Annotated in this window: 56 protein-coding genes (1 of these 56 only partly in view); 41 read left to right on the forward strand and 15 right to left on the reverse strand. The window is 72.0% G+C overall.

Going from position 1 to position 55,692, the window contains the following annotated elements; translation table 11 throughout:
- The 5 genes from ACYVLJ_RS27425 to ACYVLJ_RS27445 all read left to right on the forward strand — a co-directional run.
- The coding region (locus tag ACYVLJ_RS27425; RefSeq protein ID WP_460440864.1) for a hypothetical protein at positions 1-311 on the forward strand (311 nt) is incomplete at its 5' end.
- A 97-nt stretch (positions 312-408) separates the two neighbouring features.
- Complete coding sequence (locus ACYVLJ_RS27430) at positions 409-2,397, forward strand: type VII secretion-associated protein (RefSeq protein WP_460440865.1); 1,989 nt, start codon at positions 409-411, stop codon at positions 2,395-2,397.
- Between the two features lie 16 nt (positions 2,398-2,413).
- A complete protein-coding gene (locus ACYVLJ_RS27435) occupies positions 2,414-2,770 on the forward strand; it encodes a hypothetical protein (RefSeq protein WP_451978131.1) in 357 nt (118 codons plus the stop codon).
- Positions 2,771-3,020: 250 nt separating this feature from the next.
- On the forward strand, positions 3,021-3,338 hold the full coding sequence (locus ACYVLJ_RS27440) for a WXG100 family type VII secretion target (RefSeq protein ID WP_451978128.1): 318 nt from the start codon (positions 3,021-3,023) through the stop codon (positions 3,336-3,338).
- A 60-nt stretch (positions 3,339-3,398) separates the two neighbouring features.
- The gene (locus ACYVLJ_RS27445; protein WP_451978125.1) at positions 3,399-3,692 is read left to right on the forward strand and encodes a WXG100 family type VII secretion target; all 294 of its coding nucleotides are present in this window, start codon (positions 3,399-3,401) and stop codon (positions 3,690-3,692) included.
- Between the two features lie 75 nt (positions 3,693-3,767).
- Here ACYVLJ_RS27445 and ACYVLJ_RS27450 read toward each other — a convergent pair whose 3' ends face one another.
- Positions 3,768-4,457 carry a DUF4333 domain-containing protein gene (locus ACYVLJ_RS27450; RefSeq protein ID WP_451978122.1) on the reverse strand — a complete coding sequence of 230 codons (690 nt, stop codon included), beginning with the start codon at positions 4,455-4,457 and terminating at the stop codon, positions 3,768-3,770.
- 28 nt (positions 4,458-4,485) lie between these two features.
- Positions 4,486-5,379, reverse strand: coding sequence for a hypothetical protein (locus ACYVLJ_RS27455; RefSeq protein ID WP_460440866.1), 894 nt, complete (start codon positions 5,377-5,379; stop codon positions 4,486-4,488).
- Between the two features lie 262 nt (positions 5,380-5,641).
- On the opposite strand from ACYVLJ_RS27455, the gene rplM reads away from it, so the two are divergent.
- From rplM to glmM, 3 genes are all read left to right on the forward strand, one after another.
- Positions 5,642-6,094 (forward strand): 50S ribosomal protein L13, encoded by a 453-nt coding sequence (gene rplM, locus ACYVLJ_RS27460; protein WP_257927182.1) that lies wholly within the window; start codon positions 5,642-5,644, stop codon positions 6,092-6,094.
- A gap of 14 nt (positions 6,095-6,108) precedes the next feature.
- Positions 6,109-6,609: a 30S ribosomal protein S9 gene (gene rpsI, locus ACYVLJ_RS27465; RefSeq protein ID WP_004560139.1), complete on the forward strand. Its 501-nt coding sequence runs from the start codon at positions 6,109-6,111 to the stop codon at positions 6,607-6,609.
- Positions 6,610-6,778: 169 nt separating this feature from the next.
- Complete coding sequence (gene glmM / locus ACYVLJ_RS27470; RefSeq protein ID WP_451978113.1) at positions 6,779-8,113, forward strand: phosphoglucosamine mutase; 1,335 nt, start codon at positions 6,779-6,781, stop codon at positions 8,111-8,113.
- Positions 8,114-8,159: 46 nt separating this feature from the next.
- On the opposite strand, the gene ACYVLJ_RS27475 is transcribed toward glmM, so the two are convergent.
- Entirely contained in the window at positions 8,160-9,038 is an 879-nt protein-coding gene (locus ACYVLJ_RS27475) for a cytochrome P450 (RefSeq protein WP_460440867.1), read from the reverse strand.
- A gap of 30 nt (positions 9,039-9,068) precedes the next feature.
- Between ACYVLJ_RS27475 and ACYVLJ_RS27480 the strand changes: the two genes are divergently transcribed.
- The 5 genes from ACYVLJ_RS27480 (at position 9,069) to ACYVLJ_RS27500 (ending at position 14,362) form a co-directional block, all read left to right on the forward strand.
- On the forward strand, positions 9,069-10,610 hold the full coding sequence (locus ACYVLJ_RS27480; protein WP_460440868.1) for a fatty acyl-AMP ligase: 1,542 nt from the start codon (positions 9,069-9,071) through the stop codon (positions 10,608-10,610).
- Positions 10,603-10,863 (forward strand): acyl carrier protein, encoded by a 261-nt coding sequence (locus ACYVLJ_RS27485; protein ID WP_451978104.1) that lies wholly within the window; start codon positions 10,603-10,605, stop codon positions 10,861-10,863. Before ACYVLJ_RS27480 ends, ACYVLJ_RS27485 begins: the two co-directional genes overlap by 8 nt.
- A 175-nt stretch (positions 10,864-11,038) precedes the next feature.
- Positions 11,039-11,317 (forward strand): hypothetical protein, encoded by a 279-nt coding sequence (locus tag ACYVLJ_RS27490; protein WP_451978101.1) that lies wholly within the window; start codon positions 11,039-11,041, stop codon positions 11,315-11,317.
- Positions 11,317-13,869, forward strand: coding sequence for a WXG100 family type VII secretion target (locus ACYVLJ_RS27495; protein WP_460440869.1), 2,553 nt, complete (start codon positions 11,317-11,319; stop codon positions 13,867-13,869). The genes ACYVLJ_RS27490 and ACYVLJ_RS27495 overlap by 1 nt, the downstream gene beginning before the upstream one ends.
- Positions 13,870-13,888: 19 nt before the next feature.
- Positions 13,889-14,362, forward strand: a complete 474-nt coding sequence (locus tag ACYVLJ_RS27500; protein ID WP_460440870.1) for a hypothetical protein — start codon at positions 13,889-13,891, stop codon at positions 14,360-14,362.
- Between the two features lie 25 nt (positions 14,363-14,387).
- On the opposite strand, the gene ACYVLJ_RS27505 is transcribed toward ACYVLJ_RS27500, so the two are convergent.
- Complete coding sequence (locus tag ACYVLJ_RS27505; protein WP_460440871.1) at positions 14,388-15,212, reverse strand: dienelactone hydrolase family protein; 825 nt, start codon at positions 15,210-15,212, stop codon at positions 14,388-14,390.
- A gap of 285 nt (positions 15,213-15,497) precedes the next feature.
- Here ACYVLJ_RS27505 and glmS point away from each other — a divergent pair, with 285 nt between their 5' ends.
- Genes glmS through tsaE form a run of 8 tightly spaced genes read left to right on the forward strand, consistent with a single transcriptional unit; the run spans position 15,498 to position 24,915 of the window.
- On the forward strand, positions 15,498-17,357 hold the full coding sequence (gene glmS, locus ACYVLJ_RS27510) for a glutamine--fructose-6-phosphate aminotransferase (RefSeq protein ID WP_460440872.1): 1,860 nt from the start codon (positions 15,498-15,500) through the stop codon (positions 17,355-17,357).
- A gap of 14 nt (positions 17,358-17,371) precedes the next feature.
- Entirely contained in the window at positions 17,372-18,811 is a 1,440-nt protein-coding gene (locus tag ACYVLJ_RS27515; protein WP_460440873.1) for a bifunctional ADP-dependent NAD(P)H-hydrate dehydratase/NAD(P)H-hydrate epimerase, read from the forward strand.
- Between the two features lie 56 nt (positions 18,812-18,867).
- Positions 18,868-19,701 carry a DeoR/GlpR family DNA-binding transcription regulator gene (locus ACYVLJ_RS27520; protein ID WP_451978083.1) on the forward strand — a complete coding sequence of 278 codons (834 nt, stop codon included), beginning with the start codon at positions 18,868-18,870 and terminating at the stop codon, positions 19,699-19,701.
- A complete protein-coding gene (gene xylB / locus ACYVLJ_RS27525; RefSeq protein WP_451978081.1) occupies positions 19,691-21,121 on the forward strand; it encodes a xylulokinase in 1,431 nt (476 codons plus the stop codon). The genes ACYVLJ_RS27520 and xylB overlap by 11 nt, the downstream gene beginning before the upstream one ends.
- 3 nt (positions 21,122-21,124) lie before the next feature.
- Positions 21,125-22,219 carry an ABC transporter ATP-binding protein gene (locus ACYVLJ_RS27530; protein ID WP_451978078.1) on the forward strand — a complete coding sequence of 365 codons (1,095 nt, stop codon included), beginning with the start codon at positions 21,125-21,127 and terminating at the stop codon, positions 22,217-22,219.
- Positions 22,220-22,247: 28 nt separating this feature from the next.
- A complete protein-coding gene (gene alr / locus ACYVLJ_RS27535; protein WP_460440874.1) occupies positions 22,248-23,363 on the forward strand; it encodes an alanine racemase in 1,116 nt (371 codons plus the stop codon).
- The gene (locus ACYVLJ_RS27540) at positions 23,360-24,454 is read left to right on the forward strand and encodes an alpha/beta fold hydrolase (RefSeq protein WP_460440875.1); all 1,095 of its coding nucleotides are present in this window, start codon (positions 23,360-23,362) and stop codon (positions 24,452-24,454) included. The genes alr and ACYVLJ_RS27540 overlap by 4 nt, the downstream gene beginning before the upstream one ends.
- A complete protein-coding gene (tsaE, locus tag ACYVLJ_RS27545; protein ID WP_460440876.1) occupies positions 24,451-24,915 on the forward strand; it encodes a tRNA (adenosine(37)-N6)-threonylcarbamoyltransferase complex ATPase subunit type 1 TsaE in 465 nt (154 codons plus the stop codon). The genes ACYVLJ_RS27540 and tsaE overlap by 4 nt, the downstream gene beginning before the upstream one ends.
- A 15-nt stretch (positions 24,916-24,930) precedes the next feature.
- Here the strand turns inward: tsaE and ACYVLJ_RS27550 are convergent, their stop codons facing one another.
- A complete protein-coding gene (locus ACYVLJ_RS27550; RefSeq protein ID WP_460440877.1) occupies positions 24,931-26,262 on the reverse strand; it encodes a carboxyl transferase domain-containing protein in 1,332 nt (443 codons plus the stop codon).
- A complete protein-coding gene (locus ACYVLJ_RS27555) occupies positions 26,255-27,679 on the reverse strand; it encodes an acyl-CoA synthetase (RefSeq protein WP_460440878.1) in 1,425 nt (474 codons plus the stop codon). The genes ACYVLJ_RS27550 and ACYVLJ_RS27555 overlap by 8 nt, the downstream gene beginning before the upstream one ends.
- A gap of 99 nt (positions 27,680-27,778) precedes the next feature.
- On the opposite strand from ACYVLJ_RS27555, the gene tsaB reads away from it, so the two are divergent.
- The 3 genes from tsaB to tsaD are packed head-to-tail and all read left to right on the forward strand — an operon-like array spanning position 27,779 to position 29,966.
- Entirely contained in the window at positions 27,779-28,444 is a 666-nt protein-coding gene (gene tsaB, locus ACYVLJ_RS27560; protein WP_460440879.1) for a tRNA (adenosine(37)-N6)-threonylcarbamoyltransferase complex dimerization subunit type 1 TsaB, read from the forward strand.
- A complete protein-coding gene (rimI, locus tag ACYVLJ_RS27565) occupies positions 28,441-28,920 on the forward strand; it encodes a GNAT family protein (protein WP_460440880.1) in 480 nt (159 codons plus the stop codon). Before tsaB ends, rimI begins: the two co-directional genes overlap by 4 nt.
- Positions 28,920-29,966, forward strand: coding sequence for a tRNA (adenosine(37)-N6)-threonylcarbamoyltransferase complex transferase subunit TsaD (gene tsaD, locus ACYVLJ_RS27570; protein WP_451978054.1), 1,047 nt, complete (start codon positions 28,920-28,922; stop codon positions 29,964-29,966). Before rimI ends, tsaD begins: the two co-directional genes overlap by 1 nt.
- A gap of 1 nt (position 29,967) precedes the next feature.
- On the opposite strand, the gene wecB is transcribed toward tsaD, so the two are convergent.
- The 3 genes from wecB to ACYVLJ_RS27585 all read right to left on the reverse strand — a co-directional run bounded on the left by wecB (position 29,968) and on the right by ACYVLJ_RS27585 (position 32,165).
- Positions 29,968-31,119, reverse strand: a complete 1,152-nt coding sequence (gene wecB, locus ACYVLJ_RS27575) for a non-hydrolyzing UDP-N-acetylglucosamine 2-epimerase (RefSeq protein ID WP_451978184.1) — start codon at positions 31,117-31,119, stop codon at positions 29,968-29,970.
- A 96-nt stretch (positions 31,120-31,215) separates the two neighbouring features.
- Positions 31,216-31,395: an LPXTG cell wall anchor domain-containing protein gene (locus ACYVLJ_RS27580; protein WP_460440881.1), complete on the reverse strand. Its 180-nt coding sequence runs from the start codon at positions 31,393-31,395 to the stop codon at positions 31,216-31,218.
- 2 nt (positions 31,396-31,397) lie between these two features.
- The gene (locus ACYVLJ_RS27585; protein ID WP_451978052.1) at positions 31,398-32,165 is read right to left on the reverse strand and encodes a choice-of-anchor P family protein; all 768 of its coding nucleotides are present in this window, start codon (positions 32,163-32,165) and stop codon (positions 31,398-31,400) included.
- Between the two features lie 364 nt (positions 32,166-32,529).
- Between ACYVLJ_RS27585 and xrtP the strand changes: the two genes are divergently transcribed.
- Together xrtP and ACYVLJ_RS27595 are read left to right on the forward strand one after the other, a co-directional pair.
- The gene (gene xrtP, locus ACYVLJ_RS27590) at positions 32,530-33,039 is read left to right on the forward strand and encodes an exosortase/archaeosortase family protein (protein ID WP_460441130.1); all 510 of its coding nucleotides are present in this window, start codon (positions 32,530-32,532) and stop codon (positions 33,037-33,039) included.
- Entirely contained in the window at positions 33,036-34,412 is a 1,377-nt protein-coding gene (locus ACYVLJ_RS27595) for a glycosyltransferase family 2 protein (RefSeq protein WP_451978049.1), read from the forward strand. Before xrtP ends, ACYVLJ_RS27595 begins: the two co-directional genes overlap by 4 nt.
- A 19-nt stretch (positions 34,413-34,431) precedes the next feature.
- Here the strand turns inward: ACYVLJ_RS27595 and ACYVLJ_RS27600 are convergent, their stop codons facing one another.
- A complete protein-coding gene (locus tag ACYVLJ_RS27600) occupies positions 34,432-36,297 on the reverse strand; it encodes an N-acetylmuramoyl-L-alanine amidase (protein ID WP_460440882.1) in 1,866 nt (621 codons plus the stop codon).
- A gap of 323 nt (positions 36,298-36,620) precedes the next feature.
- On the opposite strand from ACYVLJ_RS27600, the gene groES reads away from it, so the two are divergent.
- Together groES and groL are read left to right on the forward strand one after the other, a co-directional pair.
- A complete protein-coding gene (groES, locus tag ACYVLJ_RS27605; RefSeq protein WP_007031106.1) occupies positions 36,621-36,914 on the forward strand; it encodes a co-chaperone GroES in 294 nt (97 codons plus the stop codon).
- Positions 36,915-37,003: 89 nt separating this feature from the next.
- A complete protein-coding gene (gene groL, locus ACYVLJ_RS27610) occupies positions 37,004-38,617 on the forward strand; it encodes a chaperonin GroEL (protein WP_451978043.1) in 1,614 nt (537 codons plus the stop codon).
- A 111-nt stretch (positions 38,618-38,728) separates the two neighbouring features.
- On the opposite strand, the gene ACYVLJ_RS27615 is transcribed toward groL, so the two are convergent.
- A complete protein-coding gene (locus tag ACYVLJ_RS27615; RefSeq protein ID WP_043792619.1) occupies positions 38,729-39,031 on the reverse strand; it encodes a WhiB family transcriptional regulator in 303 nt (100 codons plus the stop codon).
- Between the two features lie 209 nt (positions 39,032-39,240).
- Between ACYVLJ_RS27615 and ACYVLJ_RS27620 the strand changes: the two genes are divergently transcribed.
- The 5 genes from ACYVLJ_RS27620 to ACYVLJ_RS27640 all read left to right on the forward strand — a co-directional run bounded on the left by ACYVLJ_RS27620 (position 39,241) and on the right by ACYVLJ_RS27640 (position 43,744).
- Positions 39,241-40,185 carry a MerR family transcriptional regulator gene (locus ACYVLJ_RS27620; RefSeq protein WP_460440883.1) on the forward strand — a complete coding sequence of 315 codons (945 nt, stop codon included), beginning with the start codon at positions 39,241-39,243 and terminating at the stop codon, positions 40,183-40,185.
- A 62-nt stretch (positions 40,186-40,247) separates the two neighbouring features.
- Positions 40,248-41,102, forward strand: a complete 855-nt coding sequence (locus ACYVLJ_RS27625) for a hypothetical protein (RefSeq protein ID WP_460440884.1) — start codon at positions 40,248-40,250, stop codon at positions 41,100-41,102.
- Between the two features lie 131 nt (positions 41,103-41,233).
- Positions 41,234-41,830, forward strand: coding sequence for a response regulator transcription factor (locus ACYVLJ_RS27630; RefSeq protein ID WP_003073605.1), 597 nt, complete (start codon positions 41,234-41,236; stop codon positions 41,828-41,830).
- A gap of 400 nt (positions 41,831-42,230) precedes the next feature.
- Positions 42,231-42,803, forward strand: coding sequence for a sigma-70 family RNA polymerase sigma factor (locus ACYVLJ_RS27635; protein ID WP_026468912.1), 573 nt, complete (start codon positions 42,231-42,233; stop codon positions 42,801-42,803).
- A complete protein-coding gene (locus ACYVLJ_RS27640) occupies positions 42,803-43,744 on the forward strand; it encodes an anti-sigma-D factor RsdA (RefSeq protein ID WP_451978034.1) in 942 nt (313 codons plus the stop codon). Before ACYVLJ_RS27635 ends, ACYVLJ_RS27640 begins: the two co-directional genes overlap by 1 nt.
- A gap of 77 nt (positions 43,745-43,821) precedes the next feature.
- Here ACYVLJ_RS27640 and ACYVLJ_RS27645 read toward each other — a convergent pair whose 3' ends face one another.
- The gene (locus ACYVLJ_RS27645; protein WP_451978177.1) at positions 43,822-44,217 is read right to left on the reverse strand and encodes a DUF5319 domain-containing protein; all 396 of its coding nucleotides are present in this window, start codon (positions 44,215-44,217) and stop codon (positions 43,822-43,824) included.
- Positions 44,218-44,346: 129 nt separating this feature from the next.
- Between ACYVLJ_RS27645 and guaB the strand changes: the two genes are divergently transcribed.
- The 4 genes from guaB (at position 44,347) to ACYVLJ_RS27665 (ending at position 48,184) form a co-directional block, all read left to right on the forward strand.
- On the forward strand, positions 44,347-45,858 hold the full coding sequence (guaB, locus tag ACYVLJ_RS27650; protein ID WP_451978031.1) for an IMP dehydrogenase: 1,512 nt from the start codon (positions 44,347-44,349) through the stop codon (positions 45,856-45,858).
- A gap of 51 nt (positions 45,859-45,909) precedes the next feature.
- The gene (locus ACYVLJ_RS27655) at positions 45,910-46,353 is read left to right on the forward strand and encodes a DUF3574 domain-containing protein (RefSeq protein ID WP_460440885.1); all 444 of its coding nucleotides are present in this window, start codon (positions 45,910-45,912) and stop codon (positions 46,351-46,353) included.
- Between the two features lie 74 nt (positions 46,354-46,427).
- Positions 46,428-46,958, forward strand: coding sequence for a hypothetical protein (locus ACYVLJ_RS27660; protein ID WP_451978026.1), 531 nt, complete (start codon positions 46,428-46,430; stop codon positions 46,956-46,958).
- A gap of 92 nt (positions 46,959-47,050) precedes the next feature.
- Positions 47,051-48,184, forward strand: coding sequence for a GuaB3 family IMP dehydrogenase-related protein (locus tag ACYVLJ_RS27665; protein WP_451978023.1), 1,134 nt, complete (start codon positions 47,051-47,053; stop codon positions 48,182-48,184).
- On the opposite strand, the gene ACYVLJ_RS27670 is transcribed toward ACYVLJ_RS27665, so the two are convergent.
- A complete protein-coding gene (locus ACYVLJ_RS27670) occupies positions 48,168-48,362 on the reverse strand; it encodes a DUF397 domain-containing protein (RefSeq protein ID WP_451978020.1) in 195 nt (64 codons plus the stop codon). The genes ACYVLJ_RS27665 and ACYVLJ_RS27670 overlap by 17 nt on opposite strands.
- Positions 48,363-48,527: 165 nt before the next feature.
- On the opposite strand from ACYVLJ_RS27670, the gene ACYVLJ_RS27675 reads away from it, so the two are divergent.
- The 3 genes from ACYVLJ_RS27675 (at position 48,528) to ACYVLJ_RS27685 (ending at position 52,589) form a co-directional block, all read left to right on the forward strand.
- On the forward strand, positions 48,528-50,237 hold the full coding sequence (locus ACYVLJ_RS27675; protein WP_451978017.1) for an FAD-dependent oxidoreductase: 1,710 nt from the start codon (positions 48,528-48,530) through the stop codon (positions 50,235-50,237).
- Positions 50,238-50,247: 10 nt separating this feature from the next.
- Positions 50,248-50,955: a maleylpyruvate isomerase N-terminal domain-containing protein gene (locus tag ACYVLJ_RS27680; RefSeq protein WP_451978014.1), complete on the forward strand. Its 708-nt coding sequence runs from the start codon at positions 50,248-50,250 to the stop codon at positions 50,953-50,955.
- A gap of 161 nt (positions 50,956-51,116) precedes the next feature.
- The gene (locus ACYVLJ_RS27685) at positions 51,117-52,589 is read left to right on the forward strand and encodes an FAD-binding oxidoreductase (protein WP_460440886.1); all 1,473 of its coding nucleotides are present in this window, start codon (positions 51,117-51,119) and stop codon (positions 52,587-52,589) included.
- Here ACYVLJ_RS27685 and ACYVLJ_RS27690 read toward each other — a convergent pair.
- Positions 52,586-54,031 (reverse strand): aldehyde dehydrogenase family protein, encoded by a 1,446-nt coding sequence (locus ACYVLJ_RS27690; RefSeq protein ID WP_460440887.1) that lies wholly within the window; start codon positions 54,029-54,031, stop codon positions 52,586-52,588. The two genes, ACYVLJ_RS27685 and ACYVLJ_RS27690, sit on opposite strands and share 4 nt — an antisense overlap.
- A gap of 42 nt (positions 54,032-54,073) precedes the next feature.
- Entirely contained in the window at positions 54,074-55,108 is a 1,035-nt protein-coding gene (locus ACYVLJ_RS27695; RefSeq protein WP_460440888.1) for a zinc-dependent alcohol dehydrogenase family protein, read from the reverse strand.
- Positions 55,109-55,182: 74 nt separating this feature from the next.
- On the opposite strand from ACYVLJ_RS27695, the gene ACYVLJ_RS27700 reads away from it, so the two are divergent.
- On the forward strand, positions 55,183-55,692 hold the 5' portion of the coding sequence (locus tag ACYVLJ_RS27700) for a rhomboid family intramembrane serine protease (RefSeq protein WP_460440889.1). 99 nt of this gene lie beyond the right edge of the window; 510 of the gene's 609 nt are visible here — the first part of the coding sequence; its start codon is at positions 55,183-55,185; its stop codon lies off the right edge, out of view.

Genomic DNA, 55,692 nt, shown 5'->3' on the forward strand with positions numbered 1-55,692 from the left:
ACGACCTGGTCGCCACCTCCAGCAACAACCCGCTGCGGAAGATCTCCGACTTCCTGCCCCAGGCCAAGGACGTCGGCCTGCACCTGGTCGTCGTGCGCCGCACCGGTGGCGCGTCCAAGGCGATGTATGACCCGATCATCGGCAAGCTCAAGGAGATCGCGGCACCGGGCATGGTCATGAACGGCTCCCGGGACGAAGGCGCCCTGGTCGGCAACATCAAACCCTCGGCCATGCCCCCGGGCCGGGGCAACCTGCTCACCCGCAAGTCCGGCAAGCAGCTCATCCAGGTGTCGTGGATCCAACCCGACTGAGCACGGTGGCGGGGCGTGCCGCGGTGGGGGGTAGGTTCCTCCCCGAGGGTGCGCCCCGTCGGCCGGGCGTGGGGAACGAACACTGCGGGAGCTGCTGGTGACGGTCCGGGTTGCGGTGGACTTCGGGACGTCGAGCACCTGCGTCGTCGCCTCGGTGAACGGGCGCGATCCGCAGGTCGTGGTGATCGACGGCCAGCCGCTGATGTCCTCGGCCGTGTTCGCGGCGGCGGACGGCACGTTGTTCGTCGGCCAGGAGGCCGAGCGGCAGGCGGCGGTCGACCCGTCGCGCTACGAGCCGAACCCCAAGCGCCGGATCGACGAAGGCGAGCTGCTGCTCGGCGAAAGCGTCCTGCGCGTCACCGACGTCGTGCACGCCGTGCTGGGGCGCGCGGTTTCCGAAGCGCGCCGCCTGGCCGGGGACGCCGAGGTGGACCTGCTGGTGCTGACCCACCCCGCGGACTGGGGCGCCATCCGCACCCGGCTGCTGCGGCAGGCCGCCGGCGGGCTCGCGCGCGAAGTCGCGCTGGTGCCGGAGCCGGTCGCGGCGGCGGTCTACCACGCGGCGACGTTCGCGCCGCAGGACGTGACGCGCGACCGCACCGTCGAGTTCAGCGGCCGTCCCGGTGACGCGCTGGCGGTGCTGGACCTCGGCGGCGGCACGGTCGACGTCAGCGTGGTGCGGCGGCTGCCGCCGGACACCGCGCGCGACCGGGCCGGCCGGCCGCAGCGCGGCGGGTTCCAGGTGCTCGCCACGCGCGGCGACCCCGCGTTCGGCGGCGCGGACATCGACCAGGCGCTGCTGGAGCACGTCGGGTCCCTGGTGTCGGCGGTGGACCCCGACGCGTGGCGCCAGCTCGTCGAGGGTCGCGAACTGGTCGACCGGCGCCGCCGTCGCGTGCTGCGCCAGGACGTCCGCGGCGCCAAGGAGACGCTCTCCCGGCACGCCTACACCGACGTGCCGATGCCGCCGCCGTTCGCGGACGCGCACGTGACGCGCGAAGACCTGGAACGGCTGATCGCCTCGCCGCTGGGCCGCGCGGTGGAGCTGACGGTCGCGGCGATCGGCGACGCCGGCCTGCGGCCGAAGCAGCTCACCGCGATCTTCCTGGTGGGCGGGTCGAGCCGGATCCCGATGATCTCCCGGCTGGTGCACGAACGCACCGGCGTCGTGCCGACGAGCCTCGACCAGCCCGAAACGGTCGTCGCGCGCGGCGCGCTGCGGGCGGTGCTGGTGGACCCGGACCGCACCGGCGCGCTGCCCGGCGAAGCGATGGCCCGGCTGGGCGCGGTGCCGGGCGCCGCCCTCAACCCGGCGGCGCAGCGCACGGAGGTCGTCCGCCCCGGCGACGTCGCCCCGCGCCCGGCCCCGCCGCGCGTGGCACCCCCGTCGGCCGGGTTCCCGAACCGCGCGGCCCCGCCTTCGCCGCCCCACGGGCAGCCCGCGGCACGGCCGTGGACCCCGCCCGCCGGCCAGCCGGGCCCGCCCGGTGTCCGGCCCGGCGGGCCGCCGGAGGCCGCCCCCGTGAAGAAGAAGGGGCGCGGGAAGCTGTGGGGCGTGCTCGGCGTCGCCGCGGTCGTCGTGGCCGCGCTCGTCGTCGGCGGGGTCCTCCTGTTCCGCGACCCGGGCAGCCCGGCCGAGAGCGGTCGGACGCTCTCGCAGTACGACTTCAAGTTCGTCTCCCCGGAGGACTGGGTCCAGACCGACGACCGGGTCGCCGAGCGGCAGGTCGTCATCCACCCGCAGGAGTCCCGGGACGGCAACGACCTGCTGGTCGCGCAGGAGTACGTGATGGACTACGACGCGACCGCCGACCCGCAGAAGCTCGCCGACGAGCTCAAGCGCAGCGCGGACAGCGACCCGGACCGCTGGAGCGGGTTCAACCCGAGCCTCGCCTACGCCGGCAAGACCGTCATCGGCTACCACGAGGTCAAGCCGGACCACCCCGACATCCAGGTCGACTGGTACGTCGTGGCGAAGGGCAAGATCCGGGTGCACATCGGCTGCCAGTACGCCACGGCGCGGCTGCGCGACCGGGTCACCGCCGCGTGCACGCAGGCCGTGCGCACGGTCGAGATCCTCAATTGAGAGAGGAGGGCACGCGGTGCCGTCCGAAGAGTTCGAAAGCGCTGCGGCGTCCTTCAAACGGATCGGCCAGGACGCGGTGACCCACGCCCGGCGCGTCGCCGGGAACGCGAAAGCGCGGAGCCTGCGCCACCACAGCGAAAACGCCGAACTGCTCAAGCGCGGCGGGCGCGGCGCGAAACCCGGCGACCCGGCGTCCGGCACGCTGCGCGCGGCCGCGGAACGGTTCCGCCGGGCGCGCGGGCTCGGTGTTCCCGCGGTTCCGGATCCGGCCGATTCGGTTCCTTCGCGTTCGCAACCCTCCGCTCGCGCCCCTCGAACGGGTGACGAGGACGAAGACTTTTCCCAGATGCGAATCATGAAACGCGACGCATGAGTTCCGTCCGTGATCGCTGTGCGTGTGCTAATTCCCCTGGTGGCGAACGCATTTTCGGGTGACGCGTAGCTGTGTCGTGGGGTTCGCGGAATACCGGCGGCGACCGGTTCCGGCCACGGGCGTTCACGCAAGCAACTACTTACCGGCAAAGCACGACAAGGGGGAACCGGACATGGCAAGGTCTGCGTCGTAGGGCCGTACAACGAACAAGCTTGGTACGGACAACCACTCTTGAGAAGGGGGTTCCAGCATGGCTGGATTCACCGGGACAGTTCAGCAGTTCACCGAGGCCGAGGGTCGCGTCACCGAGGTCCGCGCCGCCATGGACCAGAACCTGTCCACGCTTCGCGACCGCATCGAGGCCACCCGCGCGGGCTGGCAGGGCGACGCGCAGAAGGCGTTCGACCACGTCATGCAGCGCTTCGACGAAGACGGCCGCAAGATGAACCAGTCGCTGCAGCGCATCGCCGAGCTGCTCAAGGAAGCCGGCTCGAAGTACGAGCGCTCCGAGCAGCAGCAGCAGGAGATCCTGGGCGCCGTCAACCGCGGTTTCGACGCGCTCGGCTGAGCTTCACCCTGAACTTCCTTTCCCGCAACCAAAACTTTCCCAGCGCACAAGGAGAACATCATGCCCAATGACGCCGGCATCAAGGTCAATTACGCCACGATCCGCGCGGCGGCGGACGACTGCCAGCAGACCGGTGGCGAGCTGCAGCAGGCCTTCGACCGCCTGAAGGACGACCTCAAGCCGCTGATCACCACCTGGACCGGTTCCGCGAAGGACCAGTACGACCAGGCCCAGCGCACCTGGGACCAGAGCTTCGAGGACCTGAAGCAGGTTCTGGCGCAGATCGCCGCCGCCCTGCCGCAGATCGCCGACGGCTACCAGGCCACGGACAACGCCGTCGAAGGCCTGTTCTGAGCCGGTAGTCCCGGAAACCACGGCGGGGCCGCACTTCGGTGCGGCGCCCGCCGTTTCTTCGTTGGTGGGGAAAACTCAGTGCGGGGCGCCGACTTCGTACTCGGGCCGGTCGTTGAGCACGCGCACGGTGACCTTCTTGTCCTGGCCCGCGATCTTCACCGTGCAGTCGAACGTCGTGCCGTTCTCGGCGGCTTCGTTCGCCGGGCACTGCGCGTTCTTCACGTCGGGTTCGCCGTAGCTCTCGTTGAGGACCTTGACCACACCGTCCTGAAGGGACTGTTGCTCGAGGACGTTCCCGCGGAACGCGCCGAGGAGCCAGGCCGCGCCGCCGACGACGACGAGCACCAGAACCACGGCTCCCGCGATCAGCACCGGTTTCTTCGACTTCGGCTTCTTTTCCGGCGCGGGGGAAAACGCGCCGAGACCGCCGTACTGCGTCGGCTGGAACCCTCCGCCGTATTGAGGCTGCGCCGGCCGGCCGCCGGCCGGGGTTCCGGTCTGCTGCGGCGTCGGCTGGGACGGCGGCTGCCACGGGCCGGCCGCCGGCTGGCCCGGCTGCCACGGCCCGGAGAACGACCCGCTCGTGCCGGGCTGCTGCGGCGCCTGGTTCCACTGGCCGGTGTAGGAGCCCGTGCCCGGGTCCGCGTTCTGCTGCCACTGCCCGGCGTGCGGGCCGGTCGCCTGCTGCTCGGGCTGCCACCCGGAAGGCGGACTGGCGGGCGGTTGCCACCACTGCGGCTGCTGCTGGTCGGGTGGCTGGGTCATCGGTGCTCACCTCGGGTCGTCGCGGCGGTCACTGGCCCTGCGCTTCGCCGAGCCGCTGGTAGAAGGCGTTCATCGCCGCCCGGTCGGGCAGCACCGTGATCTGCGACGCGTCCGGCAGCTTCGGCATGTCCTGCAGGCTCGCCTTGCCGGTGAACTTGAACTCGTACTTGAGCTCGACGTTGTGGCCGTCGCCGGTGAACTTGGCGTCCATCACGAACGAGACCAGGCTGCCGTCGGGGTTCAGCGTGATCGTGGTCGGCACCATCGCCTTCTTCAGCTCCGGCCCGATCAGGTCGGTGATGCTCGGCGGCAGGATCTCGACCCGGTTCTTGACGAAGATCGCGAACGGCACGTTGACCGTCAGCGCCGTCTTCCCGTCGCCGAGGCTCTTCGCCCCCCGGACCGCGCGCTTGTCGGTCTTGTAGGCGTCCACGGTCGAGGCCGCCATGCGGCACGGCGTCAGCACCCCGCCCCAGACGCACGGCTGGACGAGCCCGGTCTCCGGCTTCGGCATCGACACCCACGCCGTCGGCGAGACGCCCTTCTGGACGTACATCGGGCCGAGGTAGGTGTACTCGACCGTGCCGTCCGCCGGGGTGTACGTGTCGATGATCTCGTCGGGGTTCTTCTGCGAGCGGTGCCGCACCGCGCGGCTCTCCGGGTTGCCGGTCCGGGCCGACGTCACGGTGCTGTGGATCCACTTGGCGTCGAACTTGAAGTAGGCGTCCAGCGAGTTGGTGACGTCGCGGGTGTCGGTGATGGCGTCGCCGAGCTTGCCGATGACCTGTTCGAACTTGCCGCCGACGTAGTCCGCCGCGTCGTCGCCCTTCGGCAGCGCGGTGCCCGCCTTGGCCTGGCCGCAGGCGCTGACCAGGGCCAGGAGGGCACCCAGGACGAAGATCGCCGTCGGTCGTTTCCTCATGCTGTCCCCTGCTCGGCTGTGCGCGGCCCGTGTCGTCCCATCCTCGCGTGTCGTGCGGTCGCGTGCAGGCACTTCGACGGGAAAACCGGGTAGAATCCCGGCTGCGCCCGGGCAGCTCGGAGCCTAGTATGGGCGCCTCCACCACCCCCGATGCACGGGTGCGGTGGGCGTGGGGGTATCTTTACATGTCGTTGTGCGCTGCGGCGCGTAAGCGCTAGGCCCGCACAGAACCCACACGCAATGTTGACGACGAGGTAGACCCTTGCCCACGTACAGCCCCAAGCCCGGCGACGTCACTCGTGCCTGGCACGTGATCGACGCCGAGGATGTCGTGCTCGGAAGGCTGGCGACCGAGGTCGCCACGCTGCTGCGCGGCAAGCACAAGCCGACCTACGCCCCGCACGTGGACACCGGTGACTTCGTCATCATCGTCAACGCCGAGAAGGTCGCGCTCACCGGTAACAAGCGCGAGCAGAAGTTCGCGTACCGGCACAGCGGTTACCCCGGCGGTCTGCGCAAGCGCTCCTTCGGCGAGCTGCTCGACACCAAGCCCGAGCACCTCGTCGAGAAGGTCGTCAAGGGCATGCTGCCGAAGAACAAGCTCGGCCGCGCCCAGGCGAAGAAGCTGAAGGTTTACGCCGGCGCTGAGCACCCGCACGCCGCGCAGCAGCCGCAGGCGCGCGAGATCACCAAGATCGCGCAGGTCGCGCAGTGAGTGAGGAACAGTCTGTGACCAGCACCGAGACCGAGACCCCCGAGGTCGTTGAGGCCACCGAGGCGACCGAGACCGGCGCCGTGGCCACCAGCGAAACCCCCGCCGCCCCGCGCCCGTCGCGGGCCGCGGGCGGCAACGCCCAGACGGTCGGCCGCCGCAAGGAGGCCGTCGTCCGCGTGCGGGTCGTCCCGGGCACCGGTGAGTTCAAGCTCAACGGCCGCACCCTCGAGGAGTACTTCCCGAACAAGGTGCACCAGCAGCTCATCCGCGAGCCGCTGGTCACGGTCGAGAAGCCGGACTCCTTCGACATCTTCGCCAACCTCAAGGGCGGCGGCGTCTCCGGCCAGGCCGGTGCGCTGCGCCTGGCGATCGCCCGCGCGCTCGTCGAGGTCGACGCGGACGACCGCCCGGCCCTCAAGAAGGCCGGCTTCCTGACCCGTGACGCGCGCGCCACGGAGCGGAAGAAGTACGGCCTCAAGAAGGCCCGCAAGGCCCCGCAGTACAGCAAGCGCTGATCGCGCCCCTGGCGCAACCACCCGGAGCGCCCATCCGTCCATCGGATGGGCGCTCCGGTGCTTTTCGGGGGTGTGTCGTTTCCGCGGGTTGGAGCGACACTCAGGGGTGGGCGAAGGCGGTCCGCCCGCGTCGCTAGGTTGTCGTGGTCATCCACAAGGAGGTCGATCGATGGCACGCCTGTTCGGTACCGACGGGGTACGTGGCCTGGCCAACGCCGAGCTGACGCCGGAGCTCGCGCTCGCGCTGGCGGCCAGCGCCGCCCGCGTGCTCGCCGCGCACGACCGCTCGCACCGGCCGGTCGCGGTCGTCGGCCGCGACCCGCGCGCCAGCGGCGAGATGCTCGAGGCCGCGGTCGTCGCGGGCCTCACGTCCGCCGGGGCCGACGTCCTGCGTGTCGGCGTGCTGCCGACGCCGGCCGTGGCCTACCTGGTCGGCTCGCTCGAGGCCGACCTGGGCGTGATGATCTCCGCGTCGCACAACCCGATGCCCGACAACGGCATCAAGCTCTTCGCCGCGGGCGGGCACAAGCTCCCCGACGGCATCGAGGACGAGATCGAAGCCGGCCTCGCGGACGGCAAGGTCCGGCCGACCGGAGCCGGCGTGGGCCGCGTCCACGACGTCGACGACGCCCTCGACCGCTACGCCACCCACCTGCTGAGCGCGACGCCGCACTCGCTCGCCGGGCTGAAGGTCGTCGTCGACTGCGCGAACGGCGCGTCGTCGGCCGCCGCGCCCGAGGTCTACCGCCGCGCCGGCGCCGAGGTCGTCGCGCTGCACGCGGAGCCGGACGGCATCAACATCAACGAGCACTGCGGCTCGAACCACCCCGAGCGGCTGCGCGAGGCGGTCGTCAAGCACGGTGCCGACCTCGGCATCGCGCACGACGGCGACGCCGACCGCTGCGTGGCCGTCGACTCGGCGGGCGAGCTGATCGACGGCGACCAGATCATGGCCGTGCTGGCGCTCGCGCTGGCCGAGGCCGGCGAGCTGGTCAAGGACACCCTGGTCGCGACCGTGATGAGCAACCTCGGCCTGCACCTGGCGATGAAGGCCCACGGTGTGAACGTCGTCACGACGGCGGTGGGCGACCGGTACGTCCTCGAGGAGCTGCGCGCGAGCGGCTACGCCCTGGGCGGCGAGCAGTCCGGCCACGTCGTGCTGCCGGCCCATGCGACGACGGGTGACGGCCTGCTCACGGCCCTGCGCCTGATGAGCCGCATGGCCGAGACGGGCAAGTCCCTCGAAGACCTGGCGGCCGTGATGAACCGCCTGCCGCAGGTGCTGGTGAACGTCCCGGTGGCGGACAAGGCGGCGGTGGCCGGCTCGTCCGAGGTCCGCGACGCGGTCGGCGAGGTCGAGGCCGAGCTGGGTGAAGAGGGCCGCGTGCTGCTGCGCCCGTCGGGCACCGAGCAGCTGGTCCGCGTGATGGTCGAGGCCCCGGCGCAGTCCACGGCCCAGGCGGCCGCGGATCGCCTGGCCGGCGTGGTGTCGGCGGTTTCCTGAGTCTGCCGCGGCTGTAGTGAGTGGTCAGGGCGGTTAGAAACCCGCCCTAACCACTCACGACAACCCGCGCCGAGACCAGGCCGTGGAACACCGGGTGGGTCTTCCACCGCACTTCGTCCACCCGGCAGCCGCCGCCGAGCACCTTCGCCAGCGCGGCCAGTGCGATCTCGCCCTCGGCCAGTGCGACTCCGGACCCTGGACAGGCGTGCCGGCCCAGGCCGAACGGGAGGCCGTCGGCCAGCGACACCGCCAGCGGGCCGTCCGGGCCGAAGCGCAGGACGTACCGCGCCGGGCAGATCGACGTCACCAGCTCGCGCACGCTCCGCGGAGCCGGCGAGGTCGCCAGCTCCAGCCCGGCGCAGGCGAGGAAGTTCAGCGAGTTCTCGTAGGCCGCGTGGGCCAGCACGACCGGGTTCAGCACCAGCTCGTCGTCGTCGAGCCGGCCGGCGGCGTGGGCCGCCCGCAACTCCGTCAGCCCGCCCGGCCCGGCCGGCGTCCGGCTGAGCTGCACCGCCAGCCGGAACGCCGACGCCTGCCCGGCCCGGTCGGTGCCGCCGAAGACGTCGAGGTTCGCCGTCGTCCGCTCCAGGTGGTCCAGGAAGACGTCGTCGAGCGGCACGCCCAGCACCGCCGACGTCACCGCGCCCGCCACCGGCCGCGCGAAGTCGCGCACGAGGTCGAACGACGACCCCAGCCCGGCCACGACCGCCTCGATCCCGGCGACCACCGGGCCCGGCAGGGGTTCCAGTCCGGCGATGATGTCCCGCAGCACCCCGCGCACGCGTGCGTGGCCGTCGCCGTCGCGCAGCAGCACGCTGGGCGAGCCGATGCCGGGATCCGACGTCAGCTCCGGCGAGCGCAGGGCCCGCGCGCACGCGTCGCGGCCGGAGACCACACCGATCCCGTGCCGCTCGAACTCGTCCATCGCTTCGACACGGTAGGGCAGGATGGGCCCGTGCCGCCCGCAGACGTCCCGGACGAGGTCCTGACCACACCGTTCACGGACTACCTGCTTCGCAACGCCGCCGAAGACCGCCCGGCCTTCACCTGCCGGACCTTCCCCGGACCCGCCGACGAGACGCTGACGTGGCCCCAGGTGCTCGACCGCGTCCGCGGTGTCGCCCGGGAGCTGCGGCGGGCCACCCGGCCAGGTGATCGCGTGGCGATCGTCGCCCGGCAGGACCTCGGGTACGTCGTGGCGTTCCTCGGGACGCTCTACGCGGGCCGCGTCGCGGTGCCGCTGTCCGTCCCGACCGGCCGCTCCGGCCGCGCCCGGATCGAATCGGCCTTCGCGGACGCCACCCCGGCGGCCTGCCTGACCTCGGCGGATCTCCTCGGCAAGATCCCGCCGAGCGCTGCCCTGGCCGTCGAGGAGATCGAGCCGGACGGCACCGAGCCGCCCGCCGACATCGCGCCGGCCGACCCGGCGTACCTGCAGTACACGTCGGGCTCGACGCGCCGCCCGGCCGGCGCCGTGATCTCGCACCGCGCGCTCGTGGCGGCCTGCTGGCAGACCACGGAGTGCTACCACGCGAGCGCGTCGACGCACGTCGCCGGCTGGGTGCCGTTCTTCCACGACATGGGCCTGGTCCTGCTCATCGGCACGCCGGTCTTCCTGGGCGCGCACTCGGTGTTCTTCACGCCGATGGAGTTCGTGCGCGACCCGATGCGGTGGATCCGGCTGCTCGCCGACCACCCCGGGGTGGTCACGGCCGCGCCCAACTTCGCCTTCGACCTCGCGGCGGAGGCAGCGGGGGAGCTGGTGGACCTTTCGCACGTCAACTCGGTGCTCAACGGCAGTGAGCCGGTCCGCGCCGCCAGCATCGGCGCCTTCCAGCGCGCCTTCGCGCCGTCCGGGCTGCCGCTCACTGCCGTCAAGCCGTGCTACGGCCTGGCCGAGGCCACGGTGTTCGTCGCGAGCGCGGGCGACGAAGGCCCGACGGTCACGACGTTCGACGGCGGTTCGCCGCTGGTGTCCGTGGGGCGGCCGTACGGCCAGCGGGTCCGCATTGTCGACAAGGAGATCCAGGTGTCCGGGCCCAACCTGGCCGACGGCTACTGGGGCCGGCCGGACGAGCGCGGCCTCTTCACCGAGGACGGCTGGCTCCGCACCGGCGACCTCGGCTTCGTCCACGCCGGGCAGCTGTACGTCACCGGGCGGCTGAAGGACCTGATCATCGTCGACGGCCGCAACCACCACCCGCAGGACGTCGAGGCCACGGTCGAAGCCGCGCACCCGGCCATCCGGGCCGGGCGCGTCGCGGCGTTCGCCGTGCGGGACGACCGTGGCGAAGGCGTCGCCGTCGTGGCCGGCTGCGCGGCCCCGGACGAGACCGTCGAGACCGCGGTGCGGCGGGCCGTCTCGGCGGCCCACGACCTGCCGCTGCGCGCCGTCTGGCTGGTGCCGCCGGGCGCGGTGCCGCGGACCTCCAGCGGCAAGGTGTCCCGCACCGCGGCCCGCGACCGCTGGTGGGGCGAGAATGGGCGCCATGACTGACACGGCCGCCTACGCCGAGGAGATCCGGAAGATCGTCTGCTTCGCGCTGGAGATCCCGCCCGAGCGGCTCACCGACTCGACGCCGTTCGACGACGTCGGCATGACGTCCCGGCAGCGCGTCCAGCTGCTCGCGCGCGCCGAGGTGCACTTCGGCGTGTCGGTGGACTTGGACGAACTCGAGCGCCTGGTGGACGTCCGGGGTGTCGCCGAGGTGATTTCCGAAGCGGTCGCCGCGCAGCGCCCCACTGGGTGAGTGCACTTCGGCAAAGCCCAGGTAGGGCGCGGGGCCGAACGCTAGACTCTGTGTGCATCTGCGACGGCACCGAATGGCGTCCGGGTGCGTCACAGTCTCGGAACCCGGGACAGGGACTGTGGGATCGAAGGGGGCAGCGACCATGCCAGACGGTTATGCAGCGAGTTCGGAGGCGATGACGCGGGCGCAGATGCGCTTGGCGGACGTCGCGGACGACCCGGCAGCCGAAGGGAAGAAGGTCGCGCCCACCGAGCTGAAGAAAGAAGACTTCGGCCGCGTCCACGGCGACGGTTTCGACAAGTACAAGTCGGGGATCGACGAAATCGGCGCCGGCCTGGCCGGGCTTTCGAACGCGTTGACGAACCTGGGCAACGGCATCGGGACCGCGGGCTCGAAGTACACCTCCCAGGAGGCGGACGCCGGCGCGCAGGCGAAAGCGGCGGGGAGCAAGTAATGGCGGACTGGGCGGAAATCAAGAAGATCCTCGACGATCCGAACGTCTCCATGAAGACGAAGTCGGATCTCATGGAGGAGTACGACCGCAACACCTTCAACTTCAACGACGAAGAAGAGAAGTACGCCAAGGAATACATCGACGGGTACTCCGACGGCGACAACGACGGTTACCAGATCTTCGAAAACGACGACACCGACGAGATCGTCGCCCGCGCGAAGCAGGAATCCGAAGCCAAGGGCAAGGAACAGCAGGCCCAGACCGACCGCAAGAACACCGCGAAGAAGAACCTCGACGGAATCACGCCGCCGACGCTGGGGGTCGGCGCGAAGAGCTCCGACGAGCTGCTCGACCAGGGCAACGTCGCGGTCGACTTCCTCGTGCAGTGGACCGACGAGATCTGGAACAAGATCAAGGGCGGCACCGGGCACATCGACTCCCAGAAGGACCTCCGGGACAAGTTCCACGAGAACCGCGGGATCCAGTTCCAGAAGTTCCTCACCGAGGCCGACGACCTGAGCAAGGCGCACAAGGTCGTCGAGGACACGCTCACCACGAGCGACACCGAGCTCCAGACCCTCTTCGGGGAGTGGAAGGGCAAGGGCGCCAACGCGGCCGAGATCAAGTACGACGAGATCATCAAGCCGCACTCCAAGGAGCTGTCGCAGCAGATCGACGGCGCCGCGAAGCTGATCCCGCAGACCGTGACGCGCGTTTTCGAGGCCGTCAAGAAGAAGGTCGACGAGGTCCTCGCGCTGCACCGGACGACGATCGCCCAGGCCGACATCACCATGGCCGGGGACGTCCTCAAGATCGCCAACGGCGACACCGACAAGTTCGACGACTTCATGAAGGTCGCCGGCTGGGTCGACGCCGTCAACGCGAAGAACGGCAACCAGACGAACCTCGCCGAGCGGCTGCAGAACGACGACTGCGGCTTCAACGACGAGAACAAGGAGTACGGCCGCAACGTCTGCCGCTACTGGCGCGACGGCGCGTTCACCACCGAGTACCAGGGCCTGATCAACGCGTTCAACGGCTCCTGCAAGTCCGCCAAGGACACCATCGACCAGCAGTTCGGCGCGCTCGAGCAGTTCATGGGCGGCTACCGCAACCAGCTGACCGAGGCGGCGGGGACCGACAAGGGCGGGGACCAGAGCGGCGGCGACCAGCACAACGGGAACGGCGGCGGCTCGAACGGCGGCGGCTCGAACGGCGGTGGCGGGTCCACCGGCGGCGGGGGCAGCACCGGCGGTGGCGGCAGCACGGGTGGCGGCGGCAGCACGACGCCGTCGGCGGCCGAGCCGCCCAAGGCCGAAGACCCGGCGAAGCACGAGGACGGGAAGAACCCGATCACCGGCAAGCCGCTGGAAACGGACCCGGAAACCGGGAAGCCGTACCCGATCGACCCGACCACCGGCGAGGCCATCAAGGACACCGGCGACACCGACACGGTGTCGGTCAAGAAGGGCGACAACACGATCGAGATGTCCGAGCCCGACAAGCAGGGCAAGCAGGACATCTCCGTGGACGACGGCCACGGCCACAAGAAGGACTTCCACCTCGACTGGGGTGACGACGACAAGGCCAAGGACGGCAAGGACGGCGCCGCCGCCGACGGCAAGGACGGCTTCGGCCCGCAGGGCAGCCAGCACGCGGGTGCGGGCAAGGACGGCCAGCCCGCCGCCGACGGCAGCTACAAGCCGGGCCCGGACGGCAAGATCCACATCCAGGACGGCAACCTCAAGATCACGGCCGAGCGGCCCGAGGGCCCGAACGGCCCGACGATCGTCACGGTCGACGACGGCAAGGGCGAGCCGACCACCTACACGCTCGACGAGAAGCACGACCCGAAGGCGGGCGACCTCAAGACCGACCCGGCGTCGGCTACCGACGGCAGCGGCTCCGCCGTGAAGCACGACCCGGGCGCCCAGTCGCCGCTGACGAAGGACCCGGCGCCGGCCAACCCGGACCCCGGCTTCACGCACGGTTCGGCGGCGGCGTCGAGCGGGTTCTCCGCGCCCGGCGGGCAGGACTTCTCCGGTGACTTCGGCGGCAGCGCCGGCGCGGAGCCGGCCGTCGCGACGGCCGGCGCGGGCGTCGGTGGCGGCGACTCCGGTGTGGCCGGCGGCGGTGGCGGAGACGCGACCACGACGGCCGGGGCGAGCAACTTCGGTTCCGCCATCACCGGTGGCGGCGGTTCGGCCGACTTCGCCGGCGCGGTGTCGCTCGAGCCGGGTGCCCACACCGGCAGCGACGCGTCGCTGCCCGCGGCCGACGGCGGCGGGCTCGGGGCCACCCCGGTCGACCCGGGCGTGCACCAGGCCGCGGCGAGCTCGTCGAGCAGCATGAGCGGGATGTCCGGCATGGGCGGGATGGGCGGCATGATGGGCGGCATGGGCCAGTCGCCCGGTGGCGGCGGCGGTGACCAGCAGCGCGGGCCGAGCCAGTACCGCATCGAAGGCGGCGTCTTCGAGACGAGCGGCGCGAAGGGCCGGATCAGCGGCTCGCTGGACGACGAGGGTGACCGTTCGATCCGGTACGACCGGTGACGAGGGCCGAGGAGGGCCGATGAGCAGCGCCGAAGAGCGGTATCGCGCGGCGATCTCGACGATGGACGCCGCGGCGCGGGAGCAGGACGAGCAGCGGGGGCTGCGCGAACGCCGCGTCGCGGAGGCCGAGACGCAGGCCCGCGAGGGGTTGAAGAACGAGCTGGCGGCCGCGCAGAAGTACGCCGAGCACATGGACGAGCTCAACAAGCGCAAGCAGAGCGCGGGCGGCTGGGCGACGGAGAAGACCCTGGCCGACAAGGGCCGCGAGTCGCTGATGGAGTTCGGCGTCCACGAGGAAGAGGCGGACACCGGCTACACGGCCTACCCGACGCCGAGCTACGGGACGCCGGCCGTCCCGGCCGCGGCGGCGGTGCCCCCGCCGGCGCCGGAACCTCCCGCCGCACCCCCGGCGCCGGAGCCGCCGAAGCGCGGGCGGCACGCCCGCCAGCCCGACGACGAGGACGACTTCTCGAGCACCAGCTGGCTGGTCTGAGAGATGTCCCCGGAGCCCGCCCGCGTCAGTGGGCGGGCTCTTCTTCGCGGTCGATGGGCGCGAGCTTGACGTCCGCTTCGAGCAGCGGCCGGTACTTGTCGGTGCCGGTCAGGTGCGTGAGGAAGAAGGCCGTGAACAGCGCGCGGGTGACCTGCTGCGTCTTGCGGTGCGGCTTGCCGTGCATGATCAGCTGCGACCAGTGCCGGCCCTCGGTGACGCCCAGGTGGGTCGCCTTGCCGAGGGTGCGCAGCTGGACGTCCTCGCCGCCCCAGGCGTCGGTGATCGCCTCGGCGTGCCCGATCTTGGGGGCGACGAGGTCCTCCTCGGCGGCGAGGTGCAGGCCGGGAACGGTGATGGCCTTCGCGGACTCGGTCGCGGGCGGCAGCGTCTGGGCGGCGGCGATGGTCGCGACGGCCTTGATCCGCGGGTTTTCGGCCTGCGCGTCCTGAGCCGCGGCCAGCACGGCGGAGCCACCCCCGGTGGAGTGCCCGGCGAGGCCGAGCTTGGCCGGGTCGACGCTGATGCCGTCGGGCCCGAGCCGCACCGTGGTGACGACGTCGAGAGTGGTCAGCAGATCGGCGGCGAGCAGCCGGTGCGACGGCAGCGGGCCCCGCTGGGTAGCGGGCGCGGCGGCGACGATGCCCCAGCTGGCGAGGTGGTGCAGCAGCTGCCGGTACCGTTCGGGCGGCTGCAGCCACCCGTGCCCGAAGGCCACGGCGGGCAACCCGAGCCCGGCGCGCGGCGTGAAGACGACGCCGGGCAGCCCGACCAGGGCGAGATTGCCCCGCAGGACCTCGTGCGGACCCGGGTGCGTCAACTCCGCGAGCAGCTGCTTGGGCTTGCTGGCCATGCGGGAACCCTACTGTGCACCTCCGCCGAAGGCGCGCCCGCCGCGCTCGGAGCCGGCAGCCAAGAGCGCAACCGGCACTCCACCCAGCCCCTCCCGCAACCCCGATCCGAAGCCAGAACACTGCCGGCCGTAGTCACAATCAGACTTCGGGGTGGCGGCTCCCGAACCGCACACGTGTGGGTGACACCGCATTGGTCCGGACCACAACGACAGCGATAACCGCAGGTGAAGAACCCTTTCCGGACCCAGTCAACCCGCCGAACATCCCTCGTTAGGCTGGTGCGCGTGTGTGGAATCGTGGGATATGTCGGGCACCGCCCGGCTCTGGACGTCGTCCTCGGCGGGCTCCGGCGCATGGAGTACCGCGGTTACGACTCGGCCGGGATCGCCGTGCTGGACGGCGGCGAACTGACCGTCGAGCGCAAGGCCGGACGCCTCGCCAACCTGGAAGCCGAGCTCGACAAGGTCGGCCGGGACACCATCACCGGCACCGCCGGCATGGGCCACACCCGCTGGGCCACCCACGGCGCGCCGATCGACCGCAACTCGCACCCGCACCGGGACACGACCCAGCGCGTCGCCGTCGTGCACAACGGCATCATCGAAAACTTCGCCACCCTCCGCGCCGAGCTGGAAGCCGACGGCGTCGAGATGGCCAGCGACACCGACAGCGAGACCGCCGCCCACCTCGTCGCCCGCGCCTACACCGAAGGCGACACCAAGGGCGACCTCGCCGCCAGTGTCGCCGCCGTCTGCCGGCGGCTCGAAGGCGCCTTCACCCTCGTGGTGACGCACGCCGACCAGCCGGACACCATCGTCGCCGCCCGGCGGTCGTCGCCGCTGGTCGTCGGGGTCGGCGAGGGCGAGCACTTCGTCGCCTCGGACGTCGCCGCCTTCATCGAGCACACCCGCGAGGCCGTCGAACTGGGGCAGGACCAGCTCGTCGTCATCACGCGCGAGGGCTACGAGGTCACCGACTTCCACGGTGACGCCGCCCAGGCCAAGCCGTTCACCGTCGACTGGGACCTCTCCGCCGCCGAAAAGGGCGGTCACGAGTACTTCATGCTCAAGGAGATCGAGGAGCAGCCCGAGGCGCTTGCCAACACGCTGCGCGGGCACTTCGAGTCCGGCCGGGTCATCCTCGACGAGCAGCGCATCTCCGACCAGGACCTCCGCGACGTCGACAAGGTCTTCGTCGTCGCCTGCGGGTCGGCCTACCACTCCGGCCTGGTCGCGAAGTACGCCATCGAGCACTGGACGCGCCTGCCCGTCGAGGTCGAGCTGGCGTCCGAGTTCCGCTACCGCGACCCGGTCCTCGACCGCGACACGCTGGTCGTCGCGGTGTCGCAGTCCGGCGAGACGGCGGACACGCTCGAAGCCGTCCGGCACGCGCGGGAGCAGAAGGCGCGCGTCCTGGCCGTCTGCAACACCAACGGCGCGCAGATCCCGCGTGAGTCCGACGCCGTCCTCTACACCCACGCCGGTCCCGAGATCGGCGTCGCGTCGACCAAGGCGTTCCTCGCCCAGATCGCGGCGAACTACCTGGTCGGCCTGGCGCTGGCGCAGGCCCGCGGCACGAAGTACCCGGACGAGGTCGCCCGCGAGTTCGCCGAGCTGGAGGCCATGCCCGCGGCCGTCCAGAAGGTACTGTCCACTGTGGAGCAGACGCGGGACCTGGGCCGGCGCATCGCCGACTCGCGCGCGGTGCTGTTCCTCGGCAGGCACGTCGGGTTCCCGGTCGCCCTCGAAGGCGCGCTGAAGCTCAAGGAACTCGCGTACATGCACGCCGAGGGTTTCGCGGCCGGCGAGCTCAAGCACGGCCCGATCGCGCTGATCGAAGAGGGCCTGCCGGTCGTCGTCGTGATGCCGTCGCCCAAGGGCCGCGCGGTCCTGCACTCGAAGCTGGTCTCGAACATCAGCGAGATCCAGGCCCGCGGCGCCCGCACGATCGTGATCGCCGAAGAGGGCGACGAGACCGTCCGGCCGTTCGCCGACGAGCTCATCGAGGTCCCCGCGGTGCCGACGCTGCTGCAGCCGCTGGTGTCCACGGTGCCGCTGCAGGTGCTGGCCGCGGAGATCGCCCGCACCCGCGGGTACGACGTCGACAAGCCGCGTAACCTGGCGAAGTCGGTCACTGTCGAGTAAGCGGAGGCCCCGCCGTGCAGGGAATCTGGACCACGGAACGGATTCGCGAGGCGGAGGGGCGGGCGTTCGCCGTCACGCCGGAAGGCGAGCTGATGCGGCGCGCGTCCTTCGGCTTGTCGGTGCAGATCGCGGATCTCCTCGACGACCACACCGGCGGCGTTTCCGGCCGCCGGGTCGTGCTGCTGGTCGGCTCCGGCGACAACGGCGGTGACGCCCTGTGGGCGGGCGCGTTCCTGCGCCGACGCGGGGTGGCCGTCACGGCGATCCTGCTCAAGCCCGAGAAAGCCCACGCCAAGGGACTCGAAGCGTTGAAGCGGGCCGGAGGCCGCGCGGTGCCCGCCGAAGAAGGTCCACAGTGGATCGAACGGGCGGACGTCGTGGTCGACGGCATCGTCGGCATCTCCGCGAAGGGCTCGCTGCGGCCGGACGCCGCGCGGCTCGTCGAGCTCGTCGAGGCACCGATCGTGGCGGTCGACCTGCCCAGCGGCGTCGACCCGGACACCGGCGCGGTCGACGGCCCGGCCGTGAAAGCGACCCGCACCGTGACGTTCGGCGCCCGCAAGCCGGTGCACGCGCTGGCGCCCGCCCACTGCGGCGAGGTCGTGCTGGTCGACATCGGCCTCGACCTGGCCGACCCCGACCTCCAGCGGCTCGACGTCGTGGACGTCGCCGCGGCGTGGCCGGTCCCGGGGCCCGAGGACGACAAGTACAGCCAGGGCGTCGTGGGGGTCGCGGCGGGCTCGGCGACGTACCCGGGCGCGGCGGTGCTGGCGGCGGGCTCGGCGGTCCGCGCGACGGCGGGCATGGTCCGGTACGCGGGCCACGCGGCCGACGTCGTCCGGTCGCAGTGGCCGGAGATCATCGCGACGGGCACGGTCGCGGACGCGGGGCGGGTCCAGGCGTGGGTGGTCGGCCCGGGCATCGGCACCGGGGCGGAGGGCCGGGACGTGCTGCGGCACGTGCTCGGCCAGGGCGTCCCGGTCTGCGCGGACGCCGACGCGACGACGATCATCGCGAAGTCCCCGGACGTCCTGGACGCGCGTGACCCGGACACGCCGCTGGTCCTGACACCGCACGCGGGCGAGTACGAGCGCCTGATGGGCCGCAAGCCGGGCGCCGACCGCGTGACGGCGGCGCGCGAAGCGGCGAAGAAGTACGACGCGGTGGTGCTGCTGAAGGGGCACGTCACGGTGATCGCGGCCCCGGACGGCCGGGTCGCGGTGAACACCCCGCGCGGTGCCTGGCTGGCGACGGCCGGGTCGGGCGACGTCCTGTCCGGCCTGGTCGGCTCCCTGTTGGCGGCGGGCCTGGACCCGTGGCTGGCCGCGGCGGCCGCCGCGAACGTCCACTCGCTGGCCGGCGCGATCGCGGCCCAGAACGCGCCGACGTCGGCATCGGGCCTGGTCCACGCGATCCCGGAAGCCATTCGGTCGGTCCGCTCCCTCATGTCCTGAGCAGAGTTATCGAGTTCTCTGTTAACTCCAGGGGACAAATCTGGTAAGAATGCCGTGTGAGCGGCGGCACAGCACCCGGAGACCGGAAGACCCGGCCGTCCGACGCTGCCGTCGAACAGCGTCGGCAGGAGATCCTCGACCACGTCATCGAGCAGGGCGAGGTCCGCATCGACGACCTCACCACCCGGTTCAAGGTCAGCCTGATGACCATGCACCGCGACCTCGACGACCTCGCCGAGCGCCGCCTCCTGCGCAAGCTGCGCGGCAAGGTCGAGGCCTACCCGGCCCTCACCATCGAGACCGCCGCCCGCTTCCGCGACACCCTCCACCACGGCGAGAAGGACGCGCTCGGCGAAGCCGCCGCGAACCACGTCCAGCCCGGCCAGACCGTCTTCGTCGACGACTCCACCACGCTCCTGCCGCTGGTCAAGCGCCTGGCCGAGATCGACGCGCTCACCGTCGTCACCAACTCGCTGCACGCCGCGCGGCTGCTCGGGCCGAAGGTCGACGTCGTGCTCGCCGGGGGCCGCTACTCCCACGAGTACGACTCCTGCGCCGGTCCCGAGGTCCTGAACCTGCTCGACTCGATCCGCGCCGACATCTCGTTCGTGTCGGTCACGGCCGTCGCGGTCGGGCGGCTCTTCCACCCCGATCGCGACTACGCCGAGCTCAAGAAGGCCGCGCTCAAGGTCGCGAACCGGACCGTCCTCGTCGTCGACCACTCGAAGTTCGGCCGCACCGCCACCTACGCGCACGGCGACGTCGGCGACTACGACCTGCTGATCACCGGTGAGTTCACCCCCACCGAAGAGATCGAGGCCGCGCTCAACGCGGGCACCGCGATCGAGATCGTCGAACACGTCGCAGAGGGGCAGCCCTATGACAGCTGAGCTGGTCGCCGGGATCGACTCGTCCACGCAGTCGACCAAGGTCGTCGTGTGCGACGCGCGCACCGGGGAAATCGTCCGCACCGGCCGCGCGCCGCACCCCGACGGCACCGAGGTCGACCCCGCCGCCTGGTGGGACGCCTTCACCGAAGCCACCCGAGGCGTCCTCGACGACGTCAAGGCCATCGGCGTCGGCGGCCAGCAGCACGGCATGGTGACCCTCGACGAGCAGGGCGAGGTCGTCCGGCCCGCGCTGCTGTGGAACGACACCCGCTCCGCGCAGGCGGCGCTCAACCTCATCGACGAGCTGGGCGGGCCCTCGGTCTGGGCGAAGTCCGTCGGCTCGGTTCCGGTCGCGAGCTTCACCGTGACGAAGCTGCGCTGGCTGGCCGAGCACGAGCCGGAGCTGGCCAACCGCGTCGCGCGCGTCCTGCTCCCGCACGACTGGCTGACCTGGAAGCTCACGGGCGGCGACCCGGTCACCGATCGCGGCGACGCGTCCGGCACGGGCTACTTCTCGCCGTCGGACAACGCCTACCGCCTCGACGTCCTGAGCCACGCGTTCGGCGGCCGGACGCCCGAGCTGCCCACCGTGCTCGGCCCGGCCGACGCCGCCGGCCACACGAAGGACGGCGTGCTCGTCTCGGCGGGCACCGGCGACAACATGGCCGCCGCGCTCGGGCTCGAACTGCAGCCGGGCGACGTCGTCGTCTCGCTCGGCACCAGCGGCACGGTGTTCGGTGTCGCAGAGCACGGCGCAGCCGACGCGTCCGGCGAGGTCGCCGGGTTCGCCGACGCCACCGGCCGGTTCCTCCCGCTCGCCTGCACCCTCAACGCCGCCCGCGTCCTCACCGCGACGGCGACGATGCTCGGCGCGACCCTGGGTGAGTTCGACCGCCTCGCCCTCGGCGCCGAGCCGGGTGCCGGCGGCCTGACGTTCCTGCCGTACCTCGACGGCGAGCGCACCCCGAACCTGCCGGACGCCACCGGCTCGTTGACCGGCCTGACCCGGGCCAACATGACCCCGGAGAACCTCGCGCGCAGTGCCGTCGAAGGCATGCTGTGCGGCCTGGCCGCCGGCCTCGACGCGGTGCGCGCGCACGGCCTCGACGTCCACCGCGTGCTGCTGATCGGCGGGGGCGCGCAGTCGGCCGCCGTCCGCGCGGTCGCGCCGCTCGTGTTCGGCGTGCCCGTGCAGCTGCCCGACGTCGCCGAGTACGTCGCCATCGGCGCGGCGCGGCAGGCGGCGTGGGCCCTGGCTTCCAGTGCGGAACCCCCGTCCTGGCAGGAGAACCAAAAACTCCGGCTCGAGCTGGACGAGCCGACCGAGGCGCAGCGCGCCGAGGGCCACCGGATCCAGCAGCGCCACCTCGAAGCCCGCGAAGCGGCGCACGGGGTCCGGCGGACTCTCGGAGAGGACTGACCGATGGCTTCCATCACCTACGACAAGGCGACCCGGCGCTACGCCGGTTCGGAGCGCCCCGCGGTCGACGCGCTGGACCTGGAGATCGCCGACGGCGAGTTCCTGGTGCTGGTCGGCCCGTCCGGCTGCGGCAAGTCGACCAGCCTGCGCATGCTGGCCGGGCTCGAGGACATCGACGACGGCGCCGTCTGGATCGGCGACCGCGACGTCACCCAGCTGCCGCCGCGCTCGCGCGACATCGCGATGGTGTTCCAGAACTACGCGCTGTACCCGCACATGACGGTCGCGCAGAACATGGGCTTCGCGCTGAAGATCGCCGGCCGCCCCGCGTCCGAGATCAAGCAGAAGGTCCTCGAGGCCGCGAAGCTGCTGGACATCGAGCAGTACCTCGACCGCAAGCCGAAGGCGCTCTCCGGTGGTCAGCGCCAGCGCGTCGCGATGGGCCGCGCGATCGTCCGCGAGCCGCAGGTCTTCCTGATGGACGAGCCGCTGTCGAACCTCGACGCGAAGCTGCGTGTTTCGACGCGCACGCAGATCGCCGCGCTCCAGCGCCGCCTCGGCGTCACCACGGTGTACGTCACGCACGACCAGGTCGAGGCCATGACGATGGGTGACCGCGTCGCCGTGCTGTCGGACGGCCTGCTGCAGCAGTGCGACACCCCGCGCGCGCTGTACGACCGGCCCGCAAACGCTTTCGTCGCCGGGTTCATCGGCTCGCCCGCCATGAACCTCGTCACGGCGAAGCTGACGGCCGAGGGTGCCGAGCTGGGTGGCGCGCGCGTGCCGCTGTCGCGCGAGACGATCGCGGCCGCCGACGGCGACACCGTCAAGCTCGGCTTCCGCCCGGAGGCCCTCGAGGTCACCACCAGCGAGGACGGCACCCTGCCGATCAAGGTGGACCTGGTCGAGGAGCTGGGCTCGGACGCGTACGTCTACGGCAAGCTGGCCGAGAGCGACGCCGAGGGCACGCAGTCCAACATCGTCGCCCGCGTCGACCCGCGCACGCCGCCCGCCATGGGCGACACGCTCCACCTGCGCATCCGCCCGGACGAGCTGCACGTGTTCTCGGCCACAGGTGACGGGGCTCGCCTGCCCTGACCTCGGGTCATGGGAAACTGGAGGCGTTATGTCCTCCAGTTTCCCGCGCGCCCAGGTCGACATCGACCTCGACGCGATCCGCCACAACCTCACCGTGCTGGGCGCCCGCGCGCCCGGCTCCGAAGTGATGGCCGTGGTCAAGGCCGACGCCTACGGCCACGGCGCGCTGCCGGTGGCGCGCGCCGCGGTCGAGGCCGGCGCGAGCTGGCTCGGCACCTGCTCGCTCGCCGAGGCCCTCGCGCTGCGCGAAGCCGGGATCACGACCCGGCTGTTCAGCTGGCTGGACACCCCGGACGTCGACTTCGCGCCGGGCATCGAAGCGGACGTCGACCTCGCGGCCAGCTCCCTGGGTGAGCTACGCCGCATCGCGGCCGCCACGCCGGCGGGTACCCGGGCGCGTGTGCACCTCAAAATCGACACCGGGCTGTCGCGCAACGGCTGCCCGCCCGCCCGCTGGGCCGAACTGGTCGAAGCGGCGGCCGCCGAACCGCGGGTCGAGGTGGTCGCGATCTGGTCCCACCTCGCGTGCGCGGACGAGCCCGAACACCCGTCGATCGACATGCAGGCCAAGCGGTTCGCCGAGGCGTACGACGCGGCCCGCGCGGCCGGGCTCGACCCGAAGCGGCACCTGGCCAACTCCGCGGCCGTGCTGACCCGGCCGGACCTGCACTTCGACCTCGTGCGGCCCGGCATCGCGATGTACGGGCTCAACCCGGTGCCGCAGGCCGAAGACCTGCGCCCGGCGATGACGTTCCGGTCGGCGGTCACGCTGGTCAAGCGCGTCGACGCCGGGGAATCGGTGTCCTACGGCCACACCTGGACCACCCCGCGCGCCACGAACCTGGCGCTGGTCCCGGCCGGGTACGCCGACGGCGTGCCGCGGTCGCTGTCCGGCCGGATGGACGTCTGGCTCGGCGGGCAGCGGCGGCCCGTGGCCGGGCGCGTCTGCATGGACCAGCTGGTGGTCGACTGCGGCGACTTCGAGCCGTCCGCCGGCGACGAGGTCGTGCTGTTCGGCGCCGGGGCACAGGGCGAGCCGACGGCTCGCGAATGGGCCGACAAGCTGGGCACCATCGACTACGAGATCGTGACGTCGATGTACCGGCCGCGGGTGCGGCGCCGGTATCTGGGGGAGCGCTCGTGACACCTTCACGACGACTGCTGGCCATCGCGGGCGGGGTCGGGGCCATCGCCACCGGGACCGCCGCCGCTATCGTCGCCGCGCAGCAGCGGCGGCACAGTGAGGATCCGTACGTGGACGAGCCGCTGGGGGAGCTGAAGCCGGACCGTACTTCCACGGTCGCGGCCGAGGACGGCACGCCGCTTTCGGTCGAGGAGATCGACCCGGAAGACGGCGGGAAACCGGAACTGACTGTCGTGGGGGTCCACGGCTTCGCGCTTTCGCGGCGCTGCTGGCACTTCCAGCGCCGCGACCTCGCGTCGCTGAGGCTGCCGCGCGTGCGTCAGGTGTACTACGACCACCGCGGCCACGGCCTGTCCGGCGCGGCGAACGCGGAGACGTCGACCATCGAGCAGCTGGCGCGCGACCTCGACGTCGTGCTGCGGTCCGTGGTGCCGGAGGGACCCATCGTGCTGATGGGGCACTCGATGGGCGGCATGGTGATCATGGAGCTCGCCGCCGAGTTCCCGGAGCTGTTCGAAGACCGCGTGTGCGGCGTCGCCTTCATCGCGACGGCCGCGGGCGAAGTGGGCGCACGCGGGTTGCCGCGTCCGCTGCTCTCGAAGTACAACCCCCTGACGCGGGCGGCCGGCGGGCTCGCCGGGTGGCAGCCGGGGCTGGTCGAGTTCGTGCGTGCCGCGGGCGGGCAGCTGACCCGCCAGGCCGTGCGACGGCTGGCGTTCGGCAGCCGCGACGTCGCGCCCCGGCTCGTCGACTTCATGCTCGAGATGCTGGAAGTGACGCCGGTCCGCGGGCTGGTCAACTTCGTCGACACGCTCGGCAGCCACAACCGGTACGCCGCCCTGGCCGGGCTGAAGCACGCGGAAGTGCTGGTCATCGGCGGCGACTCGGACCGCTTCACGCCGTTCTCGCACGCCGAGCGCATCGCGTCCGAGCTGCCCGACGCGGAGCTGGTGCGCGTCCGCGGCGCCGGCCACATGGTGCAGCTCGAGCAGCCCGAGCTGGTGAACAGCCATCTGATCGATCTCCTGCAACGCTGTTCCGGTGTGGACGGCGAATCTACGTCCCGGCGAAACTGGTGGTGGCAGCGTTGACCTTCGTTTTTCCCACGCCCGAAGAGACCATGGACTTCGGGCGCGTGCTCGGCCGCGTGCTGCGCGCCGGTGACCTCGTGCTGCTGGCGGGCCCGCTCGGCGCGGGCAAGACGACGCTGACCCGCGGCATCGCGGACGGCCTCGGCGTCGGCGGCCGGGTCAGCAGCCCGACGTTCGTGCTGGCCCGCGTCCACCCGGCGGGTGCACCGGGCGTCCCGCTGGTGCACGTGGACGCGTACCGCCTGGGCGGCGACCTGTCCCAGCTGGACGACCTCGACCTGGACCCGGACCTGGAGCGCTCGGCGATCGTGGTCGAGTGGGGCGAGGGCTCGGCGGAGCGGCTGTCGGAGGACTACCTGGTGGTCCGGCTGGACCGCCGCGAGGACGACGTCCGCGAGGTCACCCTGGAACCCCACGGCACCTGGGCCGACCGCGTACCGGAGCTCGCCAAGATGTCGTGAGTGGGAAACCGTGTGCTAACCCTGTTTCTCACTCACGACCGCGCGGGCCACGCCCAGGTCGACGAGGTCCTGGGGGCGCAGCCGGAGCTGGTTCGCGATGGCCGGGACCTCCTCGACCGGGCGCTTGAGGATCGCCGCGGCCGCTTCCGGGGACGTCACCGAGAAGTACGCGTCGGGGGCCACCCAGGTCGAGCCCGCCGCCGCGAACGCCAGTGCGCCGCCTGAGCCACCTTCGCCGATCACCAGGGTCGTCACCGGGATCGACGCCGTCGCGACCGCCTCGAACATCGCCGCGATCGCGCCGCCCGCGCCGGCGCGCTCCGCGGCCGCGTCGTTCGCCGCGCCCGGGGTGTCGACCAGCGTCAGCACCGGGATGCCCAGCCGGGACGCCAGCTGCACCAGCCGCGCCGCCGTCCGGAAGCCCGCGGGCGACGTCGGCGTGCCGCACTGGGCCGCGTACGCGATCGTCCGGCCGTCGCGCCAGCCGAAGCCGCACGACACCCCTTCGTCGACGCCGCCCGCGCGGTCGCCGCTCACCTCCGAGCGCCACTCGAAGTACGCGTCGAGGTACTCGTGCGCCCGCGCCCGCCGGGGCGAGCGCGCGGCCTGCACCGCCTCCCAGCCCGTGTCCGGCACCGTAGCCGGCCGCAGCGCGGACGGCGGGGGAGCCGCCGCCGAGGAGTGCGCGGTGAGCAGCCGCAGCCACCGTTCCAGCGTCACGCCCAGGGCGTCCGGCGAGACGATCTCGTCGACCTGGCCCCACTCGAGCTTCGCCTCGGCCGTGTACGCCTCCGGCGAACCCGCGGGACGCACCCGCGAGCCCGCGAAGCCGACCTGAGCCTCGGGCAGCGCGAGGATGACGTCGGCGCCCGCGCCGAGCGTCGCCCAGCCGCCGCCGGTCGTCGGGTCGCGCAGCACCGAGATCTGCGGGATGCCCGAAGCACGCGTCAAGGCCGAGGCCCGCGCGACGCGCTGAAGCTGCATCAACGCGCGCATGCCCTGCTGCATGCGGCTGCCGCCGGTCGAGATCAGCGACACCACCGGCAGGCGCGCATCACGGGCGTGCGCGAACGCCGCCTCGATCCGGTCGCCGGTCCGCTGCCCGAGCGAGCCGCCGAGGAAGCCGAACTCGAACGTGATCAGCACGGCTTCCACGTTGCCGATCTTCGCCGTCCCGCAGATGACCGACTCCTTCTCGCCGGTGCGTTCTTCGGCGGCGGAGCGCGCTTCGCGGTAGCCGGGCCAGTCGATCGGCCCGTCGGCGGGCTCGTCGCGCAGCGGGGTGGGGAACTCTTCGAAGTCGTTCGCGATCGCGGCGACGACCTCGCGCGCCGGCTGCCTAGGCACCGAGCGCCCGCTTCATGACCTTGCCCATGTCGTTGCGCGGCAAGGCATCCAGGTATCGGACGACCCGTGGGCGCTTGTGCGGCGAGAGCAGCTTCGCGACGTGGTCGGCCAGCTCCCCGGCCGACGGTGGTGGCCCGCTGGGCACGATCCACGCGACGATCCGCTCGCCGAGGTCGTCGTCCGGCTCGCCGGTGACGGCCGCTTCGGCGACGCCGGGGTGTTCGAGCAGCGCGTTTTCGATCTCGCCCGCGCCGATCTTGTAGCCGCCGCTCTTGATCAGGTCGGTCGCCTTGCGCCCGACGATCTTGACGTAGCCGTCGCTGTCGCGCGTCGCCATGTCGCCGGTGCGGAACCAGCCGCCGTCGAGCGCGGCCGCGGTCGCGTCCGGGCGGTTGAGGTACTCGGTGAACAGGTTCGGGCCGCGCACCTGGATCTCGCCAACAGTCTCGACGTCGTCGATCACCTCGCCCGCCTCGCCGAGCAGCCGAAGTTCGACGCCCCGCAGCGGCACGCCGACGGTGCCGGGCTTGCGTTCGCCGTCCGCGCGGACGCTCGTGTTCATCAGCGTCTCGGTCATGCCGTAGCGCTCGACGACCTGCTGGCCGGTCGCTTCGGTGATCCGCTGGTGGTCGTGCACCGGCAGCGCCGCGGACCCGGAGACGAGCAGCCGCGCCTTGCGAAGCGCTTCCGCGAGGGCGGCGTTCGTGCCGACTTCGCCGGCGATGCGGTGGTACATCGTCGGGACGCCGAACATCATCGTCGCGCCGTTCGTCAGCTCCTTCGCGACGCCCTCGGTCGAGAACCGGCCGAGGTGGCGCACCGAGCCGCCGCGGCGCAGCGGGCCGAGGATGCCGAGGATCAGGCCGTGCACGTGGAACAGCGGGAGCGCGTGCACGAGGACGTCGTCCGCGGTCCACTGCCAGGCGTCTTCCAGGGCGTCGAGCGTGGTCGCGATCGACCGGCGGGGGAGGACGACGCCCTTCGGCGGCCCGGTGGTCCCGGACGTGTAGACGATCAGCGCGGGCGCCTCGGCGTCCGGCTCGGCCGCCAGGGGCGTCTTCTCGCCGGTCAACGGGATGTCGCGGCGGGGCAGGCCGGCCAGGCCCTCGGGCAGTTCGGCGCCCGGCTCGGCGAGCACCAGCTGCGGTTCGCTGTCGGCGAGGATATGCGCCAGCTCGCGCTCGCCGATCTTCGGGTTGAGCGGCACGGCCGGGACCCCGGCCAGCAGCGCGGCGACGACGGCGACGCTGGTGTGCACGGTCGGCGTCGCCCAGACCGCGACCCGGCCGCGCGGCAGGTCTCGGGCGAGGTGGCCGGCGACAGCGCCGAGATCGTCGTAGGTGAGCACGTGGTCGCCGAAGCGCAGAGCCTCTTTGGCGGAACCGTCGGCGAGGGCGGGGAACAACGGGGCGGGCACCGCGGGGACCTCCCAGAGTCGGACTCCAACCGCACGTTACCTTGCGGATCAGTCCCCTGCAGCAAGCCGTCGAAGACCCTGGTCGTACGCTTGGTTACCGTGTTGGTACTGGCGATCGATACCTCGACCCCGGCGGTGACCGCGGGCGTCGTCGCGGTGGACGGCGACGGGGTCGAGACGCGCGGCGACCGCGTCACGGTCGACCCGCGCGCCCACGGCGAGCTGATCACGCCGCACGCGCTGGCCGCGGCCGAAGCCGCCGGCGTGGGCCTCAAGGATCTGGACGCGATCGTCGCGGGTGTCGGCCCCGGCCCCTTCACCGGCCTGCGCGCCGGGATGGCCACCGCCGCCGCGCTCGGGTACGCCCTCGGCATCCCGGTGTACCCCGTCTGCAGCCTCGACGCGCTGGCCGCCGACGTCGCCCCGAGTGACGGCGCCTTCCTCGTCCTCACCGACGCGCGCCGTCGCGAGGTCTACTGGGCGAGCTACGACGCCGCCGGGAACCGCGTCGACGGCCCGCACGTCCGGCGCCCGGCCGACCTGGAGACCGACGTCAAGGTCGCGGCCGGCGACGGCGCCGTGCTGTACGCCGCCGCGCTCGACGTCCAGCCGATCGAGCCGCGCTTCCCGTCGCCCGCCGGCCTCGTGAAGGCCGCCCGGAGCGCGCTGCTGGCGAAGGAAACGCCCGCGCCGCTGACGCCGTTGTACCTGCGCCGTCCCGACGCCGCCGAGCCCGCCGCCCCGAAACGGGTGACCGCGCCGTGAGACTCGAGCCCCTGCGCCGCCGGGACATCGCCCGGTGCGTCGAGATCGAGCAGATCCTCTTCCCCGGCGACGACCCGTGGAGCTCGCGCGCGTTCCACTCCGAACTGGACGCCGGGAACTTCTACCTTGCCGCCCGCCCGGACGAGGGTGACGAGCTGCTCGGCTACGCGGGGTTGGCCGTCGTCGGGCGGCGCCGCGGCGAGTACGAGGCGACCGTGCACACCATCGGCGTCGCGCCCGAGCACCAGGGCCAGGGCATCGGCAAGGCCCTGCTGCGGGCATTGCTGGAGCGGGCCGACGAGTTCGAGGCGCCGGTCTTCCTCGAGGTCCGCACCGACAACGAAACGGCGCTCGCGCTCTACGAGAACCACGGCTTCGAACGGCTCGGCATCCGGAAGCGCTACTACCAGCCTTCCGGCGCCGACGCGTACACAATGGTCCGCCCGGCGCGGACGCGAGACGAGGTGGCGGGCTGATGTCACGCATCATCATGGGCATCGAGAGCTCGTGCGACGAGACCGGCGTCGGCCTAGTCCGGCTGCACGACGACGGCACGGTCGAGCTGCTCGCCGACGAGGTCGCCTCCAGCGTCGAGCAGCACGCGCGCTTCGGCGGCGTGGTGCCCGAGGTCGCCAGCCGCGCGCACCTCGAGGCGATGGTCCCGACGACCGCGCGTGCCTTCGAGAAGGCCGGGCTGGCACTGTCCGATGTGGACGCCATCGCGGTGACGGCCGGGCCGGGCCTGGCGGGCGCGCTGCTCGTCGGCGTCTCCGCGGCGAAGGCGTACGCGACGGCGCTGGACGTGCCGCTCTACGGCGTCAACCACCTGGCCGGGCACATCGCCGTGGACACACTGCAGCACGGGCCGCTGCCGGCGCCGTGCCTGGCGCTGCTGGTTTCGGGCGGGCACACGCAGCTGCTGCGCGTCGACGACATCGCGTCGGGGATCACCGAGCTGGGGTCCACTGTGGACGACGCCGCAGGCGAGGCGTACGACAAGGTCGCGCGCGTGCTCGGCCTGCCGTACCCGGGCGGCCCGCCGATCGACAAGGCGGCGAAGAACGGCGACCCGGCGGCGATCGCGTTCCCGCGCGGCATGACCGGCCCGCGCGACGCCAAGAACGACTTTTCCTTCTCCGGCTTGAAGACCGCGGTGGCGCGCTGGGTCGAAGGCGCGGCCCGGCGCGGCGAGGAGATCCCGGTGGACGACGTCGCGGCGTCGTTCCAGGAAGCCGTCGCGGACGTGCTGACCATGAAGGCGGTCCGCGCGGCGAAGGAGCAGGGGATCGGCACCCTCGTCATCTCCGGTGGCGTGGCGGCGAACTCGCGGCTGTCCGCCCTCGCCGCGGAGCGTTGTGCGGCGGCCGGGATCGAGCTGCGCGTCCCGCGGCCGCGCCTGTGCACGGACAACGGCGCGATGATCGCGGCCCTGGGCGCGCACGTGGTGGCGGCCAAGCTCCCGACGACGCCGTTGGACTTCAGCGCGAACCCGGCCCTGCCGGTGAACGTGGTCTCGCTCTGACCTAGGACGCCGCGGCGTGCCGGTGCGCCCGGGAGCCCACGCCCAGCAGTTCCTCGATCGCCGCGACCGCCAGGATCGCCGCATTGCCTTCGCCGTAGGGGTTTCCGACCTGCGCCGGCCGCAGCGCTCCGCTGAGCAGCCGCGCGGCCGTGTCGGCGATGCGCTCGGTGTCCGTGCCCACGAGCCACGCACAGCCGGCGTCGACGACCTCGGTCCGCTCGGTGACGTCGCGCAGCACCAGGACCGGCGTGCCGAACGTCGGCGCCTCCTCCTGGATGCCGCCCGAGTCCGTCAGCACCAGTGACGCCAGCCGCAGCGCGCGCACCAGGTCGGGGTACTCCAGCGGGTCCGTCACCGTCACTCGCGGCAGGCCACCGAGAGCCGCGTCGACCTGGGCGCGGACCTGCGGGTTCGGGTGCGCCGGGAACAGCACCTGGACGTCCGGGTGCTCGGCCACGATCAGCTGCACCGCGGCCAGCGTCCGCTCCAGCGGCTCGCCCCACGACTCCCGCCGGTGCGAGGTCACGAGCACCAGCCGCTCGCCCGCCTCCGCGATCTCCATCTCCAGCAACGCCAACGCCGTGTCGCGCGCCGGCAGGTCGCGCGCCGCGATCTCCAGCACCGCGTCGACGACCGTGTTGCCGGTGACCGCGATCCGCTGGCGCGCCACGCCTTCCGAGCGCAGCGCGGCCGCCGCGCCGAGCGTCGGCGCCAGGTGCAGGGCCGCCAGCCGCGACACCATCTGCCGCGCGCCCTCCTCCGGGAACGGCGCCGCGAGATCGCGCGTGCGCAGGCCGGCCTCCAGGTGCACCACCGGGATGCCCAGCCAGAACGCGGCCAGCGCGCCCGCGAGCGTCGTCGTCGTGTCGCCCTGGACGACGAGCGCGGCCGGCGCGTGCCGGCGCAGGACGTCGTCCAGCGCGGGGAGCAGGCCCGCGACGAGCTCCGCCTGGCCGCCCGTGACGCGCGGCGGCACGTCGAGCCAGGCGTCCGCGACCAGGCCGAACGGCGCCAGGGCCTGCTCGACCATGCCCGCGTGCTGCCCGCTGTGGACCAGGACCGGCCGCAGCGCCGGGTGCTCGTCCAGCGCCAGTGCCAGCGGCGCGAGCTTCAGCGCTTCCGGGCGCGTCCCGGCCAGCAACATCACATCCACCCCGCGGTGCCCCTTCTCCACATAGTCCAGTGTCCAGGAAAATTTCTCTCAAGGGGGCCGCCGGCGTGCGAGGGGCGCACGCCGACGGCCGTTTCCCTATTCCCGCGCCCGGGAGAGGCGGCGGTTGCGGCGGTGGACGGCGATCAGCGCGGCGGTCCCGAGCAGGACCAGGAGCACGCCGACGGCCAGCCACCACCCGATGTCGGCGCCGGTGGCGGCGAGGGTGCCCACGCCACCCCCGGCCACGCCGACGCCCGCGCCCGGCATCTTGTACACGGTCAGACCCGGGCGGTGCGGCGACGGTAGATGCGCGTCCCGAACGGCACGGCGATCGCGCCGAGCAGCCCGAGCCCGATCCACAGGCCGGCACCGGAGGCCAGCGGCATCGGCGGCGCGGCCGGGCCGCACGTCGCCGACGACACGATGACGTCACCCGAGCCGAGCGCGCCGACGACCCCGCCGAGCAGCTTCACGTGGAGGGCGTTGACCGTGAGGCTGCCGTCCTTGTTCCGGATCTGCTCGTTGAGGATGACCGTCGCGACGTTGATCCCGGCGATCGCCACCTTGACCTGCGTGTTCGGCGCCGGGGTGGCGTCGACCGCGCCGGCGCTGCCGAGGTTCGCGCCGACCAGCGTGGTGCTGCCCTTGACGCCTTCCTGGGTCGCCGTGCAGACCGCTTCCACGGCCTTGGCGCCGACGTTGTTCCCGAGGGCCTTGAGCAGCGGCAGGCCGACGTCGGCCGTGCTCGCCTTCGCCGTCACCGAGCCGGAGTTGTCGTCCCGCTTGGCTTCGGTGGTGATCACGCCGGTGCTCAGGATCCCGGTCAGGCCGACGCTGGCCAGCGTGCTGGTCGTCGGGCCCGCGGTGTTCGCGGCGGCGAGCGGGCCCGCCTTGACGGCCGGCTGGCCGAGCAGGGTGACGTCGACGTTCACGCCGTACGCCGACCCGTCGCCGGGGGCCGCCGAAGCGGGGGCCGCGCCGGCGAGCACGACGCTCGCCACGACCGCGGCGAGCAGGCCGCCGCGGCGCACGAGGGAGCTCTTCATCTACTGGTCCTCCGAATTCGCTGGGTTGTCCGGGTTGGGTGCGTGACGGTGGCGCGGATCGACCCGGCTTGCCTCGACTCGGCACGCGAATCGACTATCGCCAAGCGAGGCCGGAATAGCACACCAAATTCGCCGAATCACCGCATTGGGTATTCCCGGAGGACGTTCTTGCAGGTCGCGGGAAGCATCACCCGGTCGGCCTAGCAAGTTCGCCGCGACATTTGCCGAATGGCCGCTTAAACCACACCTCCGGGTAGAGCCGGGGCACGGTCGTGTCTTACGCTCGCCCGGGGGTCCGCAGCTTGACCGAAGAACCCAGACCGAGAGGACCGTCGTGGCCGTAGCGAGCGCTCCGAACGCAGGCATGGCACGGTTTCCGCTGGTCGTGGCGCTGAGCGCGCTGGCGGCCGCGGGCGTCGTGCTGGTGCTGGCCGAGCGGTTCTACCGCGAACTGGAAGTGCGCCTCGCCGGCGCGATCCTCGAAGTCATCACTACATCGGGTGTTTATGTCGCCCCCGATCGGGAGTCCGTTTACTTTGGGTTGAGCAGCGCTGCTCCGTTCGGGTTGAGAATGACGCCGGAATGTTCGTCGGCGTTCCTTTTACTGCCACTGCTCGTTGTGACCATGGTCATGCTGTACTTCCGGCCGGGCAATGCGAAACGGCTGTTCTTTTCGCTCGGCGTTTCCGCCCTCGTCGTCGTGCTGGTGAACCAGCTGCGCATTCTCACGATCGTCGGGCTGGTCCACGGGTTCGGCACCGACGAGGGCTACTACTGGGGCCACACGCTGCTCGGCTCCATGGTGAGCGTGCTCGGCGGCGCCGTCTCGCTGGTGCTGTTCGTCTGGCTCGCCACGCGGAAGAAGACCGCATGAGCGTCAAGGTCCTGCTGGCGATCACGCAGGCGTTCGCGCTGACGATGAGCGTGGCGTTCCTCGTCTACGTCGTCCTCATCGTGGTGCCGTACCTGCGCCGCAAGCCCGGCCCGGTCGGCGACGCGGCCGACTTCACGTGGCACTTCTTCGTGCCGTGCCGCGACGAAGAGGCCGTCATCCGCGACACCATCCGCTACCTGCGCACGACGTTCCGCAAGGCGCACGTCTGGGTCGTCGACGACGACTCCGAGGACCGGACCGCTCGCGTCGTCCGGATGCTGTGGCGGCGGCACGGCGGCTACGACCCGTACCTGCACCTGGTGCCGCGCGTGCGGCCCGAAGCCCGCACCGGCAAGGGCGACGCGCTCAACGCCGCGTACCGGGCCCTGAACGACTGGATGGGCCCGGACGCCTCCCGCGACGACGTCGTCGTGGTGGTGGTCGACGCCGACGGCCGGCCGGCGCCGAACTGCCTGGACGTGTGCGCGGCCGGGCACCTCTTCGGCGACCCGGGGATCGGCGCGGTCCAGCTGGACGTCCGGATGAGCAACGTCGCGACGCCGCCGCCGTCGCGGAACCCGGTCGGCCGCTGGTTCGGCCTGAAGCTCGCGCAGTTGCAGGACCTGGAGTTCCGGACGGCCATCGCGGCGATCCAGACGTCCCGCGGCTTCACCGGCACGATCTCCATGGGCGGCAACGGCCAGTTCACCCGGCTCACCGCGCTCGACTCCATCGCGGGCCCCGACGACCAGCCGTGGCGCGGCTCGCTGCTGGAGGACTTCGAGCTCGGCGTCCACCTGCTGACGGAAGGCTGGCGCACCGGGTTCACCCCGGATTCCCATGTGGCGCAGGAAGGTCTGTACAGCCTGCGGCGGTTCCTGGTGCAGCGCACGCGGTGGGGCCAGGGCACCATGCAGTGCGCGCGGTACCTCCGGCGGATCTGGGACTCGCCGCACGTCAGCACGCTCGGCGCGGCGGAGATGATGTACTACCTGGCCCAGCCGTGGCTGCAGCTGCTCGGCTCGCTGCTGTACCCGATCCCGTTCGTCCTGCTGGTGGTGAGCACCGCGGGCGACCCGGCGCAGATGTGGGCGTGGTTCACCGGCGGCGCGTGGATCCTGTTCGCCATCTACGGCTCGTTCGGGCTGCTGCCGTTCCTCGTCTGGGGCCCGATCTACCAGCTGAAGTGCCTGCGCAGCAAGAACGTCCTGCGCGGCATCGGGCTCGGCTTCGCGTACGCGGCGTACATCTACACGTTCTACGTGACGTCGTGGCGTGCGTTGTTCCGGCTGGTGCGCCGCCGCAACGGCTGGGCGAAGACGCGCCGCAACACCGAACAGGCGGCCGGGGCGAAGGTCGCGCTCGACGCGTGAGCGCGACCTCCGCCGCCGGTCAGAACGCCGGCAGGAACCGGACGTCGTCCGCCTTGACGAACGCGATCCGGTGCCCGAACTGGATCTGGACGTACTCGAGCTTGCCCTTGACCACCACGTGGTCGGCGAGGTCGAACGTCACCGCGTAGTAGTACTCCGACCCGACCGTCCCGGCCGACGAGTACTTCTGGCCCGCCGACAGCGTGTACGGCAACGGCGTGATGGCCTGCACCGGCACGTTCGCCGGGTAGGCCTCGGGCTCGGGGTAGGCGCGCCCGTAGACCGGCACCGTCGCGAGGCCGGGCTTCGGGGTGACGACCCAGCCGATGGCGGGCTTCGCGACGCGGGCGTCGCGCGGGTTGTGGAACCAGCCCTTCTGGCCGAGGTACCAGATGGCCGTCCAGTCGCCGCTGACGTCCGCGACGGCGTACTGCTGCCCGGTCGCGACGCGGCTGCCGACGTCCGCGACGTCCATCGTGGACGGTGTCCCGTCGGGGTGGAGGCCGACGTCCTTCAGCAGCGGCGAGGACTCACTGGGCTCGCTGTGCAGCACGACGGCTTCCGAGCCCCGCGCGGCACACGGCTGGCCGGCGGTGTCGCAACCGGTGAAGATCGGCTGGTTCTTCGCGAAGTCCGGGTCGATCGTGACCAGCGACGAGCCGGGCCGGCCGAACCCGCCGAGCGGCGCGCCGAGCAGGTCGAAGTAGTGCGACCAGTCCCAGTAGGGGCCCGGGTCCCAGTGCATGCCCTTGATCGTCGACGGGATCGTGCCCGGCACGTTGTCGTGGCCGATGATGTGCGCCCGGTCGAGCGGGATGCCGTACCTGCGGGCGAGGTAGCCGACGAGCTTCGCGCTCGAGCGGTACATCGCCTCGGTGTACCAGGTGCCCTTCGCGGCGAAGCCTTCGTGCTCGACGCCGATGGACTTCGCGTTGACGTACCAGTTGCCCGCGTGCCAGGCGACGTCCTTGGTCGGCACGTGCTGGGCGATCAGGCCGTCGTTCGAGCGGACGGTGTAGTGCCAGCTCACGTACGTCGGGTCCTGGGCGAGCTTGAGGACGCTGTCCCAGTAGCCCTCGGTGTCGTGGATGACGATGTGGTCGATCTTCTGGCTCACCGGCCGGTTCGCGAGGTCGTGGTTGCCGTAGTCGTCGTTCGGCAGCTCCTGGTAGGGCGCGGGGACCGACTCGCAGGTGACGGTCCGCGGGCACTCGAGGCCGGTCTGGCCCTGCTCGTGCGGCGGGGTCCGCACGTCGGGCGTCGGGGCCAGGCTGACCTGCTGGCCGTCGTCGGTGGTCCGGGCGGCCCCGGTCCGGACGGTGTCGAAGACCTCGTCGGCGAACGTCTTCGCGGCGTCTCCGGTGGACCCGCTGTACTTCGCGACGGCGTCGTACCAGCTGGCCGTTCCGGCGTGGTCCTTCGCCAGCAGGGCGGCGCCGCCCCGGATGTTCTGCGCCGGGTCGCCGCGGAGCGTCCCGGCGTCCTGGCCGATGAGCTGCGCGGCCTCGTCGACGGTCTGCAGCCCGGCGGGCGGCACGGCGGGCCCGGCCTGCGGGTGCAGCGCGGGCCGCGCGTCGTCGCCACGCGGGTCTTCGGTGCCCTCGTCGTGGTGGGAGGTGGCGACGCCGGCCTCCCGCACGTCGGTCAGGTGCATCGGCCCGTACCCGGCGGCGGTGCTGGGCGTCCCGCCGTTGAAGTCCCACCGGGACTCGAGGTAGGAGACGCCGAGCAGGACGTTCTCGGGAACACCGAACTCGCTCGCGGCGGCGGCGAAGTCCCGCTGCCGCTGGTCTCGGGTGGTGGCCTGGGCCGGCGCGGCGGCCAGCCCGGTGAGGAGGGTGGCGGTGGCGACCAGCGCCGCCGTTCTCGGGAGGGACATGGGCATAAACCCCCAGGGTTCAGGTGCCAGACGGTGAGAACCTAACCAGAAACTCACGCCGGGGGTAGAGGCCAACACGGCCCAATCGCGCCCTGAGCGGCTCGGGGACCGGTCGTCGGCCCTCGGTGCCGCGGTGGGGCGAAAGCGGCCGGTCAGACCGCCTGCGCGCCCGTTCGACCCGCCCGCGGCCACCCTCCTTGCGAAGCTGGCACTCACGTGGCTAGAGTGCTAATCGCACGGCCCGACAGCCCCGGCACCCGCGACGGCGGGGGTGGTAGAGCCGTAACCACATCCTGCCAACGCTTTCGACGACCGTGGAGGTCAACCCGGTGAGCGTGAACATCAAGCCGCTCGAGGACAAGATCGTTGTCCAGACGAGCGAGGCCGAGGAGACGACCGCCTCCGGCCTCGTCATCCCCGACACCGCCAAGGAGAAGCCCCAGGAGGGCAAGGTTCTGGCCGTGGGCCCGGGCCGGATCGACGACAAGGGCAACCGCGTCCCGCTGGACGTGAGCGTCGGCGACGTCGTCATCTACTCGAAGTACGGCGGCACCGAGGTCAAGTACAACGGTGAGGACTACCTCATCCTGTCCGCCCGCGACGTGCTGGCCGTCATCAACTGACGACCGCTCGCAGCGCATGACGCCCCGGGCCCCGCAACACCGGGGAGCGGGGCGTTCTTGCGTTCAGAGAAAGGTAAGCGGAACACGCTATGCCCAAGCAGATCAGTTTCGACGAGGACGCTCGTCGCGCGCTGGAGCGCGGGGTGAACAAGCTCGCCGACGCCGTCAAGGTCACCCTCGGCCCGCGCGGTCGCCACGTCGTGCTCGACAAGAAGTTCGGCGGGCCGACCATCACCCTCGACGGCGTGACCGTCGCCCGTGAGGTCGACCTCGACGACCCGTTCGAGAACCTCGGCGCGCAGCTCGCCAAGAGCGTCGCCACCAAGACCAACGACGTCGCCGGCGACGGCACCACGACCGCGACCGTGCTGGCGCAGTCGCTGGTGAAGGTCGGCCTGCGCAACGTCGCGGCCGGCGCCAACCCGACGTCCATCGGCCGCGGCATCGAGGCCGCCGCGGACAAGGTCGTCGAGATCCTCAAGAGCAAGGCCACCCCGGTCAAGGGCCGCGAGAGCATCGCCCAGGTCGGCACCGTGACCTCGCGCGACGCCAACATCGGCGCCCTGCTCGGCGAAGCCGTCGAGAAGGTCGGCGAGGACGGCGTCATCACCATCGAGGAGTCGTCGACCCTGGCGACCGAGCTGGTGATCACCGAGGGTGTCCAGTTCGACAAGGGCTTCCTCTCGGCGCACTTCGCGACCAACCCGGAGGAGCAGAAGGCGATCCTCGAGGACGCCTACGTCCTGCTGCACCGCGAGAAGATCTCGGCGCTGGCCGACCTGCTCCCGGTGCTGGAGAAGGTCGTCGAGGCCAAGAAGCCGCTGCTGATCATCGCCGAGGACGTCGACGGCGAAGCGCTGTCCACCCTCGTGGTGAACTCGCTGCGCAAGACGATCACCGCCGTCGCGGTCAAGGCGCCGTTCTTCGGCGACCGCCGCAAGGCGTTCCTGGACGACCTCGCGGTCGTCACCGGTGGCGAGGTCATCTCCGCGGAGATCGGCCGCAAGCTGTCCGACGTCGACCTCGGCGCGCTCGGCCAGGCCCGCCGGATCGTCGTCACCAAGGACGACACCACGATCGTCGACGGTGCCGGTTCGAAGGACGACATCGCCGGGCGGGTCGCGCAGATCCGCAAGGAGATCGAGACGACCGACTCCGACTGGGACCGCGAGAAGCTGCAGGAGCGGCTCGCGAAGCTCGGCGGCGGCGTCGCGGTCATCAAGGTCGGCGCGGCCACCGAGACCGAGCTGAACGAGCGCAAGCACCGCATCGAGGACGCCGTGGCTTCGACCAAGGCGGCCGTCGAGGAGGGCATCCTGCCCGGCGGCGGTTCGGCGCTGGTCCACGCGGTCAAGGAGCTCGAGGACGGCCTGGGCCTGGAGGGCGACGAGGCCACCGGCGTGCGCATCGTCAAGGACGCGCTGACGGCGCCGCTGTTCTGGATCGCGACCAACGCGGGCCACGAGGGCGCGGTCATCGTCAACAAGGTGCAGGAGCAGGGCTGGGGGCAGGGCTTCAACGCCGCCACCGGCGAGCTGACCGACCTGCTGGCCGCCGGCATCGTCGACCCGGTCAAGGTGACCCGGTCCGCGGTGGCGAACGCCGCTTCGATCGCGCGCCTCGTGCTGACGACGGAGTCGTCGGTCGTCGAGAAGCCGGTCGAGGAAGAGCCCGCCGCGGCGGGCCACGGCCACTCGCACTGACGCGTTTTCCACGGGAACGGGGCGGCACGCGTGCCGCCCCGTTTCTCATGCCCCGAACAGCACGGAGGGCGGCACCCCACCCGGTGCCGCCCTCCGATGTCTGTGGGGCGCTCAGCCGCCGGACATGCTGAGCGCGCGTTTGTCGGACTTGATGAGGTGCTCGCGTTCGGACTCCGAAAGCCCGCCCCAGATGCCGTAGGGCTCGTGCACCGCCAGCGCGTGGCTGCGGCACATCTCCAGGACGGGACAGCTCAGGCAGACCGCCTTCGCCCTGGCCTCCCGCCGTGCCCGCGCCGGGCCGCGCTCGCCGTCCGGGTGAAAGAAGGACGCGCTGTCCATCCCCCGGCACGACCCTTCGAGCTGCCAGTCCCACATGTCGGCGTTGGGTCCTGGGAGCCTGCGCGTGTCTGCCATCCTGACCGCCTCCGTCAATCGGTCGATGCCGCTAGCTGCTCTGCTGTGGTGCCGATACTCCATTCGGTGCAACGGCGGTAACGTTAGAAGCGCGCCAATAGTTGTTCAAGAGATTCGGTTCGATTCAGCCGTTAGGCATCCCCCGGATGTGTGAGCAGGGGTTTCGCCTCCGGTTGCCGACTCCGCTGAGTGCCTGGATATTGAGGCTCGTGGGAGCTGGGTCGGGCACCGAAGAACCCACCCTGCCGGTGGCCTCGGTCGCTCGCCGGCTCGGGGTCGCCCCGTCCACCCTCCGTACCTGGGACCGCCGCTACGGGCTCGGTCCCAGCCGCCACACCGACGGCAGGCACCGCCGCTACGGCAGCTCCGACATCGGCCGGCTCGAACTCATGCAGCGCGCGCTGCTGAGCGGCGCGTCGACGGCCGAGGCCGCGCGCTACGCCCTCGAACAGATGCCGCGCTCCGGCCCGCCGCAGCCGGAGGAGCCCGACGAGCCTCCGGGGACTTCGGTCGCCGACGACGGCCTCGAAGTCCGGTCCCGGCTGGCCCGCCGGCTGAGCACGGCGGCGCTGGCGATGGACGTCGGCGCGGTCCAGCGCATGCTCGCGGACACCATCGGCGAGCTGGGCGTGCTCCCGGCGTGGACGGGCGTGATCGAACCGGTGCTCTCGGCCCTGGGTGCCCGCTGGCGCGGGGCGAGCGCGGGCGCCGAGGTCGAGTACCTGCTCGCGGAGTGCGTGTTCGCGGCGCTCGTCCGCGCGACCCCGGTGCTGGACGAACCCCGCAACACCCGCCCGGTGCTCCTGGGCTGCGTCCCGGACGAGCGGGATTCGATGCCGATGTACGCGCTGGCCGCGTCCTTGGCCGGACGGCGGATCGGCGCCCAGCTGTTCGGCGTGCCGCTGCCGGCGGAGGTCCTGGCGGTGGCCGTGCGCCGGAGCGCCCCGGCGGCCGTGGTGCTGTGGGCGCACCGCCGCGGCGTGGCGGACACGAGGCTGTTCGCGCGGGTGTCGCGCGGGCGGCAGCGGAGCCGGCTGTTCGCGTGCGGGCCCGGGTGGGACCCGGCGGGCCTGCCGGACAAGGTGGAGCTGCTGCCCGACCTGCCGGAGGCGGCCGACCGGATCGAGCACGTCCTGGTGGGCGGCCGCCGGTAGCGGGTCGCGAAGCCGGTCACTCCGATCCGGTTCTTGTCGGTCCCACCCGCTAGAAAGGACGGGTGCACGAACCCGCCCTCCGGGCCGCCGCCTTCGGGGGCGACCCGCTGCCCGAGCCCGCCGCCACCCGCGGCGAAGGCTCCCCACGGGAACGGCTCCTCGCCGCCGTCGTGCTCGGCGCCCAGGGCCGGTACGCGGCCGCCGCGACCCTCCTCGACGCCCTCCGGCGGGAAACCGACCCGCTCGAGGCGTCCCTCGCCGCCAGCACCCTCGCCGCCCACCGGCGGCAGCTGGGCGGGCACCGCCAGGCACGTGCGCTCGACGGCGAGGCGTTCGCGAAGGCCGCGCCCCTGACGAGCGCGCCCGACCCCGACGGTCTCGACGCGGCGGGCGCGAGGGCCGACGCCCTCCTCGGCCTGGCCGCCGACAACCTCGCCCTCGGCCGGCTCACGGCCGCGCGGCGCCTGGCCGCCAGGGCCGCCGGGCAGCACGCCGGGTGGCGGGCCCGGGTCCGGGGCGGCTGGGTCGGCGCCGAGATCGAGCTCGCCGCAGGTCAGGGCGGCGCCGCCGTGCCGCACGCCGAGCGCGCTTTCGAAACCGCTGTCGAGCGCGGTGCCCGGCGGCACGCGGTGAAATCCGGGATTGTGCTGGCCGTGGCCCTGCTGGCCGCCGGGGCTCCCGATCACCGGAAGATTTCGGACGGTCTTGTCGGAAATGCAATGGCGACCGCCGAGGAATGCGAACTGCTTTCACTTTCGTGGCCGGCGGCGCTCGTGATGGCCGATCTGCGCCCTGGACACGCCGAGGAGTATCGATTCAGAGTGGCAGAGGTGTTGCACGCAGTGTTACGAAGCGCAGATCCTTGCGGGAGGAGGATCGCGGGGGAATCGCCATGGGTGCCCGCCCCGGGTGGTTGAGCCGTCGGAATGGGGTGTTCCGGCATCCGGGCTAAGAAACTTCAAAAAAAGCCACCGGATCGTGTCAAGGTTCGGGCTAAAGCGTCCGATAGGGGAAGTGGAATGTCACCCGGCTGCAGGAAGGAAACCCCGTGACGACGGTCTTGATCTGCGACGACCGACGCAGTGTCCGTGAAGGGCTCACCCGAGTGATGTCCGCGGTCCCTGGGGTCAGTCGCATCGACTGCGTAGCGCACGGTGACGAGCTGCTGGCCCGGTACTCCCGTCAGCCCGTCGACGTCGTGCTGGTCGGAACCCAACGCGCGGTCCCGACAGGTGTCGAAGCCACCCGGCGGCTCGTCTCGGCCAACCCCCAGGCGAACGTCATCGTCTTCGGCGCCCCGGACGACGCGGGCAGCATCGCCGCCGCGATCGCCGGCGGTGCCCGCGGCTACCTCCGCTGGGACGCGTCCCGGCCGGAGCTGGTCGCCGCGCTGGCCCACACCCTGGCGAGCACCTCGGTGCCCGCGCCCCGTCAGCCGTCCGACCCGGGCGTCCAGCTGACCGAGCGCGAGCTTCAGGTGCTCCGCGGGATGAGCCAGGGCAAGAGCAACGGCCAGATCGGCCGCGAGCTGTACCTGTCCGAGGACACGGTCAAGACCCACGCCCGGCGGCTGTTCCGCAAGCTCGGCGTGCGCGACCGCGCGCAGGCCGTGGCTCACGGCTTCCGTCGCGGCCTGGTCAGCTGACCTCCCGTCCCCGCGGCACTCTCCTCGATCCTGACACGGCCGGAATACAGGTGACGACGGGCCAGGGCGGCACCGCCCTGGCCCGTACCTGTGTGGTCCCCATCACACTCCGGCGCCCGCAAGGGCAGCCGCCCGGACGGATTCCCGTCCTGGCCCCCGTCCCTCCGACGGATCCCGTACCCGCGATGCCGTTCGCTCGTTGATTCGACGTTGTCGACCGCGAGCCAGCTGGACAATCCGTATTTCCGCGCCTCCGGAGGTCGCGGCGCGCCGGTGAGTACCGCGCGCGTCGGCCCGAGGCGGGCCGCAGGTACGGTAGCGGTCACCGGTGCGCGGCGGAGGGCAACCACGGGCCGGATTCTTTGCACGCCTACACGTAACACTGGGACTGTTGTCTGCGATGGCCAATGTGGGGGATGGACTGGATGAGCCGGTCGCCGCTGCTGTCGAGGGAGATCCCCAGGCAGTGGAGCGGCTGCTGGCTGCTATCCGTCCACTGGTAGTGCGGTATTGCCGCGCCCGGGTTGGCAGGCAGGAGCGATCGTTCGCTTCGGCGGACGACGTTGCGCAGGAGGTGTGTCTCGCGGTGCTAACGGCATTGCCCTCGTACCGCGACCAAGGCCGCCCTTTCCTGGCGTTCGTCTACGGAATCGCCCAGCACAAGGTCGCCGACGCGCACCGCGCGGCGGCGCGCAACCGAGCCGAGCCGGTGGCCGAGATCCCCGACGAAGTCGAAGGCGGGGTCGGCCCCGAGCAGCGGGCGCTGCAAGGTGAGCTGAACGAGCGGATGTCCCAGTTGTTGCAGGTGCTGCCGGACAAGCAGCGGGAGATCGTGGTGCTGCGCGTGGTCGTCGGCCTGTCGGCGGAGGAGACCGCGGACGCGGTCGGCTCCACGCCCGGCGCCGTCCGCGTCGCCCAGCACCGCGCCCTCGCGCGGCTGAGAAAGGTCCTGGCCGCGGAGGAGGTGATCTAGTGACCGGTCACGAGAGAGGTTTCGAGCCCGACGACGTCTTCGGCAGTGGCTTGTCGGCATCGGAGGCGGAGTTCGCCGCCGACCTGTCGGCGGTCCAGGCGGACGACGCGCTGCTCGACGCTCTCGGCGGGTCCGACCCGGCGCTGGCCGACGGACTCGGCGACCAGGAGCTCAACGCGTTGCTGGTGGCGTGGCGAAGAGACATCGACAGTGAGCCGCTGGCCGAACTGGTCGACGTCGACACCGCTGTGCGGACCGTCACCACCGCCAACCTCGCGCAGAAGCACGCGTCGGGCGGACGCCGCCGCAGGCTGCTCGTCCCGGTCGCCGTCGCCGCCGCCGTGCTGGCGATCGCGTTCACGGGCACCGGGCTGGCCGCGCGCTCCGCACAACCCGGCGACACCCTCTGGGGCCTCGCGAAGGTCCTGTACTCCGATCACACCCGCTCGGTCGAGGCGGCCGCGAACGCGAAACTCGACCTGGAGAAGGCCAACCTGGCCATCGCCGGCGGCAACCTCGACGCCGCGCGCGAAGCCCTTGACGCCGCCCAGGCCGCGTTGTCGCAGGTCAGCGCCGAGGACAACCGCGACCAGCTGATGGAGCAGCACCGGCAGCTCGCCGCGCAGCTGCAGAACCCGGAAGCGCCGGTCCAGGGCCCCACCAAAACTTCGACGCCGCAGGTCCCCCCGGGCGGCTCGGCCACGCAGGTGCCGCCGGCCGGCTCCGCGACGTCGATCCCGGGCAGCGGCAGCGGCACGACGAGCCTCCCGGGCACGGGTACGCCGACCCCGACACCCCCGCCGCCGACGACCGAGCCCCCGCCGACGACGCCGACGACGCCGACCACGACCGCCGCGAGCGGCAACGACCCGGGTGCGGGCACGCCGCGCAGCGAGTCCTCGGTCGGCGGCACCGGGCAGAGCGTGGCCGGAGGCCAGTAAGAGAACGCGGGCGGCCATCTGGCTGGACCACTGAAAAGGCCCTGGTGAGCAAGCTCACCAGGGCCTTTTTCACAACGTCAGTAGGCGCTTTCGTTGGCCGTCACGCCGTCGGCGAAGCCCCGGCAGTAGTCCCAGCTCACGTAGTCGCCCGGGTTCGGGTCGAACGCCGGCTCGTGGGGGCGCATCCGGCCGTCGGCCAGCAGCTGCTCCAGGCTGGCCCGCAGCAGGTGCCAGTCGTGGTAGTGCGGCTCGTCGCATTCGCCGCAGTCCACGACGATCCCGCGGACCCCGCGGGGCTCGAGGAGGGCCTGGTAGACGGCCAGATCGGAGAGATCGGCCAGCAGCTCCGTGCGTTCCTGGTCGCTGATCGGCTCGTCCAGCCGGTCCTCGTGGTCGAGGAACGCGCGGGCCGGGTCGTCCGGGTCGTCCGCGAACGGGTCTGGAGGCAGGACATCGTGCGCCACGGCCTGCACGGTACCCGGCGGTCCCGGCGCCTCGCCCACCACCCGGGGCAGGCCCGCCCGCCGGATATCATGAGGGGAAGGCTCCGGGTCGCCACAGCGACCCCGCTCATCCCGCGCCAGGAAGGCCCTTCACCCGCTATGACCAGCGACGGCAACACCGCCCCCGTTCCGGCCAAGTTCGCGATGCTCGGCCTGACCTTCGACGACGTGCTGCTGCTGCCCGCCGAATCGGACGTCGTGCCCAGCGGCGTCGACACGAGCTCCCGGCTGACCCGGAACATCACCCTCGGCATCCCGCTGGTGTCCGCGGCGATGGACACCGTCACCGAGGCGCGGATGGCGATCGCCATGGCCCGGCAGGGCGGCATCGGCGTCCTCCAGCGCAACCTGCCGATCGACGAGCAGGCCGCCGCGGTCGAGGTCGTCAAGCGGTCGGAGGCCGGCATGGTCACCGACCCGGTCACCTGCTCGCCCGACGCCACGCTGGCCGAGGTCGACGCCCTGTGCGCGAAGTTCCGGATCTCCGGCGTCCCGGTGACCGACGCGTCGGGTGCGCTGGTGGGCATCATCACCAACCGCGACATGCGGTTCGAGGTCGACCACAGCCGCCCGGTGTCCGAGGTCATGACGAAGGCGCCGCTCGTCACCGCGCAGGTCGGCGTCTCCGCGGACGCGGCGCTGGGCCTGCTGCGCCGGCACAAGATCGAGAAGCTGCCGATCGTCGACGGCGCGGGCAAGCTGCGCGGGCTGATCACGGTCAAGGACTTCGTGAAGACCGAGCAGTACCCGAAGGCGACGAAGGACCCGGACGGCCGCCTGATCGTCGGCGCCGCGGTCGGCGTCGGCCCGGACGGCCACAAGCGCGCGATGGCGCTGGCCGACGCGGGCGTCGACGTGCTGATGGTCGACACCGCGCACGGGCACTCCCGCGCGGTCGTCGACACCGTCACGCTGCTGAAGAAGGAGCTGGGCGACTCGGTCGACATCGTCGGCGGCAACGTCGCGACCCGTGCGGGCGCGCAGGCGCTGGTCGACGCGGGCGCGGACGGCGTCAAGGTCGGCGTCGGCCCGGGCTCGATCTGCACCACCCGGATCGTCGCGGGCGTCGGCGTGCCGCAGATCTCGGCGATCTACGAGGCCGACCAGGCGTGCCGCCCGGCCGGTGTCCCGGTGATCGGCGACGGCGGCATCCAGTACTCCGGCGACATCGCGAAGGCGATCGCGTCCGGCGCGTCCACGGTCATGCTGGGCAGCCTGCTGGCCGGCACCGCCGAGTCGCCCGGCGACCTGATCCTGGTCAACGGGAAGCAGTTCAAGGTCTACCGCGGGATGGGCTCGCTCGGTGCGATGCAGTCGCGGGGCCAGGCGAAGTCGTACTCGAAGGACCGCTACGCCCAGGACGACGTGCTGAGCGAGGACAAGCTGGTCCCGGAGGGCATCGAAGGCCGGATCCCGTTCCGCGGGCCGCTGGCCAACGTCGTGCACCAGCTCGTCGGCGGCCTGCGCTCGGGCATGGGCTACGCGGGCGCGAACACGATCGCCGAGCTGCAGGAGGCGCAGCTCGTCCGGATCACCGCGGCGGGCCTCAAGGAGAGCCACCCGCACGACATCACGATGACCGTCGAGGCCCCCAACTACACGACGCGTTAGTCCGCCCTTTCGATCATTCCTCGGCTGGTCATGGGCCGGGAAACTCGGCCCATGACCATCTCGAGGCGGACACTCGCGAGCACGGCCGTCGCCGCGGCGCTGCTGGGGCTCGGCGGCGGGGCAGCCGCCGCGGACAGCACGCCGGCCCCGCAGGTTCAGCAGTCGCCCGGTGAGCTCTGGAAGCGCACCGAGCTGTTCTTCGGCACCGGCAAGCCCGACGGCACCGAGGTGACCGACAAGGAGTTCGCCGCTTTTTCCGACCGCGAGATCACCCCGGCGTTCCCGGACGGCTTCACCCGGCTCGACGGCAGCGGCCAGTGGCGCGGTGCGTCCGGTGCGGTCGTCCGCGAGCACACGCACGTGATCGTCCTGCTGTACCCGTTCTCCGACCGGGACGCCGAGCGCGAGATCGAAGGCCTTCGCGCCGACTACGAAAAGCAGTTCCAGCAGGAGTCCGTACTGCGTTCGGACTCCGTGGAGAAGGTCTCGTTCTGAGTTTCCGTAACCTAGCGTGCTTACGGTAATCGGCCTATCGCCTTGCGTGGCCGTCGTGGTGTGCACTGGTGGGCATGACGGTCGGCCGCTTCACGCGAGTGCTGCGCAGGGTGTTCTTCACGGCCGTCGCGCTCGTGTCGCTGGCGCTCGGCGGGGTCGTCTGCCTGATGTGCCAGGTGCTCGCCGGCCGGGACGCGCCCACCTACCGCGTCGAAGGGCACGTCGTGTCCCACGAGCGGGGCGCGCTCCCGGTCGGCGGCGACGAGCAGGCGGTGAGCCAGACCGTCGCGATCGACACGGCCGAGGGACGCCACTACCGCATCACGGCCGTCGACCCGGGCCTCGACCTGCCGGCCGGGCAGCCGGTGGTCGCCGACATCTCGACGGCGGACGGCAGCATCGCCTACCTGCACGCCGGCGGCGGCGTGGTCGACCTGCGGCCGGGCGTGGTGCGCCCGGTGCTGCTCATCCTCGCGGCCCTCTTCTCCCTGGGTGCGGTGTACTTCGGCGCGGTCCGGCTGAACGTCTACCCGCCGGTCGCGACCTGGCTGGCGCTCGCCCTGGGCGCCCTGCTGGCCCCGGTCGTCGTCTTCGTGCGGGTGTGACGCCGGCCGGTTGCAACCCCCGTGCGCAGGTCACCCACGCGGACTAGCGACAATGGGGCACGGCAGATTGTCGTCGTCGGAGGAGGCTTCACGTGCGGGACCTGGTCGAGATCGGGATGGGCCGCACCGCGCGGCGGGCTTATGACCTCGACGACGTCGAGATCGTGCCCTCGCGGCGGACCCGGTCGTCGTCGGTGGTGTCCACCTCCTGGCAGATCGATGCCTACCGCTTCGACCTGCCGCTGGTCACGCACCCGACCGACGCCATCGTGTCGCCCGGCACCGCGGTCGCCGTCGGCGAACTGGGTGGCCTGGGTGTGCTCAACGCCGAAGGGCTCTGGGCGCGGCACCCGAACGTCGAGGACGCGATCTTCCAGCTGGTCCGCGCGGCCGAGGACCTCGAGGACCCGACCGCGGTGGGCCGCGTGCTGCAGGAGCTGCACGCCGCGCCGATCCGGCTCGACCTGCTGACCGAGGCGATCAAGACCGTCCGCGAGTCCGGTGTCACGGTGGCCGCGCGCGTCAGCCCGCAGCACGCCGCCGAGCTGACCCCGGACCTCATCGCCGCCGGCGTCGAGATCCTGGTCGTGCAGGGCACGATCATCTCCGCCGAGCACGTCCAGCGCGACGCCGAGCCGCTGAACCTCAAGGAGTTCATCGGCCGCCTCGACGTCCCGGTGATCGCCGGCGGGGTCAGCGACTACCGCACGGCGATGCACCTGATGCGCACCGGCGCGGCGGGCGTCATCGTCGGCCACGGCTACACGCCGGGCGTCACCAGCACCGACCGCGTGCTCGGCATCGGCGTCCCGATGGCCACCGCGATCATCGACGCCGCGGCCGCCCGCCGCGACTACCTCGACGAGACCGGCGGCCGCTACGTGCACGTGCTGGCCGACGGCGGCATGACGACGTCGGGCGACATCGCGAAGGCGATCGCCTGCGGCGCGGACGCCGTGATGCTCGGCTCCCCGCTGGCGGCCGCCCAGGACGCGCCGGGTCAGGGCCTGTACTGGACGGCGGCGGCCGCCCACCCGTCCCTGCCGCGCTCGCGCGTGGCCGCGGGCCCGGACTACGCGGTCGACCTCAAGACGCTGCTGTTCGGGCCGTCGTCCGACGCGGAAGGCGTCGTGAACCTCTTCGGAGCGCTTCGCCGCGCGATGGCGAAGACGGGGTACTCGGACCTCAAGGAGTTCCAGCGGGTGGGCCTCACCGTCCGTCGGTGAGGTGCGCCAAGAACGCGGCGAAGGCCTCGGTCGAGTAGACGAGGATCGGCCGGGGCGCGGGTTGCTTCGTGTCCCGCACGCCGACGACGCCGGGACCGGTGCCGATCTCGACGCAGGCGTTCTCCTCGAAGTGGCTGTGGCTCGACTTGCGCCAACCGGTGAGCGTTCGTGGGCTCATCGTGGTGCCTCCTGGGATTGTGTCCCGCTCAGCGGTGAATCGCCGACGTGGACATCGAGCACTTGGGAAAGTACCCACGGTCGTGGGCCGCGAAAGCGTCCAGAAGGGTGACTGGCCAGTAACTTACCTCTGGTCAGGACGGGAACCCCGGGTTACGCTCAAGGTGTGACTGCCAGTAACACCACCACCAGTGCGGGTGGCCCCGACTACGACGTCGTCGTGGTGGGGTCGGGGTTCGGCGGCAGCGTCGCGGCGCTGCGGCTCACCGAGAAGGGCTACCGCGTAGCCGTCGTCGAGGCCGGGCGCAGGTTCGCCGACGACGAGTTCGCGAAGACGTCGTGGGATCTCAAGCGTTACCTGTGGGCGCCGCAGGTCGGCTGCTACGGGATCCAGCGCATCCACATGCTCAACGACGTCATGGTGCTGGCGGGCGCGGGTGTCGGCGGCGGGTCGCTCGTCTACGCGAACACGCTCTACCGGCCGCTCAAGCCGTTCTACCGCGACCGGCAGTGGTCGCACATCACCGACTGGGAGGCGGAGCTCGCGCCGCACTACGACCAGGCGAGCCGGATGCTCGGGGTCGTCACGAACCCGACCATCACGCCGTCGGACGTCGTGATGCGCGAGGTCGCGAAGGACATGGGCGTCGAGGGTTCCTTCCACGCGACGCCCGTCGGGGTCTACTTCGGCAAGCCCGGCGAACGGGCGGCGGACCCGTACTTCGGCGGTGCCGGGCCCGAGCGCGTCGGCTGCACCGAGTGCGGCTCCTGCATGACCGGCTGCCGCGTCGGCGCGAAGAACACGCTGGTCAAGAACTACCTCTACCTCGCCGAGCAGGACGGCGCGAAGGTCATCCCGCTGACGACGGTGACGTCCGTGCGGCCGGTCGACGGCGGGTACGAAGTCGACCTGAAGAAGACCGGGACGACCTCGAAGAAGTTCCGGACGACGATCACGGCCGAGAAGGTCGTCTTCGCCGCGGGGACCTGGGGCACGCAGAACCTGCTGCACAAGATGAAGGACACCGGCACGCTGCCGAAGCTGTCGAAGCGGCTCGGCGAGCTGACCCGGACCAACTCCGAGGCGATCATCGGCGCGGCCCGCACGGACGTCGACGAGAGCCGCAACTTCAGCCGCGGGGTCGCGATCACGTCGTCGATCCACCCGGACGACAACACCCACATCGAGCCGGTCCGCTACGGCAAGGGCAGCAACGCGATGAGCCTGCTGCAGACGATCGCGACCGACGGCGCGTCGCCGGTGCCGCGCTGGCGCCAGGCGGTCACGTTCATGCTCAAGCACCCGGTCCAGGCCGCGAAGCTGCTCAACGGCTACCGCTGGAGCGAGCGCACGGTGATCCTGCTGGTGATGCAGAGCCTGGACAACTCGATCACGACGTACACGCGGCGCGGCCTGTTCGGGCGGCGCAAGTACACGTCCAAGCAGGGCCACGGCGAGCCCAACCCGAGCTTCATCCCGGCCGGCCACGAGGCCAACGAGCGCACGGCGGAGCACATCGGCGGCATCGCGGGCGGCACGTGGGGCGAGATCTTCGACATCCCGCTGACGGCCCACTTCATCGGCGGCGTCCCGATCGGCGCCACCGCGGAAGACGGCGTCATCGACCCGTACCACCGGGTGTTCGGCTACCCGGGCCTGTCGGTGGTGGACGGCGCGGCGATCACGGCCAACCTGGGCGTGAACCCGTCCCTGACGATCACCGCCCAGGCCGAGCGGGCGTTCTCGTTCTGGCCTAACAAGGGCGAGCCGGACGCCCGCCCCGCCCAGGACTCGGCCTACGTCCGGCTGGAGCCGGTGGCACCGAAGAACCCGGCGGTTCCGGCGGACGCACCGGCGGCGCTGCGCCGGTCCTAGACTCGGGGCCGTGACGGCATCCGAGAAGGCGCACGCGCTGCTCGACGGGATCAAACTGCTCGACGACGAATGGGCCCGGGCCATCGGGGGCCTCGGCGAACCGGAGCTGCGCGAACCCAGCGCGTTGCCCGGCTGGTCGCGGGCGCACGTGCTCGCGCACGTCGCCCGCAACGCCGATGGTCTCAAGAACCTCCTGACCTGGGCGAACACCGGCGTCGAGACGCCGATGTACGCCAGCGCGGAAGCCCGTGACGCGGACATCGAGGCCGGCGCCCAGCGCGGTGCCGCCGACATCCTCGCCGACTTCGTCGCCTCCGCCGCGCGGTTCGAGGAGTACGCCGTCGCCATGCCGGACGACGCGTGGGCGCGCGAAGCCCGCAACCGGCAGGGCGCGCCCGTCACCGGAACCGTCGTCGCGCGGATGCGGCTGTCCGAGCTGACCATCCACCTCGCCGACCTCGACCGGGGCTACGACCTCGACCGGGTGCTCGGCCTGCTCGGCCCGCTCACCGAGGACGTCGTCCAGCACGCGATCGTCTCCCGCGGCGCCCACCTGCCCGCGCTGCGCCTGGCCGCCGACGGGTTCGAGTGGTCGATGGGGGCCGCGCCCGGGGCGACCGTCACCGGGCCGGCGGGGGAGCTGCTGGCCTGGCTCAGCGGGCGCTCCGGTGGCGAGCGCCTCGACGGGACCGTGCCGCGCATCCCCGCGTGGGGGTGAACTCCCCGCGACCGTCCTCCGTGTACCGGTCGGGAGCGCGCGACGCTCGGGTCCGGTCCTAAACTGGGCGTCCCCGGCAGCGAGGAGTCCGATGTGGACAGCGTGAGCAGGCCGGTCCGGTGACCGGGCAACCCGCCGGACGGCCGCACGTCCACCCCCGTATGGACAGAAGGGCGTTCCTCCGGGTCGCCGGCGTCTCGGCGGCCGGTGCCGTCGCGGCCGCGTGCGGCTCGGGTGCGCCTTCGGATCCCGTGGCCTCGACCGCGCCGCCGCTCCCGACGACGTCCGGGCCGCCCATCTCGCGCCCGCCGACCGGCCCGCCGAACTGGGACGACCTGCGCACCAAGCTGACCGGCGGCCTGCTGCGCCCGGGCGGCGACGGCTACGACACGGCCAAGCACGCCTTCAACCCGCTCTTCGACGGCAACAACCCGGTCGCGGTGGCGACGGCGGCGACGCCCCAGGACGTCCAGGCCTGCGTCCAGGGGGCCGCCGGGCGGCTGACGCTCGCCGCGCGCAGCGGCGGGCACAGCTACGCCGGTTACTCCGTCCCCGAGGGCGGCCTGATCGTCGACGTCTCCGCCCTGAACAACGTGGACGTCCAGGGCACGCAGGCCGTGATCGGCGCCGGCGCGAAGCTCAAGGACGTCTACGCCGGACTGGCGCGGGCCGGGCGCGCGCTGCCCGCCGGCTCCTGCCCGACGGTCGGGATCGCCGGGCTGACCCTCGGCGGCGGAATCGGCGTGCTCTCCCGCAAGTACGGCCTGACCTGCGACCACCTGAGTTCCGCGCAGGTCGTCACGGCCGACGGCAAGCTGGTGACGGCGTCGGCGAGCTCGGAGCCGGACCTGTTCTGGGCCCTGCGCGGTGGGGGTGGCGGCAACTTCGGGATCGTCACCGAGTTCACCTTCGACACCGATCCCGCGCCGAACGTCACGGTGTTCTCCCTGCGGTTCCCGGCCGGTTCGGCGGCCGACGTGCTCGGTGCGTGGCAGCAGTGGATCGCCGCGATGCCGCCGGAGCTGTGGGCGAACTGCGTGCTCTCCGGCGGATCGCCCGTGCAGTGCCGCGTCGGCGGCTGTTACGTCGGCGGCGCGTCCGGGCTGAACACGCTGCTGAACAACCTCACGGCCAACGCCGGCGCGCGCCCGACGCAGCGGACCGTGAAGAGCCTGGACTACCTCGGCGCCATGAACTACTTCGCGGGCAGTTCCGAACGGCAGTCGTTCCTCGGGTCGTCGCGGATCATCACGTCCCCCGTCGACGCGGGGAAGGTCGTCGCGCTCGCCGACGGGCGCGCGGGCATGGACCTGCTCATCGACGGCCTCGGCGGCAAGGTCGCCGAGCCGGCGAAGGACGCGACGGCGTTCTGGCACCGCGACGCGCTGGCGAGCGTGCAGGTCTACGCGCCCGCGACGACGAAGACGCGCTCGCAGGTCGCGGATTCGATCGGCGAAGTCGTGGCGGGCCTGGCCGCGGCGGGCGCGGGTGGCGGGTACGTCAACTACATCGACCCCGCCCTGCCCGACTGGAAGGCCGCCTACTACGGCGACAACGCGAAACGCCTCGGGGACATCGCGAAGAAGTACGACCCCTTCAACGTCTTCCGGTTCGGGCAGGGCGTCCAGGCCTAGAGGTCGATGCCGGTGAAGACCGTGACGCGCTCCTCGGTCAGGTCGTTCATCGCCGCGAGCACGCCTTCGCGGCCGACCCCGGAGCCCTTGACGCCGCCGTAGGGCATCTGGTCGGCGCGGTAGGACGGGACGTCGCCGATGATCACGCCGCCGACCTCCAGCTCCGCCGAGGCGTGGAAGGCGAGCTGGACGTCGGTGGTGAAGACGCCGGCCTGCAGGCCGTACGCGGATTCGTTGACCGCGCGGAAGGCTTCGTCGACACCGTCCACAACGGACACCGCGAGCACCGGCCCGAAGATCTCCTCGTTCCACGCCCTGGTGTCCGGCGGGACGTCGGTGAGCAGCGTGGGGGCGACGGTCGCACCGTCGCGGGTACCGCCGGTGAGGACCTTCGCGCCCGCCTCGACGGCTTCGTCGACCCACGCGACGATCCGCTCGGCGGCGGCTTCGTCGACCACCGGGCCGACGTCGGTGTTGCGGTCGTACGGGTCGCCCGTCCGCTGCGACTCCACGGCCTCCACCAGGGCGGGGATGAACTCCTCGGCCACGGCGGCGTCCACGATCACGCGCTGCACGGCGATGCAGGACTGGCCGGCCTGGTAGTTGCCGAAGGTCGCGATGCGGTGCGCGGCGCCTTCGGGGTCGGGCCAGTCGCGCAGCACGACGGCCGCCGCGTTGCCGCCGAGCTCCAGCACGACGTGCTTGCGCGGTGCGGCGTCCTTGAGCGACCAGCCGACCGGGCCCGAGCCGGTGAACGACACGACGGGCAGCCGCGGGTCCGCGACGAGCGCCTGGGTCTCCTCGTTTCCCAGCGGCAGCACGGAAAACGAGCCCTCGGGCAGGTCCGTCTCGGCCAGGATCTCGCCGAGGATCAGCGCCGACAACGGCGTGCGCGGCGCGGGCTTGACGATGATCGGCGCGCCGATCGCCAGCGACGGCGCGACCTTGTGCGCCACCAGGTTGAGCGGGAAGTTGAACGGCGCGATGCCGAGCACGGGCCCGCGCGGGACGCGGCGGGTCAGCGCCAGCCGCGCCTCGCCGGCGGGGTCGGTGTCGAGGCGCTGGACGTCGCCGGTGAACCGGCGCGCCTCCTCGGCCGCGATGCGGAACACCGAAACGGCCCGCTTGACCTCGGCTTCGGCCCACTTGAGCGGCTTGCCGTTCTCGGCCGTGATCACTTCGGCGATTTCCTCGGCGCGCCCGGCGAGCACGCGCGAGACGTGCTCGAGCGCGCCCGCGCGGACGTGCGCCGGCGTGCTGCGAAGCTCCTTCGCGACGGCCACCGCCGCGGTCACCGCGCGTTCGACCTGCTCCGGCCCGGGCACGGCGACCGTGGCGACCTCGCTGCCGTCGTACGGGTGGTGCACGACGAGGGTGGTGGCGCCCGCCTCCGGGCGGCCGGCGATCCACGCGGGGCGCGGCTCGGGGGTGATCGTGTCCATACCCACCAACGTAATGCGGGTGGGAACCCCCACCCGGACGGGTTACGGCTTGATGAGCACCTTCAACGCCTCGCGGTCCGCCATGGCCCGGTAGCCGTCCGGCACACCCTCGATGTCGATCGTGCGGTCGAACACCCGGCCCGGCTGGTACTTGCCGTCGAGGACGTCCGGCAACAGCTCGGGGATGTAGTGCCGCGCCGGCGCGACGCCGCCGGTGATGGTGACGTTGCGGCGGAACACGCCCACGCCGACGGGGGCGTCCTCGTACTGCGGCAGGCCGACGCGGCTGACCGCGCCGCCCGCGCGCACGACCCCGACGCCCATCTCGAAGGCACCCTTGGTGCCGACGCACTCGAGGACGGCGTGCGTGCCCCGGCCGTTGGTCAGCTCGCGCACCTTCTCGATGCCCTCCTCACCGCGCTCGGCGACGACGTCGGTCGCGCCGAACTCGCGGCCGAGGTCGGTTCGCGGCTGGTGGCGTCCCATGAGGACGATCCGGGCGGCGCCGAGGCGTTTCGCCGCGAGGACGGCGGAGAGGCCGACCGCGCCGTCGCCGATCACGGTGACGTTCTGGCCCTCGCTCACGCGCGCCTTCACCGCGGCGTGGTGGCCGGTGGAGAAGACGTCCGACAGCGTCAGCAGCGACGCCAGCAGGTCGTCGTCCTCGGTGTGGGGCAGCTTGACCAGGGTGCCGTCGGCCTGCGGCACGCGGACGGCCTCGCCCTGGCCGCCGTCGACGCCCTTCGCGCCCCAGCCGCCGCCGTGCAGGCACGACGTCTGGAGGCCCTCCTGGCAGAACTCGCAGGTGTTGTCCGACCAGACGAACGGCGCGACGGCGAGGTCGCCCTTCTTGACGGTCGTGACGTCGGCGCCCGTCTCTTCGACGATCCCGAGGAACTCGTGCCCGATCCGGCGCCCGTGCTCGCGCGGCGGCATGTCGGCGTACGGCCAGAGGTCGCTGCCGCAGATGCAGGACCGCACGACGCGCAGGACGACGTCGGTGGGCTCGGCCGGCTTCGGGTCCGGCACGGTCTCGACCCGGACGTCGCCGGCGCCGTAGATGACTGTCGCTCGCATACTGGGGCCTTCCCTGGGCGGAACGTGACAAACGTCGGGGGTGCGACGGCGGTGGCGCGCCTGGATTTTCGTCCATGACCACCGGCACCGCATCCCGCAACCCGTTCGCCGCCCTCGCCATGGGAGCCCGCCGCCCGTACCTCACGGCCGCGGTCTTCGCGGTGACGCTGGCGTGCGGGATCGCGCAGCTGGTGCACCCGCCGCTGTACGACGCGGTCGTCCGCGACGCGGCCCGCATCGACGACGGCCAGTGGTACCGCCTGGTGACGGGCATGTTCTTCCAGGACGGCCGGGCGTTCGGCCTGGTCTCGAACCTCGTGTGGCTGGCGGTGTCCGGCACGCTCGCCGAGCGCGTCTTCGGGCGCGCGCGGTGGCTGCTGCTCTACTTCGGCTGCGGGCTGTTCGGCCAGTTCATGAGCTACGTCTGGCTGAACCCGGTCGGCGCGGGCAACTCGATGTGCGTGGCCGGCCTGGTCGGCGCACTGGCCGTGGTGGTGCTGGTGGCCTCGCGGCGCTACGGCGTCACGCTGCCGGTGCAGTTCCGCGTCCTGGCGTTCGCGGCGCCGGTGCTGGCCGTGGCCGAC

Source organism: Amycolatopsis stemonae, assembly GCF_054781455.1.

Bases quoted from the DNA above. Each gene is read 5' to 3' on its own strand.
- xrtP (WP_460441130.1), top strand. From the start codon at position 32,530: ATGGCACGGTTTCCGCTGGTCGTGGCGCTGAGCGCGCTGGCGGCCGCG.
- ACYVLJ_RS27500 (WP_460440870.1), top strand. From the start codon at position 13,889: ATGAGCAGCGCCGAAGAGCGGTATCGCGCGGCGATCTCGACGATGGAC.
- ACYVLJ_RS27450 (WP_451978122.1), bottom strand. From the start codon at position 4,457: ATGACCCAGCCACCCGACCAGCAGCAGCCGCAGTGGTGGCAACCGCCC.
- ACYVLJ_RS27670 (WP_451978020.1), bottom strand. From the start codon at position 48,362: ATGAGCCCACGAACGCTCACCGGTTGGCGCAAGTCGAGCCACAGCCAC.
- guaB (WP_451978031.1), top strand. From the start codon at position 44,347: ATGACCAGCGACGGCAACACCGCCCCCGTTCCGGCCAAGTTCGCGATG.
- ACYVLJ_RS27695 (WP_460440888.1), bottom strand. From the start codon at position 55,108: ATGCGAGCGACAGTCATCTACGGCGCCGGCGACGTCCGGGTCGAGACC.
- ACYVLJ_RS27655 (WP_460440885.1), top strand. From the start codon at position 45,910: ATGACCATCTCGAGGCGGACACTCGCGAGCACGGCCGTCGCCGCGGCG.
- tsaD (WP_451978054.1), top strand. From the start codon at position 28,920: ATGTCACGCATCATCATGGGCATCGAGAGCTCGTGCGACGAGACCGGC.
- ACYVLJ_RS27440 (WP_451978128.1), top strand. From the start codon at position 3,021: ATGGCTGGATTCACCGGGACAGTTCAGCAGTTCACCGAGGCCGAGGGT.
- ACYVLJ_RS27595 (WP_451978049.1), top strand. From the start codon at position 33,036: ATGAGCGTCAAGGTCCTGCTGGCGATCACGCAGGCGTTCGCGCTGACG.
- ACYVLJ_RS27690 (WP_460440887.1), bottom strand. From the start codon at position 54,031: ATGGACACGATCACCCCCGAGCCGCGCCCCGCGTGGATCGCCGGCCGC.
- ACYVLJ_RS27685 (WP_460440886.1), top strand. From the start codon at position 51,117: ATGGACAGAAGGGCGTTCCTCCGGGTCGCCGGCGTCTCGGCGGCCGGT.
- ACYVLJ_RS27485 (WP_451978104.1), top strand. From the start codon at position 10,603: ATGACTGACACGGCCGCCTACGCCGAGGAGATCCGGAAGATCGTCTGC.
- alr (WP_460440874.1), top strand. From the start codon at position 22,248: ATGTCCTCCAGTTTCCCGCGCGCCCAGGTCGACATCGACCTCGACGCG.
- glmM (WP_451978113.1), top strand. From the start codon at position 6,779: ATGGCACGCCTGTTCGGTACCGACGGGGTACGTGGCCTGGCCAACGCC.
- ACYVLJ_RS27615 (WP_043792619.1), bottom strand. From the start codon at position 39,031: ATGGCAGACACGCGCAGGCTCCCAGGACCCAACGCCGACATGTGGGAC.
- ACYVLJ_RS27445 (WP_451978125.1), top strand. From the start codon at position 3,399: ATGCCCAATGACGCCGGCATCAAGGTCAATTACGCCACGATCCGCGCG.
- ACYVLJ_RS27585 (WP_451978052.1), bottom strand. From the start codon at position 32,165: ATGAAGAGCTCCCTCGTGCGCCGCGGCGGCCTGCTCGCCGCGGTCGTG.
- ACYVLJ_RS27635 (WP_026468912.1), top strand. From the start codon at position 42,231: ATGGCCAATGTGGGGGATGGACTGGATGAGCCGGTCGCCGCTGCTGTC.
- ACYVLJ_RS27475 (WP_460440867.1), bottom strand. From the start codon at position 9,038: ATGGACGAGTTCGAGCGGCACGGGATCGGTGTGGTCTCCGGCCGCGAC.
- ACYVLJ_RS27455 (WP_460440866.1), bottom strand. From the start codon at position 5,379: ATGAGGAAACGACCGACGGCGATCTTCGTCCTGGGTGCCCTCCTGGCC.
- ACYVLJ_RS27530 (WP_451978078.1), top strand. From the start codon at position 21,125: ATGGCTTCCATCACCTACGACAAGGCGACCCGGCGCTACGCCGGTTCG.
- ACYVLJ_RS27505 (WP_460440871.1), bottom strand. From the start codon at position 15,212: ATGGCCAGCAAGCCCAAGCAGCTGCTCGCGGAGTTGACGCACCCGGGT.
- ACYVLJ_RS27600 (WP_460440882.1), bottom strand. From the start codon at position 36,297: ATGCCCATGTCCCTCCCGAGAACGGCGGCGCTGGTCGCCACCGCCACC.
- ACYVLJ_RS27490 (WP_451978101.1), top strand. From the start codon at position 11,039: ATGACGCGGGCGCAGATGCGCTTGGCGGACGTCGCGGACGACCCGGCA.
- xylB (WP_451978081.1), top strand. From the start codon at position 19,691: ATGACAGCTGAGCTGGTCGCCGGGATCGACTCGTCCACGCAGTCGACC.
- ACYVLJ_RS27495 (WP_460440869.1), top strand. From the start codon at position 11,317: ATGGCGGACTGGGCGGAAATCAAGAAGATCCTCGACGATCCGAACGTC.
- groL (WP_451978043.1), top strand. From the start codon at position 37,004: ATGCCCAAGCAGATCAGTTTCGACGAGGACGCTCGTCGCGCGCTGGAG.
- ACYVLJ_RS27660 (WP_451978026.1), top strand. From the start codon at position 46,428: ATGACGGTCGGCCGCTTCACGCGAGTGCTGCGCAGGGTGTTCTTCACG.